At 71.7% G+C, this 57671-nt stretch carries 50 protein-coding genes and 2 pseudogenes (1 of these 52 running past the window's edge); 27 read left to right on the top strand and 25 right to left on the bottom strand.

The window, feature by feature from the left end:
• From IE278_RS34995 to hmgA, 3 genes and pseudogenes are all read right to left on the bottom strand, one after another.
• A protein-coding gene (locus tag IE278_RS34995) for a type ISP restriction/modification enzyme (protein ID WP_189778523.1) crosses the window boundary here: on the bottom strand, positions 1-615 show its 5' portion. Its footprint begins 600 nt before the window's first position; only the first 615 of its 1215 coding nucleotides appear in the window; its start codon is at positions 613-615; its stop codon lies off the left edge, out of view.
• 41 nt (positions 616-656) lie between these two features.
• A complete protein-coding gene (locus tag IE278_RS34990) occupies positions 657-1406 on the bottom strand; it encodes a GntR family transcriptional regulator (protein WP_189778521.1) in 750 nt (249 codons plus the stop codon).
• Between the two features lie 145 nt (positions 1407-1551).
• Positions 1552-2934 (bottom strand): annotated as a pseudogene (gene hmgA, locus IE278_RS34985) (homogentisate 1,2-dioxygenase); the annotation flags it as partial.
• Between the two features lie 212 nt (positions 2935-3146).
• On the opposite strand from hmgA, the gene IE278_RS34980 reads away from it, so the two are divergent.
• From IE278_RS34980 to IE278_RS34945, 8 genes are all read left to right on the top strand, one after another.
• Complete coding sequence (locus tag IE278_RS34980; RefSeq protein ID WP_308434958.1) at positions 3147-3947, top strand: nuclear transport factor 2 family protein; 801 nt, start codon at positions 3147-3149, stop codon at positions 3945-3947.
• A gap of 353 nt (positions 3948-4300) precedes the next feature.
• The gene (locus IE278_RS34975; RefSeq protein WP_189778518.1) at positions 4301-4921 is read left to right on the top strand and encodes a TetR/AcrR family transcriptional regulator; all 621 of its coding nucleotides are present in this window, start codon (positions 4301-4303) and stop codon (positions 4919-4921) included.
• A gap of 419 nt (positions 4922-5340) precedes the next feature.
• Positions 5341-7668, top strand: coding sequence for a molybdopterin oxidoreductase family protein (locus IE278_RS34970; protein ID WP_189778516.1), 2328 nt, complete (start codon positions 5341-5343; stop codon positions 7666-7668).
• A 140-nt stretch (positions 7669-7808) separates the two neighbouring features.
• Positions 7809-9335, top strand: coding sequence for a CitMHS family transporter (locus IE278_RS34965; protein ID WP_189778514.1), 1527 nt, complete (start codon positions 7809-7811; stop codon positions 9333-9335).
• Positions 9336-9375: 40 nt separating this feature from the next.
• Positions 9376-10740, top strand: a complete 1365-nt coding sequence (locus IE278_RS34960; RefSeq protein ID WP_189778512.1) for an MFS transporter — start codon at positions 9376-9378, stop codon at positions 10738-10740.
• 163 nt (positions 10741-10903) lie between these two features.
• Entirely contained in the window at positions 10904-12256 is a 1353-nt protein-coding gene (locus IE278_RS34955; protein WP_189778510.1) for an ABC transporter ATP-binding protein, read from the top strand.
• A gap of 655 nt (positions 12257-12911) precedes the next feature.
• Entirely contained in the window at positions 12912-14300 is a 1389-nt protein-coding gene (locus IE278_RS34950; RefSeq protein WP_189778507.1) for an aldehyde dehydrogenase family protein, read from the top strand.
• A gap of 90 nt (positions 14301-14390) precedes the next feature.
• The gene (locus tag IE278_RS34945; RefSeq protein WP_189778505.1) at positions 14391-15473 is read left to right on the top strand and encodes a Zn-dependent alcohol dehydrogenase; all 1083 of its coding nucleotides are present in this window, start codon (positions 14391-14393) and stop codon (positions 15471-15473) included.
• Positions 15474-15501: 28 nt separating this feature from the next.
• Here the strand turns inward: IE278_RS34945 and IE278_RS34940 are convergent, their stop codons facing one another.
• The 3 genes from IE278_RS34940 to IE278_RS34930 form a co-directional block, all read right to left on the bottom strand.
• On the bottom strand, positions 15502-16515 hold the full coding sequence (locus IE278_RS34940) for a DMT family transporter (RefSeq protein WP_189778558.1): 1014 nt from the start codon (positions 16513-16515) through the stop codon (positions 15502-15504).
• Between the two features lie 359 nt (positions 16516-16874).
• Positions 16875-17597 carry an ArsR/SmtB family transcription factor gene (locus IE278_RS34935; protein WP_189778503.1) on the bottom strand — a complete coding sequence of 241 codons (723 nt, stop codon included), beginning with the start codon at positions 17595-17597 and terminating at the stop codon, positions 16875-16877.
• Positions 17598-17769: 172 nt separating this feature from the next.
• Positions 17770-18405, bottom strand: a complete 636-nt coding sequence (locus tag IE278_RS34930; protein WP_189778501.1) for a TetR/AcrR family transcriptional regulator — start codon at positions 18403-18405, stop codon at positions 17770-17772.
• Between the two features lie 65 nt (positions 18406-18470).
• On the opposite strand from IE278_RS34930, the gene IE278_RS34925 reads away from it, so the two are divergent.
• From IE278_RS34925 to IE278_RS34915, 3 genes are all read left to right on the top strand, one after another.
• Positions 18471-19622 carry an acyl-CoA dehydrogenase family protein gene (locus IE278_RS34925; RefSeq protein ID WP_189778556.1) on the top strand — a complete coding sequence of 384 codons (1152 nt, stop codon included), beginning with the start codon at positions 18471-18473 and terminating at the stop codon, positions 19620-19622.
• A gap of 120 nt (positions 19623-19742) precedes the next feature.
• A complete protein-coding gene (locus IE278_RS34920; RefSeq protein WP_189778499.1) occupies positions 19743-20030 on the top strand; it encodes a YiaA/YiaB family inner membrane protein in 288 nt (95 codons plus the stop codon).
• Positions 20031-20119: 89 nt separating this feature from the next.
• The gene (locus tag IE278_RS34915) at positions 20120-20752 is read left to right on the top strand and encodes a TetR/AcrR family transcriptional regulator (RefSeq protein WP_189778496.1); all 633 of its coding nucleotides are present in this window, start codon (positions 20120-20122) and stop codon (positions 20750-20752) included.
• A 310-nt stretch (positions 20753-21062) separates the two neighbouring features.
• On the opposite strand, the gene IE278_RS34910 is transcribed toward IE278_RS34915, so the two are convergent.
• Positions 21063-21524, bottom strand: a complete 462-nt coding sequence (locus IE278_RS34910) for a MaoC family dehydratase (RefSeq protein ID WP_189778494.1) — start codon at positions 21522-21524, stop codon at positions 21063-21065.
• Positions 21525-21646: 122 nt separating this feature from the next.
• Here IE278_RS34910 and soxR point away from each other — a divergent pair, with 122 nt between their 5' ends.
• Positions 21647-22171, top strand: a complete 525-nt coding sequence (gene soxR / locus IE278_RS34905; RefSeq protein WP_189778492.1) for a redox-sensitive transcriptional activator SoxR — start codon at positions 21647-21649, stop codon at positions 22169-22171.
• 44 nt (positions 22172-22215) lie between these two features.
• On the opposite strand, the gene IE278_RS34900 is transcribed toward soxR, so the two are convergent.
• Together IE278_RS34900 and IE278_RS34895 are read right to left on the bottom strand one after the other, a co-directional pair.
• On the bottom strand, positions 22216-23283 hold the full coding sequence (locus tag IE278_RS34900) for an RNA ligase (ATP) (protein ID WP_189778490.1): 1068 nt from the start codon (positions 23281-23283) through the stop codon (positions 22216-22218).
• Between the two features lie 97 nt (positions 23284-23380).
• Positions 23381-24175 (bottom strand): 3-keto-5-aminohexanoate cleavage protein, encoded by a 795-nt coding sequence (locus tag IE278_RS34895; protein WP_189778489.1) that lies wholly within the window; start codon positions 24173-24175, stop codon positions 23381-23383.
• Between the two features lie 56 nt (positions 24176-24231).
• Between IE278_RS34895 and IE278_RS34890 the strand changes: the two genes are divergently transcribed.
• A complete protein-coding gene (locus IE278_RS34890) occupies positions 24232-24750 on the top strand; it encodes a hypothetical protein (RefSeq protein WP_189778476.1) in 519 nt (172 codons plus the stop codon).
• Positions 24751-24795: 45 nt separating this feature from the next.
• On the opposite strand, the gene IE278_RS34885 is transcribed toward IE278_RS34890, so the two are convergent.
• Entirely contained in the window at positions 24796-25404 is a 609-nt protein-coding gene (locus IE278_RS34885) for a hypothetical protein (protein ID WP_189778474.1), read from the bottom strand.
• 349 nt (positions 25405-25753) lie between these two features.
• Here IE278_RS34885 and IE278_RS34880 point away from each other — a divergent pair, with 349 nt between their 5' ends.
• Positions 25754-28543, top strand: a complete 2790-nt coding sequence (locus IE278_RS34880; RefSeq protein ID WP_189778472.1) for a penicillin acylase family protein — start codon at positions 25754-25756, stop codon at positions 28541-28543.
• A 40-nt stretch (positions 28544-28583) separates the two neighbouring features.
• Here the strand turns inward: IE278_RS34880 and IE278_RS34875 are convergent, their stop codons facing one another.
• A complete protein-coding gene (locus tag IE278_RS34875; RefSeq protein WP_189778470.1) occupies positions 28584-29954 on the bottom strand; it encodes a serine-threonine protein kinase in 1371 nt (456 codons plus the stop codon).
• A gap of 278 nt (positions 29955-30232) precedes the next feature.
• On the bottom strand, positions 30233-31498 hold the full coding sequence (locus IE278_RS34870; RefSeq protein ID WP_189778468.1) for an exo-beta-N-acetylmuramidase NamZ family protein: 1266 nt from the start codon (positions 31496-31498) through the stop codon (positions 30233-30235).
• Positions 31499-31755: 257 nt separating this feature from the next.
• Here IE278_RS34870 and IE278_RS34865 point away from each other — a divergent pair, with 257 nt between their 5' ends.
• The 3 genes from IE278_RS34865 (at position 31756) to IE278_RS34855 (ending at position 34916) form a co-directional block, all read left to right on the top strand.
• Positions 31756-32523 (top strand): SDR family NAD(P)-dependent oxidoreductase, encoded by a 768-nt coding sequence (locus tag IE278_RS34865; RefSeq protein ID WP_189778465.1) that lies wholly within the window; start codon positions 31756-31758, stop codon positions 32521-32523.
• Positions 32520-34190 carry a class I adenylate-forming enzyme family protein gene (locus tag IE278_RS34860; protein ID WP_189778463.1) on the top strand — a complete coding sequence of 557 codons (1671 nt, stop codon included), beginning with the start codon at positions 32520-32522 and terminating at the stop codon, positions 34188-34190. Before IE278_RS34865 ends, IE278_RS34860 begins: the two co-directional genes overlap by 4 nt.
• Positions 34191-34322: 132 nt before the next feature.
• A complete protein-coding gene (locus tag IE278_RS34855) occupies positions 34323-34916 on the top strand; it encodes a TetR/AcrR family transcriptional regulator (protein ID WP_189778461.1) in 594 nt (197 codons plus the stop codon).
• Here the strand turns inward: IE278_RS34855 and IE278_RS34850 are convergent.
• From IE278_RS34850 to IE278_RS34820, 7 genes are all read right to left on the bottom strand, one after another.
• Positions 34855-35628: a WD40 repeat domain-containing protein gene (locus tag IE278_RS34850; protein ID WP_213089762.1), complete on the bottom strand. Its 774-nt coding sequence runs from the start codon at positions 35626-35628 to the stop codon at positions 34855-34857. The genes IE278_RS34855 and IE278_RS34850 overlap by 62 nt on opposite strands.
• A gap of 39 nt (positions 35629-35667) precedes the next feature.
• The gene (locus IE278_RS34845; protein ID WP_189778457.1) at positions 35668-36900 is read right to left on the bottom strand and encodes an acyl-CoA dehydrogenase family protein; all 1233 of its coding nucleotides are present in this window, start codon (positions 36898-36900) and stop codon (positions 35668-35670) included.
• 7 nt (positions 36901-36907) lie between these two features.
• The gene (locus IE278_RS34840) at positions 36908-37930 is read right to left on the bottom strand and encodes a phosphotransferase family protein (RefSeq protein ID WP_189778455.1); all 1023 of its coding nucleotides are present in this window, start codon (positions 37928-37930) and stop codon (positions 36908-36910) included.
• A gap of 304 nt (positions 37931-38234) precedes the next feature.
• Entirely contained in the window at positions 38235-38543 is a 309-nt protein-coding gene (locus tag IE278_RS34835; RefSeq protein ID WP_246571146.1) for a DUF202 domain-containing protein, read from the bottom strand.
• Positions 38540-38932, bottom strand: a complete 393-nt coding sequence (locus IE278_RS34830; RefSeq protein ID WP_189778451.1) for a YidH family protein — start codon at positions 38930-38932, stop codon at positions 38540-38542. The genes IE278_RS34835 and IE278_RS34830 overlap by 4 nt, the downstream gene beginning before the upstream one ends.
• A gap of 171 nt (positions 38933-39103) precedes the next feature.
• Positions 39104-39619: an NUDIX domain-containing protein gene (locus tag IE278_RS34825; RefSeq protein ID WP_189778449.1), complete on the bottom strand. Its 516-nt coding sequence runs from the start codon at positions 39617-39619 to the stop codon at positions 39104-39106.
• Between the two features lie 86 nt (positions 39620-39705).
• The gene (locus IE278_RS34820) at positions 39706-40596 is read right to left on the bottom strand and encodes a DMT family transporter (RefSeq protein ID WP_189778446.1); all 891 of its coding nucleotides are present in this window, start codon (positions 40594-40596) and stop codon (positions 39706-39708) included.
• A 162-nt stretch (positions 40597-40758) separates the two neighbouring features.
• On the opposite strand from IE278_RS34820, the gene IE278_RS34815 reads away from it, so the two are divergent.
• The 5 genes from IE278_RS34815 (at position 40759) to IE278_RS34795 (ending at position 46799) form a co-directional block, all read left to right on the top strand.
• Positions 40759-42414, top strand: a complete 1656-nt coding sequence (locus IE278_RS34815) for an FAD-binding dehydrogenase (RefSeq protein ID WP_189778444.1) — start codon at positions 40759-40761, stop codon at positions 42412-42414.
• A 218-nt stretch (positions 42415-42632) separates the two neighbouring features.
• Positions 42633-43583 carry a hypothetical protein gene (locus tag IE278_RS34810; RefSeq protein ID WP_189778442.1) on the top strand — a complete coding sequence of 317 codons (951 nt, stop codon included), beginning with the start codon at positions 42633-42635 and terminating at the stop codon, positions 43581-43583.
• 71 nt (positions 43584-43654) lie between these two features.
• Positions 43655-45244, top strand: coding sequence for an APC family permease (locus IE278_RS34805; protein ID WP_189778440.1), 1590 nt, complete (start codon positions 43655-43657; stop codon positions 45242-45244).
• A gap of 231 nt (positions 45245-45475) precedes the next feature.
• A complete protein-coding gene (locus IE278_RS34800) occupies positions 45476-46147 on the top strand; it encodes a molybdopterin-dependent oxidoreductase (RefSeq protein ID WP_189778554.1) in 672 nt (223 codons plus the stop codon).
• Positions 46134-46799, top strand: a complete 666-nt coding sequence (locus tag IE278_RS34795) for a cytochrome b/b6 domain-containing protein (protein WP_189778438.1) — start codon at positions 46134-46136, stop codon at positions 46797-46799. Before IE278_RS34800 ends, IE278_RS34795 begins: the two co-directional genes overlap by 14 nt.
• Before the next feature lie 43 nt (positions 46800-46842).
• On the opposite strand, the gene bla is transcribed toward IE278_RS34795, so the two are convergent.
• From bla to IE278_RS34770, 5 genes and pseudogenes are all read right to left on the bottom strand, one after another.
• Positions 46843-47790: a class A beta-lactamase gene (gene bla / locus IE278_RS34790; RefSeq protein WP_189778436.1), complete on the bottom strand. Its 948-nt coding sequence runs from the start codon at positions 47788-47790 to the stop codon at positions 46843-46845.
• A gap of 302 nt (positions 47791-48092) precedes the next feature.
• Entirely contained in the window at positions 48093-49136 is a 1044-nt protein-coding gene (locus tag IE278_RS34785) for an L-idonate 5-dehydrogenase (protein ID WP_189778552.1), read from the bottom strand.
• 30 nt (positions 49137-49166) lie between these two features.
• Positions 49167-49926, bottom strand: a pseudogene (locus IE278_RS34780) (SDR family oxidoreductase).
• 56 nt (positions 49927-49982) lie between these two features.
• Complete coding sequence (locus IE278_RS34775) at positions 49983-51380, bottom strand: GntT/GntP/DsdX family permease (protein ID WP_189778433.1); 1398 nt, start codon at positions 51378-51380, stop codon at positions 49983-49985.
• Positions 51381-51447: 67 nt separating this feature from the next.
• Positions 51448-51957: a gluconokinase gene (locus IE278_RS34770; RefSeq protein ID WP_189778431.1), complete on the bottom strand. Its 510-nt coding sequence runs from the start codon at positions 51955-51957 to the stop codon at positions 51448-51450.
• A 155-nt stretch (positions 51958-52112) separates the two neighbouring features.
• Between IE278_RS34770 and IE278_RS34765 the strand changes: the two genes are divergently transcribed.
• Positions 52113-52820: a FadR/GntR family transcriptional regulator gene (locus IE278_RS34765; RefSeq protein WP_189778429.1), complete on the top strand. Its 708-nt coding sequence runs from the start codon at positions 52113-52115 to the stop codon at positions 52818-52820.
• Positions 52821-52984: 164 nt separating this feature from the next.
• On the opposite strand, the gene IE278_RS34760 is transcribed toward IE278_RS34765, so the two are convergent.
• Positions 52985-53407, bottom strand: coding sequence for a YchJ family protein (locus IE278_RS34760; protein ID WP_189778427.1), 423 nt, complete (start codon positions 53405-53407; stop codon positions 52985-52987).
• A gap of 370 nt (positions 53408-53777) precedes the next feature.
• Between IE278_RS34760 and IE278_RS34755 the strand changes: the two genes are divergently transcribed.
• The 4 genes from IE278_RS34755 to IE278_RS34740 all read left to right on the top strand — a co-directional run.
• Positions 53778-55643, top strand: coding sequence for a phage tail sheath family protein (locus tag IE278_RS34755; RefSeq protein WP_189778425.1), 1866 nt, complete (start codon positions 53778-53780; stop codon positions 55641-55643).
• 60 nt (positions 55644-55703) lie between these two features.
• Positions 55704-56228 (top strand): phage tail protein, encoded by a 525-nt coding sequence (locus tag IE278_RS34750; protein WP_055614510.1) that lies wholly within the window; start codon positions 55704-55706, stop codon positions 56226-56228.
• A gap of 112 nt (positions 56229-56340) precedes the next feature.
• Positions 56341-57069: a T4 family baseplate hub assembly chaperone gene (locus IE278_RS34745; protein WP_189778423.1), complete on the top strand. Its 729-nt coding sequence runs from the start codon at positions 56341-56343 to the stop codon at positions 57067-57069.
• The coding region (locus tag IE278_RS34740) for a hypothetical protein (RefSeq protein WP_189778421.1) at positions 57062-57671 on the top strand (610 nt) is incomplete at its 3' end. The genes IE278_RS34745 and IE278_RS34740, both read left to right, overlap by 8 nt.

Genomic DNA, 57671 nt, shown 5'->3' with positions numbered 1-57671 from the left:
GACGTCGAGCGGGGCGGGGGAGTGGCCGAGGCGCACGGCCAGGAGGTCCAGCAGGCCCGGCGTCAGGTTCGGTTCGAGGCCGCCGGGGCGCCGGTACAGGGGATGGACGCGGCCGGGGCGGGCGACGGGGGCCGCCTTCGTCCCGGGCGTCCTCGGCTGCGGCGGGACCATCGGCAGCACCGACGCGACGAGGAGCGCCGGTCCGTCGGGCGAGGGCTGCTCGACCGCGAACACCTGGTGCTCGTCGGCCACCCGCCACAGCTCAGGACGCGCCGCGTCGATCAGCCGGTGGTCGGGGATCAGCCACTGCTCGTCGAACGGGCCGGTCTGCACCCGGACCGGCTCCGCGCAGGGGCCCGAGGCGCGCGCCAGCCGGCCCGTACCGGAGGACTGGCCGGGCAGCTGCGCCACGGCCGAGTGCAGGGTCCGTGCGCGGGTGGCGCCGAACAACGCCTCCCGGTCGGGCCCCTCGGCCTTCACCAGGGCGTCCCACCGCGCTTTCAGGGATGCCGCGTCGGGCGCCGCCGGCCACGCCCGGCCCAGCCGGGGAGGTGCGACGGACCACGGCATGAGGTCCGCGAGCAGCGGAGCGTCGTCGGGCGTCACGCCCGGCATCGTACGACGTGGCCCTCGGCCGGCGTCCGGGTCCCGCACGGTCAGTGGGCGTCGAGGGTGACCGTGAACGAGAAACGGTCGCCCCGGTAGTGGATACGGACCACGTCGAGCGCCTGGCCGTCCGCGCCGTGCACGATGCCCGTGTAGTGCAGGATCGGGCTCAGCAGCGGCACCTGCAGCAGCCGGGCGGTCTCCGGGTCGGCGAGCCGCGCCTCGACGGTGTCGGTGATCTGGCCGATGCGCGCCCCCGCCACATCCCGCAGGACCTTGGTCATGGGCCAGCGGACCAGGTCCTCCGGAGCGAACAGGGCCGCCAGCTCCGGCCGCACGTAGTTGCGGGCGTGGTTGGTCGGTTCGCCGGTCTTCTCGTCGCTGCGCAGCCGGTGGTACGTCGCCACCTCCGTCAGATCCGGGAAGTACGCGGAGAGTTCGCCGGACACGGGCTCGCTGCCGTGGTCCAGCAGCTCCGTCGTCATGCCCGACTGCTGGGCCACGATGGCGTCCACCGAGCCGAGGAGGCGGACCGGCGCGCCCCGCAGGGCGCTCGGCTCGATGAACGTGCCGCGTCTGCGGTGCCGGGTGATGAGCCCCTCGTCCTCCAGCTCCTTGAGCGCCTGCCGCATGGTCAGCACGCTCACCCCGTAGTGCTCCGCCAGCCGTTCCTCGGTGGGCAGGCGCAGCGGGTCCTGCGCGGACCGCCCGAGTATCGAGGCGCGCAGGGACTGAGACACCTGATACCAGAGCGGCAGCTTGCGGTTCAGGACGATCGAGTCGGGCGCGAAGGAGGTCACGAGGGTATCCGTACCGGTCGCGGGCGTTCGGTGCAACGGGTGGTGGTGGAGGGCCCCGGGGACCTCGGGGCCCTCACGGTCGGTCGAGCGGTCCGCCGGGCGGGCCGTCGGGGTGCCGGTCGAGCCGCCCGTCGAGCCGCCCGTCGACGGGCCTGAAGTGCCGCTGGAGGCCTTGCCACACGTCGTCGTACGCCGTCTGCAGATGCTCCGCGCGGGCGGCCTGCGCGGTGGCGGTGACCGGCCAGCGCGTCTCGAACATGAAGGCCAGACCGTCGTCGACCTTCTGCGGTCGCAGCTCGGCGGCGCTGGCCCGCTCGAAGGTCTCCCGGTCGGGGCCGTGCGCGGACATCATGTTGTGCAGCGAGCCACCGCCCGGCACGAACCCCTCCGCCTTCGCGTCGTACGCGCCTTCGATGAGCCCCATGTACTCGCTCATCACGTTCCGGTGGAAGTAGGGCGGCCGGAAGGTGTCCTCGCCCACCAGCCAGCGCGGCGCGAAGACCACGAAGTCGACCCCGGCGAGACCCGGGGTGTCGGACGGCGACGTCAGCACGGTGAAGATCGACGGGTCGGGATGGTCGTAGCTGATGGTGCCGATCACATTGAAGAGGCGCAGATCGTAGGTGTACGGCACATGGTTGCCGTGCCAGGCCACTACATCCAGCGGCGAGTGGTCGTACATCGCGGTCCACAGGTTGCCGCAGAACTTGTTGACCACCTCCACGGGCGCCGCCGTGCTCCCGTCGCCCTCGTCGTCCTCGTACGCGGCGACCGGGGCCCGGAAGTCCCGGGGGTTGGCGAGACCGTTGGCGCCGATCGGGCCGAGGTCGGGGAGCTGGAAGGGCGCGCCGTAGTTCTCGCACACGTACCCGCGGGCGGTCGGGCCGGCCGGGTCCGCCGCGTCGTCGGAGGCGCTGCCCAGCAACTCCACACGGAAGCGCACCCCACGGGGGATCAGCGCCACATGTCCCGGCTCCACATGCAGCAGCCCGAACTCGGTGCGCAGCAGCAGCCCCCCGTGTTCGGGCACGATCAGCAGCTCGCCGTCGGCGTCGCTGAACACGCGCCGCATCGAGGAGTTGGCGTGATAGAGGTGCACGGCCATGCCGGTGCGCTGAGCGACGTCGCCGTTGCCGCCGAGGGTCCACAGGCCCGCCAGGAAGTCCGTGCCCGGCGCCGGCTCCGGCAGCGGGTTCCAGCGCAGCCGGTTCGGGTCGGGCACCGACTCCGTGAAGGGGGCCGAGCGCAGGGTGCCGTTGTCCGTGCGGGTGAAGGCGGGGTGCGCGGCCGACGGGCGGATGCGGTACAGCCACGAGCGGCGGTTGTGCGCCCGCGGCTCGGTGAACGCCGATCCGCTCAGCTGTTCCGCGTACAGCCCGAGCGGGACCCGCTGCGGTGAGTTGCGGCCGTGCGGGAGTGCGCCCGGGACCGCCTCCGAACTGTGTTCGTTGCCGAACCCCGAGAGATACGTCAGCGCCTCGGCGGTCTTCCGCAGTGCCGTGGCGCCGTTGCGCGCGTCCCCGCTCATGACTGATCGCTCCCTCGTTCTGATTCCTATGCATCACCGTAGGATTCGGTGAATCGGTGCGCAAGGGGGAGGGGGTCGGGCCCTGGCGGGAGAGGGCTGAATCGCGCCAGATCCGCCGGGGTGGCCGGGAGTGGTGCCCGGGAGCCCGACTCGGCCCAAGAACCCGACTCCAGGGGGATCCGGCTGTCGGAGCGGTGTTCTAATCTCCCGGCATGTCGTGGACGCGCGTATTCCTCACCGCGCTCGCGGTCTGTGCCCTGTTCGGTGCTCTGCTCGTCGGAGCGACGGGCTGCGGGTCCGACGGCGCGCGCGAGGACGACAACGTCAGACCGTCACCGGTGGGCAAGGTGCTGAAGGACACGGACGAGGAGGGGCGGCACTACCGTGAGATCGACGAGAAGAGCGCACCCGAGGTCGAGATCGAGATACAGCCGGCCGTGGACGGGGACGCCGGTGATGGCGGCGAGGCCGGCGATGCCGACGACGGCTGGGACGTCCGGCTGACCGTCCGCGACTTCCGCTTCTCGCCGGCCGGCACGGCGAAGAAGGCCGAACCGGGTCGCGGTTACGCGCTGCTCCGGCTGGACGGCCGCCCCCTGTCCGTGCTCCGGGGCCCGGACCACCACCTCGCGGCCGACGTCGTCTCGCGCGGCACCCATCAGGTGACGGTGCGCCTGCACGCCGACGACGACACGGTCTGGGCCGTCGACGGAGAGCCGGTCGCCAGCACGGCGGACATCACGGTGTCGGACCCGGGTCCGACACCGACCGGCCCGCGGACGAGTGGGGCACCGCCCGCGTCCGAGCCTGCGACCGAGTCGGCGTCCGGGTCCGGGTCCGACGCCGGGTCCGATGCCGGGTCCGCGACCGACGGCTTGGCGCTTGCGGCGGCTCCGGTGGCCCCGGCGGCCCTGGCGGTCGGTTCGCGTGGCTCGGCGCCGATGGTTGGGGGCGGGGTGCCCATGGGGTTGCCGTTCGGCGAGGTGGCCTTGGGGGCAGCGCCCAGCGGGTGACTCGGGCCCCCGGCGTCCCGCCTCCCGCTCCCGCCTCCTGCGTCCGTGAGCGGCGGTGCGTGACCAACACTGCCTGCGGTGTGCGGCTTGCGGCTTTCGCGGGTGGTGGCGCGTCCCGGCGGTCTCAGGGAGTGGCGGGGGACGGCTTGATCCCTTCGCGGGCGGCGGCGCGGCCCGCGGCCTCTGCCGCCCGCTGGGCATCACACGACCGTGACCAGCGCCGTACGCGGCCCGGCCCGGCTCGGTCCCGGTGCCGCGTCCCGTGGCAAGTCGCACGCGGGGTTGGATGAGTGGTACGGGCACCGACTTCGTACCCAAGGGCAAGGTTCACCGGACCCAGGCGGAAAGGCATCATGAAGCCCGTGCCCCATGCGACCTCGCTGCGCCGCGCGCCCGTCCAGCGCCGTAGCGCCGAACGACTCACCCGTATCCTCGACGCCTGCGCCGACCTCCTGGACGAGGTCGGCTACGACGCCCTGAGCACCCGCGCGGTCGCCCTGCGCGCCGGAGTGCCCATCGGGTCCGTCTACCGGTTCTTCGGCAACAAGCGGGCCATGGTCGACGCGCTCGCCCAGCGCAACCTGGACATCTACACCGAGCGTGTCACCCGCCGCCTCCAGGAGACCGGCAGCGGAGCGGGCTGGCGGGTGGCCATGGACGCGGTCCTCGACGAGTACCTCGGCATGAAGCGCACCGCGCCCGGCTTCTCCCTCGTCGACTTCGGCAACCAGATACCCGTCGGCACGCGTGACGCCGAGCCCAACACCCGCGTCGCCGACCGGCTGACCGACATGCTCTCGGCCTATCTCGACCGCGCCCCCGACGACGACCTCCGGCGCATCTTCCTCATCGCCGTCGAGGCCGCCGACACCCTCGTCCAACTCGCCTTCCGCCTTGACCCGGCGGGCGACGAACGGGTCATCGAGGAGACACGAGAGCTGCTGCGGGCGTACCTCTCACGCTCACTCGACTGATCGACGCGCGCCGGCCGTGCGCGTGTACGGCCGATCGCGAACCCGCTCGGCCGCGCATCCGCCGCACGGCGCGAGCGCGTTCAGCCCGCCAACCCCGGGCTACGCGAACATCCGCAGCCCGCAGCCCGGGTCCGCAGCCCGGGTCCGCAGCCCGGGTCCGCAGCCCGGGTCCGTATCCGGAGCTAGGAGCCCCGCTGCAGTCACCGGCCCCCGGAAACGGGCCCCCGCCCGAAGCCCGGTCCCGAGCCCGGAGCCTCGCTGCCCTCATCCGTCCCGCGCGGCCGGGTCCCGCACCCGGAGCCGGGAGCGCCGCGCCCCGCTTCCGCCCCCAGCCCAGAACCCTGCCACCCCGCGCCCCCGGTGTCGCGAATTTGCGACCCGACCCCCGTACCCCCTCCCCACCGTCCATACCGGTCGGTATGCTCGGCCCGGTCAGAGCGCCACCGTTGTCGCCATCCCCTCCGGGAGGACCCGTGTCCACCACCGCCGACTCCCGCTCCCACTCCAGCTCACGCACAGCCCTGCGTATCTGCCCGCTCTGCGAGGCCACCTGCGGGCTGACGCTCACCATCGAGGGGACCCGGGTGACGAGCGCGCGCGGGGACCGTGACGATGTGTTCAGCCAGGGGTTCATCTGCCCGAAGGGCGCGTCGTTCGGGGCCGCCGACGGTGATCCGGACCGCCTGCGCACCCCCCTCGTCCGCAAGGACGGCGAGTTGCGCGAGGCCACCTGGGAGGAGGCATTCGACGCCGTCGCCGCCGGACTGCGCCCGGTCGTCGAGCGGCACGGCCCGCACTCCGTCGGAGCCGTCCTCGGCAACCCGAACGTGCACACCATGGCCGGCGCCCTCTACCCGGCCGTCCTGCTCTCCGGCCTCGGTACGCACAGCGTCTTCACCGCGTCCACGCTCGACCAGATGCCCAAGCACGTCTCCAGCGGTCTCCTCTACGGCGACGCGAACGCGATCCCCGTACCCGATCTGGACCACACCGACCACCTGCTGCTGATCGGCGCCAACCCCCTGGAGTCCAACGGGAGCCTGTGCACCGCACCCGACTTCCCCGGCAAGCTCAAGGCCCTCAAAGCGCGCGGCGGCACCCTCACCGTCATCGACCCGCGCCGCACCCGCACCGCCAAGCTCGCCGACCGGCACGTCGCCGTCCGCCCCGGGACCGACGCCCTCCTCCTCGCCGCCATGGCGTACGTCCTTTTCGAGGAAGGGCTCACCGACCTCGGGCATCTGGACGGACTGGTCCAGGGCCTCGGTGAACTGCGGCACGCCGTACGGGACTTCACCCCCGAGGCCGCCGCCGAAGCGTGTGACGTGGACGCCGACACCATCCGCGCGCTCGCCCGTGAGCTGGCCGCCGCGCCCACCGCCGCCGTATACGGCCGCATCGGCAGCTGCACCGTCCCGCACGGCACCCTCGCCAGCTGGCTGGTCGACGTCCTCAACATCCTCACCGGCAACCTCGACCGGCCCGGCGGCGCCCTCTTCCCGCAGGCCGCCACCGACCGCACGCCCCGCCCCGCGGGACCCGGCCGCGGCTTCGCACTCGGCCGCTGGCACAGCCGCGTGAGCAGTCACCCGGAGGCCAAGGGCGAGCTGCCCCTCGCCGCGCTCGCCGAGGAGATCGACACCGCCACCCAGGAGGGCGAGCCGATCCGCGCCCTCGTCGTCATCGCCGCCAACCCCGTCCTGTCCGCCCCCGACGGCGACCGCCTCGACAAGGCCCTCGACTCGCTCGACTTCATGGTCAGCGTCGACCCGTACCTCAACGAGACCTCCCGCCACGCCCACGTCGTGCTGCCGCCGCCCCCGCCCTCGCAGAGCCCGCACCACGACTTCGCCTTCAACACCCTCGCCGTACGCAACCAGGTCCGCTACACCCGCGCCGCCGTCCCTCTGGAACCCGGCAGGATGGCCGAGACGGAGATCCTCGCCCGGCTCGTCCTCGCCGCGACCGGTATGCACGGCGCCGACCCCTCCGCCGTCGACACCCTGGTCATCGACCAGACCCTCGGCAAGGCCGTCAGGGAACCGCACTCCCCGGCGCACGGCCGCGACCCCCGCGAACTCGCCGCCGCCCTCACCGGCGACACCGGCCCCGAGCGCCGCCTCGACATGATGCTGCGCCTCGGCCCGTACGGCGACGGATTCGGCGCCCGCCCCGACGGCCTGAACCTGCAGAGACTGCTGGCCGCGCCCCACGGCATCGACCTCGGGCCGCTCCAGTCGCGCCTGCCGGGCCCCCTCAAGACCCGCAGCGGTCTCGTCGAACTGCTCCCGCACCCCCTCGCCGACGACCTCCCGCGCCTGCGCGACGCCCTCCGGGAGCGTCCCGACGGCCTCGTCCTGGTCGGCCGCCGTCACCTGCGCTCCAACAACAGCTGGATGCACAACATCCCCGCCCTCACCGGCGGCACCAACCGCTGCACCCTGCACATCCACCCCGACGACGCCGAACGCCTCGGCGCCGTCGACGGGGCACCCGTACGCGTGAAGGGCGCCGGGGGAGAGGTCGTCGCCCCCGCCGAGATCACCGACTCCGTACGGCGCGGGGTGGTGAGCCTGCCGCACGGCTGGGGACACGACCGGCCCGGCACCCGGCTGCGCCACGCCACCGCGGACCCCGGCGTCAACGTCAACCAGCTCCTGGACGGCAGCCTGCTCGACCCGCTGTCCGGCACGGCCGTCCTCAACGGCGTACCCGTCGAGATCACCCCGGCAGGCAGCAGGCCATGACTGACACGAACCCTGTGACCAGGAGTTTTGCGCTTATTGCTCTCGTGTCAACATCTTGTTAAGACTTGTCGAGCCGACCTAACGTCACTCGAACCGCCGTCCCTGGTGGGAGTTCAAGGGCGAACGTTAGGTATCCACTCATGCTGACCATCCTCGGCTTCACCATGATCGCGACCTTCCTGGTCCTGATCATGATGAAGAAGATGTCGCCGATCGCGGCGCTGGTGCTGATCCCGGCACTCTTCTGTGTGTTCGTCGGAAAAGGCGCCCACCTCGGCGACTACGTCATCGAAGGGGTGGGCACCCTCGCGCCCACCGCCGCGATGCTGATGTTCGCCATCGTGTACTTCGGCGTCATGATCGACGTCGGCCTCTTCGATCCGGTCGTCCGGGGCATCCTCAAGTTCTGCAAGGCCGACCCGATGCGCATCGTCGTCGGTACGGCCCTGCTCGCCGCGATCGTCTCCCTGGACGGCGACGGCTCGACCACCTTCATGATCACGGTCTCGGCGATGTACCCCTTGTACAAGCGCCTCAAGATGAGCCTCGTGGTGATGACCGGTGTCGCCGCCACCGCCAACGGCGTGATGAACACCCTGCCCTGGGGCGGTCCGACGGCCCGCGCCGCCACCGCGCTCAAGCTCGACGCCGGCGACATCTTCGTCCCGATGATCCCGGCGCTCGCCGTCGGCCTGGTCGCCGTCATCGCCCTCTCGTACGTTCTCGGCCTGCGCGAGCGCAAGCGCCTCGGCGTGCTGAGCCTGGCCGACGTCCTGGAGACGGAGAAGGAGAGGGAGAGGGAGAAGGGGACGGCTGACGGGACCGAGACCGAGATCGCGACCGAGACCGAGACGGTGCTGGTCGGTGCGGGTGCGGGTGCGGGTGCCGGTGCCTCCGGCGGCTCGGGTGGTGTCGGTGGCGGCAAGGTGCGGTTCGCCAAGAGCACGGGCGCGCCCGGCTCAGGCACCGACGCCCCGTCCGAGGACGAGTCCGAGGGTGAGGCCGAAGAGGACGACGACGTACGCCTCCAGGGCCTCGACCCCAACCGCGCGACCCTGCGTCCCAAGCTGTACTGGTTCAACGCGCTGCTCACGGCGGTCCTGCTCACCGCCATGATCATGGAACTGCTGCCGATCCCGGTCCTGTTCCTGCTCGCCGCCGCGCTCGCCCTGACGGTCAACTTCCCGAACATCCCGGACCAGCGCGAGCGGCTCGCCGCGCACGCCGACAACGTCCTCAACGTCTCCGGCATGGTCTTCGCCGCCGCCGTCTTCACCGGCGTCCTCCAGGGCACCGGCATGGTCGACTCCATGGCCAAGTGGCTCGTCGACGGCATCCCCGACGGCATGGGCCCGCACATGGCCGTCGTCACCGGAGCCCTGAGCCTGCCGCTCACCTACTTCATGTCGAACGACGGCTTCTACTTCGGTGTCCTGCCGGTCCTCGCCGAGGCCGGTGCCGCGCACGGTGTCTCACCGCTGGAGATCGCCCGCGCCTCCCTCGTCGGCCAGCCGCTGCACATGTCGAGCCCGCTGGTCCCGGCCGTGTACGTGCTGGTCGGCATGGCCAAGGTCGACTTCGGCGACCACACCAAGTTCGTGGTCAAGTGGGCCGCCCTCACCTCACTCGTGGTGCTCGGATCCGGAATCCTGTTCGGCATCATCTGACCCGCCCCCAGGCCGATCGCAACCGATGGAGAACGACACCATGAGGCCCGGCAGGAACCGCGGCTGGCTGCTCCGCCTGGTCATCGCCTTCAGCTTCGCGCAGGGGGCGGTGTCCATGGCACGGCCCGCCGTCTCCTACCGGGCCCTCGCGCTGGGCGCCGACGAGCGGGCCATCGGCGTGATCGCCGGGGTGTACGCCCTGCTGCCGCTGTTCGCCGCCGTACCCCTCGGACGCCGCACCGACCACGGCCGGTGCGCCCCGCTGCTCCCGGTCGGCGTCGTCCTGATAGCCGGGGGTTGCGCCCTCAGTGGTACGGCGGACTCCCTCACCGCGATGGCGGCCTGGAGCGGGGTGATGGGCCTCGGGCACCTGTCCTTCGTGATCGGCGCCCAGTCGCTCGTGGCCCGTCAGTCCGCGCCGCACGAACAGGACCGCAACTTCGGCCACTTCACCATCGGCGCCTCGCTCGGCCAGTTCGTCGGACCGATCGCCGCGGGCGTCCTGATCGGCGGCCCCGACATGGCGGGCACCAGCGCCCTCGCCCTGCTGGTCGCGGGCGGCGTCGCGGCGTTCTCGTTCGTCTCCCTGTGGCGCATCGAGCACCGTACGCCGTCCATGTCCCGCGGTGGACAGGGCCCGCGCGTGCCCGTGCACCGCATCCTGCGCACCCGGGGCGTGCCCGCGGGCATCTTCATCAGCCTCGCCGTGCTGTCCGCGACGGACATCCTCACCGCGTACCTGCCGGTGGTCGGCGAACACCGGGGCATCGCGCCCTCCGTCATCGGCCTGCTGCTCAGCCTGCGCGCGGCGGCCACCATCGCCTGCCGGCTGGTGATGACGCCGATGCTGCGGCTGCTGGGCCGGGCCGCGCTGCTCACCACGACCTGTCTGCTGGCGGCCCTGCTGTGCGCCGGGATCGCGTTGCCCGTGCCGGTCTGGGCGCTCGCCGTGATCCTCGCCGCGCTCGGCTTCTGCCTGGGCGTCGGCCAGCCCCTGTCCATGACGACGGTCGTCCAGGCCGCCCCGGACGGCGCCCGCTCCACCGCCCTCGCCCTGCGGCTGACGGGCAACCGGCTCGGCCAGGTCGCGGCGCCCGCCACCGCGGGCCTGATCGCCGGAGTCGCGGGCGTGGCCGCGCCGTTCGTGATGCTCGGGGCGCTGCTGCTGATCGCCTCGGGGCTGGGCCTGCGGCAGGGCCGCCCGGCCGCGGGATCCGTGGAACCGAACGGACCCGCCGGACCCGTAGGCCCCGCCGGACCGGCCGGACTCACGGGGCCCGCCGGATCGGCCGGACCGGCAGGACTCGCCGGATCCGAAACGGTCGCGGGCCGGGACGCGCCCCCGCCGCCGCCCTCGCCCTCGCCTGAACTGGAGAAACGCCGAACGGGCCGCGGTGGCGCCTGAGTTGCGGCGATTCGAGGTGTTCAAGGGGTTCCCCGGGGCCTGCGCGGTCCGTTAGCTTCCGTGACTCATGGGTCTCGTACGTATCCGGCGTATCCGCCGTATCCGAACGAGCCGTCCGACCGCGGAGCACCAGCGCCCCGTGAGCCCCCGGGGGTCACGTCTCATGCCACGTGCCGTCTCTCTCGACCAGGTGAGCAAGTCCTACACGCAAGGCGTCCGTGTGGTGCAGCGGCTGTCGCTCGACATCGAGCCCGGCGAGTTCCTGGTGCTGCTCGGCCCCTCCGGCTGCGGCAAGTCGACCGTGCTGAGGATGATCGCCGGACTTGAGGAGCCCACCGAGGGAGAGGTGCGGCTCGACGGGGAGTACGCCAACCATCTCGCGCCCGCCGAGCGGGACATGGCGATGGTCTTCCAGAACTACGCGCTCTACCCGACCATGAACAGCCGCGCGAACATCGGCTTCCCCCTGCGGATCGAGGATCCCGGCCGGGATCCGGGGCCGCGGGTGCAGGCCACGGCACGGATGCTCGGCATCGAGGACCTGCTGGACCGGTTCCCCCACCAGCTCTCCGGCGGGGAACGCCAGCGCGTGGCCATGGGCCGGGCCATCGCCCGGCACCCGTCCGCCTTCCTGATGGACGAGCCGCTGGCCAACCTGGACGCCAAGCTGCGCAGCCATCTGCGGGCCGAGATAGCCCGGCTCACCCGGGATCTGGACGTCACGACGCTGTACGTCACCCACGACCAGGCGGAGGCGATGTCGCTCGGCGACCGGGTGGCCGTCCTGCGCGGTGGCGTGCTCCAGCAGGTCGACACCCCGCGGACGGTGTACGCGCTGCCGGAGAACGTCTTCGTAGCCGCGTTCATCGGCACTCCCCGGATCAACCTGCTCCGCGGTGTCGTCCTCGCCCCGCTCGACGGGGCCATGTCGATCGGTCTGGGCCGCCAGGCACTGGTCCTCCCCGAACCCCTCTCCCCGGACCACCGGCTGCTCCGGGTGCAGCAGGGGCGTGAGGTCATCGTCGGGCTGCGCTCGGAGGCCGTACGCCTCGCCCGGCCCACGCGGGCCCGGCCCGGGGAGGTGGCGATGAGCGGGCTCGTCGAGCATGTGGAGTTCCAGGGGCACGAGGTGCTGGTCCATCTCGACACCGGTTCGCAGCCGGCGCTCGTACCGGATCTGGAGGCGCCACGTCCGGTGTCCCGGCCGGGTGGGCGGCGCCGGCGGGAGGGCGGGGTTCTCGACCGGTTGCGGGGGCGGGCGGCGGGGGCGCTGCGGGCGGGGCCCGTCGTGGTGCTGGAGCATCCCGGGGACGCGGGGCCTGCGCGGCCGGCGGAGCCGTTGTCGGGGGAGGCGCGGTTGCCGGGGGACCTCATCGTGCGTACGACGCCGGATCACGCGCTTCGGCCGGGCATGCAGGTGCCGCTCCTGGTGGACCTCGCCCACCTGTTCGTCTTCGACCACGACGGCATACGCATCTCCCCCACCCCGACCCACCTCCCGGACTTACAGTCCTGACCCCTCGTGAACGGCTGCCCCCTCCCGCGAGCCACCACCTGCGCAGTTCCCCGCGCCCCTGGGGGTGAGTGGGGCTGGGCGTGCGCTACCGGGCGCGGGCGCGCTGCGGCTGGCTGCGCAGTTCCCCGCGCCCCTGAGGTGGGTGGGGCTTGGCGCATGTCGGCAGGTGCGGGTGGGCTGTGGCTGGCTGCGCAGTTCCCCGCGCCCCTAAAAGATGAACCCGCGCTCCCAGAGAGACGAGCAATCCCGACGCACCCCCACCCCCTAAGGGGCGCGGGGAACGGCGCGGGCAACGACGATGGACCCGCACCCATCGTTTCGGGTCAGCCTCCACTCACCCGGGGCGCGGGGAACGGCGCGGGTGACCGCGAGGTACCCGCACCCGTCGTTTCGGGTCAGCCTCCACTCACCCGGGGCGCGGGGAACGGCGCGGGTGACCGCGAGGTACCCGCACCCGTCATTTGGGGCCAGCCCCCACCCACCCAGGGGCGCGGGGAACGGCGCGGGTAAGCACGATGGACCCGCACCCCCCGAGGGCCAACAACCCCGCCGCAGCCCCACCCCTGGTGGGTGAAAACTAACAGCGCTAGTTTGTAGCGCGGGCGACAGTTAGGTTGGGGGCAAGGACGATGACGCCCCACCCCGGGAGGACTCCATGAAGGCACACGACGGCATGTACATCGACGGCGCCTGGCGCCCCGCAGCCGGGACGGACACGATCGCCGTCGTGAACCCGGCCGACGAACAGGTCATCGCCCACGTCCCGGCCGGCACGATCGAGGACGTGGACGCGGCCGTACGCGCCGCCCGCACCGCCTTCCCGGCCTGGGCCACCACCCCGCCCGAAGAACGCGCCGCCCGCATCGGCGCCCTCCGCGACGTCCTCGTCGCCCGCAAGGACGAGATCGCCGAGACGGTCACCGCCGAACTCGGCTCACCGCTGAAGTTCTCCCAGGCCGTACACGTCGGCGCCCCCATCGCGGTCGCCGGCTCGTACGCCGACCTCGCCGCCTCGTACGCCTTCGAGGAGAAGGTCGGCAACTCGACCGTCTACCTCGAACCCGTCGGCGTCGTCGGCGCCATCACCCCCTGGAACTACCCCCTGCACCAGATCGTCGCCAAGGTCGCCCCCGCCCTCGCGGCCGGCTGCACGGTCGTGCTCAAGCCCGCCGAGGACACCCCGCTGACCGCGCAGCTCTTCGCGGAGGCGGTCCACGAAGCGGGCGTACCGGCCGGTGTCTTCAACCTCGTCACCGGCCTGGGCCCGGTCGCCGGCCAGGCACTCGCCGAGCACGAGGGTGTGGACCTGGTCTCCTTCACGGGCTCCACCGCCGTCGGCCGGCAGATCGGCGCGACGGCGGGCGCGGCCGTCAAGCGCGTCGCCCTCGAACTGGGCGGCAAGTCCGCCAACGTCATCCTGCCGAGCGCGGACCTCGCCAAGGCCGTGAACGTCGGCGTCGCCAACGTGATGTCCAACTCCGGCCAGACATGCAGCGCCTGGACCCGCATGCTGGTGCACGACTCGCAGTACGAAGAGGCCGTGACCCTGGCCGCCGACGCCGCCGCGAAGTACGGCGAGCGCATCGGCCCGGTCGTCAACGCCAAGCAGCAGGAACGCGTGCGCGGCTACATCGAGAAGGGCGTCAGCGACGGCGCGCGGCTCGTCGCCGGCGGCCCCGAATCCCCGCAGCCGCAGGGCTACTTCGTCAGCCCCACCGTCTTCGCGGACGTCACCCCCGAGATGGCGATCGCCCAGGAGGAGATCTTCGGCCCGGTCCTGTCGATCATTCGGTACGAGGACGAGGCGGACGCGCTCCGCATCGCCAACGGCACGGTGTACGGGCTCGCGGGAGCCGTCTGGGCCGGAGAGGAGTCGGAGGCGGTGGCCTTCGCGCGCCGCCTCGACACCGGACAGGTGGACATCAACGGCGGACGCTTCAACCCCCGGGCCCCCTTCGGCGGTTACAAGCAGTCGGGCGTCGGCCGCGAACTCGGCTCGCACGGCCTGTCCGAGTACCTCCAGACCAAGTCCCTCCAGTTCTGACCGAGTCCATCCTGTTCTGACCGATCCCCGTCAGTTCTGACCGAGTCCCTCCAGTTCTGCAGTTCCAGAGTCCTAGGAGCGTTGTACGTCATGACCCGCGCCGCTGTGCTGCCCGCCGTCGGGGCTCCCCTGGAGATCACCGAGATCGACCTGCCGGAACCCGGCCCCGGACAGGTGAGGATCCGCCTCGCCGCCGCCGGGGTCTGTCACTCCGACCTCTCACTGACCAACGGCACCATGCGGCTGCCGGTGCCCGCCGTCCTCGGCCACGAGGGAGCGGGGACGGTCGTCTCCGTCGGCCCCGGGGTCGGGCATGTCGCACCCGGCGACGAGGTGGTCCTCAACTGGGCGCCCTCCTGCGGGAGTTGCCACGCCTGCTCGCTCGGCGAGGTGTGGCTCTGCGCCAACGCGCTGGCCGGGGCCGCGAACGTCTACGCACACCGTTCCTCCGACGGAACGGACCTCCACCCCGGCCTGAACGTCGCCGCGTTCGCCGAGGAGACCGTGGTGGCCGCCGACTGCGTACTGCCCGCGCCGGCCGGTATCCCGCTCGCGGACGCCGCCCTGCTCGGCTGCGCCGTCCTCACCGGCTACGGGGCCGTGCACTACTCGGCCCAGGTCCGGCCCGGCGAGACCGTGGCCGTCTTCGGGGTCGGCGGGGTGGGACTCGCGGCGCTCCAGGCCGCCCGGATCGCCGGCGCCTCCACCGTCGTGGCGGTCGACGTGTCACCGGAGAAGGAGGCCCTGGCCCGCGCCGCCGGAGCCACCGAGTACGTGATCGCCTCGGACAACACGGCCCGCGAGATCCGGGGACTCACCGGCAAGCAGGGCGTGGACGTGGCCGTGGAGTGCGCGGGCCGCGCCGTCACGATCCGTACCGCGTGGGAGTCCACCCGCAGGGGCGGCCGTACGACGGTCGTCGGCATCGGCGGCAAGGACCAGCAGGTCACCTTCAACGCCCTGGAGATCTTCCACTGGGGCCGCACCCTCGCCGGCTGCGTGTACGGCAACTCCGACCCCGCCCGCGATCTGCCGATCCTCGCCGAACACGTCCGGGCCGGACGGCTGGACCTGAGCGCCCTCGTCACGGAACGGATCGCCCTGGACGGCATCCCGGCGGCGTTCGACAACATGCTGGCGGGCAAGGGCGGTCGCGCGCTGGTGATGTTCTAGGGGGGCCGGAGGATCGGCCCCGCCTCGGCTAAGCCTTGTCCGACCGGGGCTCGGGCGCGGCGGCGACGGCTGTGGCGGAAGCTTCCGTGACCGGGGCTTCCGTTACTGGAGCCTCCGTCACGGGAGCTTCCGTTGAGGACGCGGCTGTCGTCCCGGCCCGGGGCCCGGACCGCGACACCGCCACGCCCGCGAGACACACGAGGCCCCCGACGAGCGTGATCCAGCCCGGCACCTCGTCGAGCGCCACCCACGACATCAGCACCACCAACGCGGGCACCGCGTACGTCGTGGCTCCCATCCGCCCGGCCGTCGTACGCGCCAGTGCGAACGCCCAGGTGGTGAAGGCGAGCGCGGTCGGGAAGACGCCCAGGTACACCATGTTGAGGGTCGCCGACAGCGGGGCGTCCCGGGCGTCGGAGACCAGCTGCCCGGCGAACGGCAGACAGGCCACCGCGCCGATCACACACCCGTACGTCGTCACCTGGAGCGCGGAACCGTGCCGCAGGGCCGGCTTCTGGGCGACCACACCGCCCGCGTACGCGACCGCGGCGAGCAGGCAGAGCAGTACGCCGAGCACGGAGGCGCTGCCCTCGCCCGACATCGACAGGCCGACGACCGCCGCGCCGACGAAGGAGACGGCCATTCCGGCGAGCAGGCGCGACGGCAGGCCCTCCTTGAGCAGCCAGCCGGCGAGCAGGGCCATGATCAGCGGCCCGATGTTCACCACGAGGGCGGCGGTGCCCGCGTCGACCTTCTGCTCGCCCCAGTTGAGGACCACCATGTACAGGCCGAACCAGAGCAGCCCGGACACGACGATCCCCGGCCAGGCCCCTCGCGCGGGGAGCCCTTCCCGGCGTACCAGGCAGATCGCTCCCAGGACCAGCGCTCCGGCGAGCAGCCGGCCGAGCGCCAGCGCGCCGGGGGAGTAGGCCTCGCCGGCGCTGCGGATGGAGACGAAGGCGGAGGCCCACAGCAACACGGTGACGCCGGCCGCTGTGGCTGCGAGTAGGTCGGTCCTGCGGCCGGCGGGGAGGGAAGTCATCACGTTCCAGAGGTTAGGCGGGGTGGGGTGAAAGGGCTCGCGGATTTCGGACCGGACGCCCCTGTCTCCGGGGGCCGGTGTGGTGCCTGCGGGCCGGTGGAGGCTGGGCGCGCAGTTCCCCGCGCCCCTGAAGAACGGGGCTGCGCCCCGGTCCTTCATCGTCGCGCGGGCGAGGGACGATGAAGGACGAGGGCGCGCTCCGGTCCTTCGCCCTCGCGCGCGTGAAGGCCGGGGTGTGCCGCGGGCCGTCGTCCTCGCGCCCCTGAAGCGGAGTGCGCCTCGGGCCCTCGTCCTTGCGCGCGTGAAGGACGAGGGTGTGCCCCGGGCCGTCGCCCCCGCGTCCCTGGAAGCCTGCGGGCTCATCGCAGCGTGTCTGCCTGGATTCCCAGGAGTTGGGAGAGCGCTTGCTCTCCCTTTTCCGTTACCTTGACGGCTCGTTCCGAGCCGATTCGGGTGCACCAGTTGGCGTTCAGGGCGTGTTGGCACAGGGCGGCGCCTGCGATGCCGGCGAGGTGGGGGCGGCGTTCCGTCCAGTCCAGGCAGGCGCGGGCGAGCGGGCGCTGGCCGGTGCGTACGAGGGGAATGCCGACACCCTCGAACCAGTTCACGCCCTCGTCCGTGAGCGCGAAACCGGTGTCCTGGCGGAGCAGCCCGAGGCCGGTGAGCGCGTCGGTGACCGCGATGCCGAGGCGGCCGGCCAGATGGTCGTAGCAGGTGCGGCCCCGGGCCATCGCGCTGCCGGCACCGGCCTCGCGCAGCGTGCGCGGCCGTGCGGCCGCCGTGGGGGAGACCTGGGCGGCGAGGTCCTCGACGAGCTGGGCGACCCGGGCGTCGGCCAGCCGTACGTACCGGTGCCGCCCCTGCCGCTCCTCCGCGAGGAGCCCGCCCGCGACCAGCTTGCCCAGGTGCTCGCTGGCCGTCGAGGCGGCGACCCCGGCGTGCCGGGCCAGTTCCCCGGCGGTCCAGGCCCGCCCGTCGAGCAATGCCAGCAGAAACCCGGCCCGGGTCTCGTCGGCGGCCAGAGAGGCGAGGGCGGCGAGCCGGGCGGCCCCGGTACGCGCCCCGCTGAGTGAGGTGGTCATGCACCCAGCATGAGCGACCCACACTTCGGCCACCGCCGAACGATGGGCGCCCCTGCAAGGGGCGCGGGGAACGGCGCAGTCTTCTGCTTTCCAGGGGCGCAGGGGTGCAGGGGCGCGGGGAACTGCGCGACCAGCCCCACCCGCCCCCCGAACCAACCCGCCCGCGAAGCGACTACCCCCGCAGCGCCCCGTACTGCAACGCCAATCCGTCCAGCAACGCGGTGAGCCCCGTCTCGAACGCCCGCTCGTCGATCTTCTCCTGCTGCTCGGCCAGCAGATGCGCCTGCCCGAGATGCGGATAGTCCGCGGGATCGTACGCCGTCTCGTCGTCCACGAACCCCCCGGCGAACGACGACAACGCGGACCCCATCACGAAGTACCGCATCAGCGCCCCGATGGACGTCGCCTGCGCCGCGGGCCACCCCGCCGCGACCATCCCCCCGAAGACCGCGTCGGCGAGCCGGAGCCCGGCCGGCCGCCGTCCGGGGCCGCGGGCGAGGACCGGGACGATGTTCGGGTGGTCGCGCAGGGCCGCCCGGTAGGACACGGCCCAGTCGTGCAGCGCGGTCCGCCAGTCCCGCCCGTCCTCGAACATCGACAGGTCGACCTGCGCGCTCACGGAGTCCGCGACCGCCTCCAGGATCTGGTCCTTCGTACGGAAGTGGTTGTAGAGGGACGGCCCGCTCACCCCCAGCTCCGCCGCCAGCCGCCGCGTGGAGACCGCGGCGAGCCCCTCCGCGTCCACCAGGGTCCGGGCCGCCGCGACGATGCGGTCGGTGCTGAGGAGGGGCTTGCGCGGTCGGGCCATGGCCCACATAGTAGGGCTGCGGACCAGAAACTAGCAGTGCTAATTAAAAGCAGGGGTTGATCACAGTGAACCTGGAACTCAGCGAGGAGCAGACCGCCGTCCGACGGCTGGCCAGGGACTTCGTCGCGCGCGAGATCACCCCGAACGTGATCGCCTGGGACCGCGCGGAGGACGTCGACCGATCCATCGTCAAGAAGCTCGGCGAGGTCGGTTTCCTCGGCCTGACCGTCGACGAGGAGTACGGCGGCTCCGGCGGCGACCACCTCGCGTACTGCCTGGTGACGGAGGAACTGGGCCGGGGTGACTCCTCGGTCCGCGGCATCGTCTCCGTCTCGCTCGGACTCGTCGCCAAGACCATCGCGTCCTGGGGGACCGAGGAGCAGAAGCGCCGGTGGCTGCCGGGGCTCACCTCCGGCGATTACGTGGGCTGCTTCGGCCTCACGGAACCGGGCACCGGCTCCGACGCGGGCAACCTGTCCACGAAGGCGGTCCGCGACGGCGGCGACTACGTCATCAACGGCAGCAAGATGTTCATCACCAACGGCACCTGGGCGGACGTGGTCCTGCTCTTCGCCCGCTCGACCGACGCCCCCGGTCACAAGGGCGTCTCCGCCTTCCTCATGCCCACCGACAGCCCCGGGCTGACCCGCCGCACCGTCCACGGCAAGCTCGGACTGCGCGGCCAGGCCACCGCCGAACTGACCCTTGAGGACGTCCGCGTACCCGCCTCGGCGATGCTCGGCCCCGAGGGCAAGGGCTTCGCCGTCGCCATGTCCGCGCTGGCCAAGGGCCGGATGTCGGTGGCGGCGGGCTGCGTGGGCATCGCCCAGGCCGCGCTGGACGCCGCCGTGGCGTACGCGACCGAGCGCGAGCAGTTCGGCAAGGTCATCGCCCGCCACCAGCTCGTCCAGGAACTGCTCAGCGACATCGCCGTGGACGTGGACGCGGCCCGGCTGCTCACCTGGCGCGTCGCGGACCTCGTCGACCGCGGGGAGCCGTTCGCCACCGAGTCCTCGAAGGCCAAGCTCTTCGCCTCGGAGGCCGCGGTGCGCGCCGCGAACAACGCGCTCCAGGTCTTCGGCGGCTACGGCTACATCGACGAGTACCCCGTCGGGAAGCTGCTGCGTGACGCCCGGGTCATGACGCTCTACGAGGGCACCAGCCAGATACAGAAGCTGGTCATCGGCCGCGCGCTGACCGGGGTCTCGGCTTTCTGACTTCCGTCCGGCTTCCGACTTCCGACTTCCGGCTTCTGGCTTCCGGCTTCCGGCTTCTGAGTACGTGACGTGAGTAGGTGAGCGGATGTGGTTCCGGCCGCCTCCGCCGACGCTGGTCGCATGAGTGAGACACAGGTCAAGCAGCAGTCCACCGCGGCCTTCTACGGGCAGGCTGTCCTTTCCTTCGCGGTCGCCATCGTCGCCACCGCCATCGGCATCTTCCGGCTGGAGGCGGACGCCTGGGTACGGGCCTTCCTGGGGATCGCCGTGCTGTACCTCGTGACCTCGGCGTTCACCCTCGCCAAGGTGATCCGGGACCGGCAGGAGGCCGGGCAGATCGTCAGCCGGGTCGACCAGGCCCGCCTGGAGAAGCTCCTCGCCGAGCACGACCCCTTCGACAAGATGTGAGTGCGGGCTGCCCCGAACGGGCGCGCTAAGCGCTCGCTCAGTTTCGGAGGTATGGTGTTCGTTCTGTCACTGGAAGGGGCGAACGAGCGATGAGTACGGCGGAGGAGACGGCCGGCGGCGAACTGCAGCCGTGGGCCGAGGTCACCCCTGACGCGGCCAGGCGGCTGCTCGTCGCCGCGGTGGAGGCCTTCGCCGAGCGCGGGTACCACGCGACGACCACCCGTGACATCGCGGGGCGGGCGGGGATGAGTCCGGCCGCGCTCTACATCCACTACAAGACGAAGGAAGAGCTGCTCCACCGGATCAGCAGGATCGGGCATGAGAAGGCGCTCGACATCCTGCGGACAGCGGGCGCCCGCGAGGGGAGCCCGACCGAGCGGCTCGCCGACGCGGTCAGCTCTTTCGTGCGGTGGCACGCCGGGGGGCGTACGACCGCGCGGGTCGTGCAGTACGAGCTGGACTCGCTCGGGGCCGATGCCCGTGCGGAGATCATCGGTCTGCGTCGGCAGGTCGATGCGGAGGTGCGGGCGATCATCGAGGACGGGGTTGCCTCGGGGGACTTCGACGTCCCGGACGTGCCTGGTACCACGCTCGCGGTGCTGTCCTTGTGCATCGATGTGGCCCGGTGGTTCAACGTGGACGGTCCCCGTACGCCGGAAATGGTCGGCGCCCTGTACGCGGACCTGGTCCTGAGAATGGTCGGCTCCCACCCCCACGCGTAGGACGACGCCCTCCACGCCCCGTTATGCCTGACCGCGCAGTTCCCCGCGCCTCTTGGAGGCGGTTGCCGCTGGCCGGGTGTGGTCTGCGGGTCCGTCGTGGCTGGGCTGCGCAGTTCCCCGCGCCCCTTGGAGGCGGCTGCCGCTGGCCGAGTGTCGTCTGCGGGCCGGTCGTGGCTGGGTGCGCAGTTCCCCGCGCCCCTTGAATGCGGGGGCCGCTGCGGTGCCATTGTGGCTGGGCGGTCCCGCAGTCCCCTAGGGGCGCGGGGAACTGCGCGATTGGCCCCCACCTGGCGGCAGGGGAGCCGTCCCGTCAGAAGTAGTAGCGAGACACCGACTCCGCCACACAGACCGGCTTCTCTCCGCCCTCGCGTTCCACCGTGAAGGCGACAGCCACCTGCAGCCCACCCGTCACCTCGTCGACCGCCGTGATCTTCGCCGTGGCGCGCAGCCGCGAACCCACCGGCACCGGAGCCGGGAAACGGACCTTGTTCGTCCCGTAGTTGACGCCCATCTTCACGCCCTCGACCGCGATCAGCTGAGGTCCGAACAGCGGCAGCAGCGACAACGTCAGATACCCGTGCGCGATGGTCGTCCTGAAGGGACCGCTCGCCGCCTTCTCCGGGTCCACATGGATCCACTGGTGGTCACCCGTGGCCTCGGCGAACAGATCGATCCGCTTCTGGTCGACCTCCACCCAGTCGCTGTACCCCAACTGCTCACCCACCGCCGCCTTCAGTTCGTCGGCGGACGTGAAGATCCTCGGCTCTGCCATGTCCCTGGCCTTTCGCGTCGCTGCGTTTCCGGGCACTACCCCTAAGCAACTGCTTAGCATGGTCGCAGCGAGGTTCCCTGTCAACGGACCGGAGGGGTGACGGGCTGGGTAGGGTTCGAGGGGTGCCCCAGATTCCCGAGAAGATCCATGAACTCACGGTCGGCCAGCTGTCGGCCCGCAGTGGAGCCGCCGTCTCGGCCCTGCACTTCTACGAGTCCAAGGGCCTGATCAGCAGCCGTCGCACCGCGGGCAACCAGCGCCGCTACCACCGTGACGCCCTGCGCCGGGTCGCCTTCGTACGGGCCGCGCAGCGCGTCGGTATCCCGCTGGCCACGATCCGCGACGCTCTCGCCGAACTCCCCGAGGAGCGCACCCCCACCAGGGAGGACTGGGCCCGGCTCTCGGAGGCCTGGCGTTCCGAACTCGACGAGCGCATCAAACAGCTGGGCCGCCTGCGGGACCACCTCACGGACTGCATCGGCTGCGGCTGCCTCTCCCTGGAGAACTGCGTCCTGTCCAACCCCGACGACGTCTTCGGCGAACGGCAGAGCGGTTCCCGCCTCATGGTGGAGCGCGGCGGACAGCGCGGACGCCGGGCCGCGGAGCAGCAGCCCGACGAGCGGCCGGAGGCCGGGAACTGCCGCTGAGGCAATCCCCGGGCCCTCGGGCGGCCGGCGCCCCGGGCGCCCCGTCACTCGTACTCCGTGCCGCCCTTGCGCGTCAGATACGCCGGGCTGACCGCCTTCGCCACGGCCCGGCCGCCGGTCACCGGGCTGTACCGCTCGGTGGCGGGCCGGATGACGACGCCCTCGCGCAGATGGATCCCCTGCCCCGAGACGGTCTCGCGGCCGGAGGCGAGTTCCAGTACCCGCCGGATGTCGTACGGGCCCGTGTACAGCCGTGGCACGAGCGGCAGTTCGCCGGTGAGCAGGTCCGCCGCGTCCAGCCAGCGGACCTCACCGTCGATCTCCGCGGACACGTCGAACACCGCGTAACCGATCGTCTCGCGGCGGCCGTCGGCGCCGTACGTCAGGTCCTGTACGCCCGCCCCGTACACCTCGCCGAAGACGCCGACGCGGCGGGCCCCGAGCCGCTCGGCCAGCCGGGCGGCGACCGCCGCGACCCCGTGGCCGTGGACCGCGCGCCAGTACAGGTTGCGCGGGTCCTCCTTCAGGGCCAGGCGTTTGGCGCCGAAGCCCTTCGAGGAGACCTGGACGCGGCCGTCCCCGGCGAAGTACGTGAGCAGGCAGGCCGTGCCGTGCAGCTTCTCGGTCAGGACCACTTCCTCGCCGGGGGCGAAGATGCCGGGATACCGCTGGACGTTCTCGATGTCGACCCAGGGCAGCAGGTCGGGGGCCGACTCGATCTCGCCGTCCATGGTGGGGGGTATCGGAGGCACCCACTTGGTGACGCCCAGCAGCTCAGCGAAGTCCGTGCCCTCCGCCGCGGCCCGCGTCAGGTCCATGTCGGCCAGTGCGCGGGGCCGGCAGACGATCCCCTGTGACAGCTCGCCGCGCAGCCGGACCGCCTTCACCCGGTCCGAGCCGCTGCCCGCGAGCCGCCCGGTCAGTCCCAGCTCCTCGATCAGTTCCCGCGGCAGCACGGACTGCTCCGGGATGTAGACGGCGCTCTCGCCGGTGCGGTACGCGCCCTTGGCGACCACCGCCCGGTACAGGCCGACCTGGGCCAGTTCGAGCGCGTCGGCGTTCGGGTGCTCGTGGACGGTCAGCACTTCGGCGGTGACGCGCAGCGTCGACATGGTGGGGCTCCTCGGGGTCTCACACGGTGCTCAGCCTGGTCTCATCGCCTCCAACTGTCCGTACGGGAAAGGGGTGGAGCGACGGGTTTTGGGGCTGCTATGGCCGTCGGCTGGACGGTCCTGCCCCGGACCCGGACCCGAATCTGTATGCGGACCCGGACCCGGACCCGGACCTGTACCCGGACCCGTACCGGGCCAGCGCCTCCGTCACCAACTGCGCGTTGGACGTGGCCCGTCGGCCGTCCGGCAGGGTCAGCGTGTCCTCCAGGCCGATCCGGGTCGCAAGCCCGAGGCGCGCGGCGAGGTCCAGTACGGGCCAGGTGCCGCCCTCCTCGCCGTGCAGCAGGGCGGGGCGGCCGTGCGTGGTGCCGAGAGCGGCCAGGAGTTCGCGGGCCGTGTCTTCGGCCGTCTCCGGATCCGGGTCCGTCACCTCCGCCAGGACGCGCAGTACCCGCGGCCCCAGCGGTGACGCCGCGAACCGCGCCGCCCCGTCCGTGCCGGACCAGATGCCCGCCTCGACGCCCATGCCCCGCTCCAGGAGCGCCGCGGCCACTTCCTCGGCGCCCGGCTCGTGCCAGTTGACCGACGCGTGGTCGGGCAGGACGCTCCACTCACGGACGCGTGCGACGCGGGCCGCGGGGTCGGGCTCGGCCCAGGCGCCGGTGGTCACTCCGACGGGAACGTCCACCTGTGAACGGATTTCGTCCAGGGTGGCCGCAACCGCCTTCGCCGACAGCGTGTCTTCTCCACAAGGGGACTTGGGATGCACATGGATGTCCGACGCCCCGGCCGCGACGGCTTCCGCCGCGGAGCCGGCCATCGCTTTCGGCGACAACGGCACGAGTGCCCCGTCGCCGGACCCGCGCCCCCCGTTCACACAGACCTGGACCATGCCCCCGATGGTGCCAGGCGGCACCGACAATCCGGAGATCGAAAGGGGAACAGGCGATGAGCCTGGCCATTTGCTCGCTCAAGTGGGAAGCCGCGCGCACGGGGGCCCAGCGGATCACGTACGACAGTGACGGGTACCACCTCGTGCGCTTCCCGTACGTCACGGGCGAGGAGCAGTACGACCGCTGGAACATGCACGACCCGGAGAAGGACGGCGTCACCTCGGCGTTCCCCGACGTCCGCTCGGGGCTGATCTGGCCGAGTCACGACGGCTGGGGCGTCCTGTCGGCGCTCGTGTTCTGGGAGCCGGACGCCGCGGGTCTCGAATACCGGGCGCGCTTCGTGCGCGACCCGCTGAACCTCACGGCGGCACGCTACGACTCGACCGCCACCACCGACTACGCGCCCACCCGGGGCGGTCAGTACCGGACCTACATGTGGCAGATGTTCGTCCACCCGGGCACACCGGTCGGCCTGAAGGTGTCCGTGCGCGGCGCGGGGGACGCGAAGATCTCCACGCCGCTGATGTGCGTCGAGTTCAAGCTGGCCATCCACACCGACGTCAAGGTTCCGTAAGCGTGTACCCGGGGGTGCGGCTCCTCCGGCGCACCCCCGGTGCCGCTACCCCGCGACCGCCATGAGGAGGCGTCCCCGGCGGCATTCCGCCAGCGCCTCGGCGGTGAGGACCGGTCGGGGGACCACGATTCCGCAGGCCGTGCAGACCGGGCCGGAGGACGGTTCGTGGGCCAGGTCGTACTTCCAGACGAGGCGCTCGCCCGAGCAGACGGGGCAGACGGCGCCTGGTTCCCGCTCCAGGGCGGCGATCAGCCGGCGCAGCACCTCGGCCAGCGGCTCATGGGGATGGACCGTGGGGTCGTCGCACCAGGCGACCCCGAAGCCGCCCCAGGTGAGCCGGTGCCAGTCGTCCACGCTGCCGGGGGAGCGCAGACCGTCGTGCTTCTCCTTCTTGCGGCGCTGGGCGAACCCGGCCTCGTAGGTGAGCCAGACGGAGCGGGCCGCCTCCAGTTCGTCCAGTGCGGCCACGAGCCGCACCGGATCGGGGGACCGGTCCTCGGGGTCGAACCCGGCCCGGGAGCACAGATGGTCCCAGGTCGCCCGGTGACCGTAAGGAGCGAACCTCTCAAGGCACTTGCGCAGTGAATAGCGCCGCAGTGCCAGATCGCTCCTCGGGTCGCGCACCTGTCTCGCCAGACTGCGGAATCCCGCCATCGCCCTGCACCTCCGTCACACCTGCACCTGTACTTCGGTCACTTCGGCGTCGTCGTAAGGACGTCGCCGAATAGACGTATCGACACGCGATTCGGCTCCATCTGTTTTTCGGCGACCGCCATAAAACCGCCAATCAGCCGGTAATCGGCCATCCGCAAGACGGTTGTCGGCCGTCTGTCGGCTCATTCCCGGCCGTCGTCCGGTGACGGACGGCGGCCCCGGCGGGGCTCCCAGGGTCTGTCGTCACATTCCCTGGGCCCCTCCGGCGCCAAAAGTGACGCATGTTCATCTTCAAACACGGGGATACCGGCGGTAACGTCCGGCCCACCCCCGTCGTGAGGAGTCAGCCATGCCTCGGCGTATCCCACGCACCATCCTCGACAGACTGAGAACTCCCCGTAGATTCCCCAAGTTCCTCATGGGCGCCTCGGTATGCGTTCTCATTGCCGGTCTTTTGTCACCGCTTTCCCAGGCGGTCGCCGCCGACACCCCCGCCGCAGCGCCGAACGACTACTGCGGCAGCCAGTGCTCGGACATTCTTCCGGCAGGTCAGAACGGCAACGCGACCCTCGCCGAGATCCTTCTCAACCAGGCCTTCGGCACGCAGCCCGCCCACGCGGACGACCAGTTGGCGCCCTACGCGAATCTGGCGTCCGGTTACCCCGCGCTCACCGACGCCAAAATTAATGATTTCTTCAGGGACGCCTCGTTCGGGGTGGCGGCGGACCAGGTCGAGTCCACGCTCAAGCCCGCCGGACGTACCGACGTGACGATCGTCCGCGACAAGAAGACCGGTGTGCCGCACATCACAGGCACCACCCGGTACGGAACCGAGTTCGGCGCCGGTTACGCCGCCGCCCAGGACCGGCTCTGGCTGATGGACGTCTTCCGGCACGTCGGGCGCGGCAAACTGACCCCCTTCGCGGGCGGCGCCCCCTCCAACCAGGGCCTGGAACAGGAGTTCTGGCGCCACGCCCCGTACACCGAGGCGGATCTGCAGGCCCAGATCGACAGTGCCGTCGCCACCAACGGCGCCCGCGGCCAGCAGGCCCTCGCCGACGTCAGGGCCTACCTCGCCGGCATCAACGCCTACATAGACGCCTCCGACAGCGGCCGCTACTTCCCCGGCGAGTACGTCCTGACCGGCCACAAGGACTCCATCACCAACGCCGGGACCATCGAGCACTTCAAGGAGACCGACCTGGTCGCGCTGGCCTCCGTCATCGGCGCGCTCTTCGGCTCCGGGGGCGGCGGCGAGGTCAACAACGCCATCTCCCTGCTCGCCGCCCAGTCCAAGTACGGCGTGGAGGAGGGCACCAAGGTCTGGGAGTCCTTCCGCGAGCGCAACGACCCCGAGGCCGTGCTCACCGTCCACAACGGCGAGAGCTTCCCGTACGCCACCAAGCCGGCCACCCCGCAGGGCGCCGCACTGCCCACCGCGGGCACGGTGACCGAGGAACCCTTGGTCTACGACCGCACCGGCAGCGCGGCCACCTCCACCGCCACCGGAACGACCGCCTCGGCGACGGCGAGCGCCCTCAGCTCCGCGAAGCGCGGGATGTCCAACGCCCTCGTGGTGAGCGGCAGGTCCACCGCGAGCGGCCACCCCATCGCCGTCTTCGGACCGCAGACCGGCTATTTCGCGCCACAGCTGCTCATGCTCCAGGAGATCCAGGGTCCGGGACTCAGCGCCCGCGGCGCCTCCTTCGCGGGCCTGAGCATGTACGTCGAACTCGGCCGCGGCCAGGACTACGCGTGGAGCGCCACCACCTCCGGCCAGGACATCATCGACACCTACGCGGTCGAGCTGTGCCAGGACGACACCCACTACCTGTACCGCGGCACCTGCACGGCCATGGAGAAGATCGAGCAGACCAACGCCTGGAAGCCCACCACCGCCGACAGCACCCCCGCGGGCTCCTACCGGATGCAGGTCTGGCGCACCAAGTACGGGCCCGTCACCCACCGGGCCACGGTCGACGGCAAGAAGGTCGCGTACACCACGCTGCGCTCCTCCTTCATGCACGAGGCCGACTCGATCATCGGCTTCCAGATGCTCAACGACCCCGACCACGTGAAGAGTCCGCAGACCTTCCAGACGGCGGTGCAGCACATCAACTTCACCTTCAACTGGTTCTACGCCGACGCGCAGCACACCGCCTACTACAACAGCGGCGACAATCCCGTACGCGCGGGCGGCGTCGACGCCGAGTTCCCCGTCTGGGCGCAGCCGGCGTACGAGTGGCGGAACTGGACGCCGACGACGAACACCGCCGACTACACCCCGCCGTCCGCGCACCCGAACTCGATCGACCAGGACTACTACATCTCCTGGAACAACAAGCAGGCCAAGGACTACACCACGGCCTCCTGGGGCAACGGCTCCGTCCACCGCGGCAACCTCCTGGAGGACCGGGTGAAGAGGCTGGTGACCGCGGGCGGGGTGACCAGGGCGTCCCTCACCAGGGCGATGGCCGACGCGGCGCTGGCCGACCTGCGCGCCGAGGACGTACTGCCGAAGCTGCTCCAGGTCGTCAAGAGCTCGCCGGTCACCGACACGACGGCCGCGGCGGCGGTGACGAAGCTGTCCGACTGGGTCACGGCGGGCGCCAAACGCAAGGAGACCTCGGCCGGTTCGAAGGCGTACGCCAACGCCGACGCGATCCGCCTCCTCGACGCCTGGTGGCCGCTGCTGGTGAAGGCCGAGTTCGAACCCGGTCTCGGCAGCGACCTCTACACCGCCATGACCGCCAACCTCCCCGTGGACGAGGCCCCTTCGGCGGGACACGGGCCCACCGGATCGCATGCCGGCAGCTCCTTCCAGTACGGCTGGTGGAGCTATGTCCACAAGGACATCCGGGCGGTGCTCGGTGAACCGGTGCAGGGCCCTCTCGCCAAGCCGTACTGCGGCGGCGGCAGCCTCGGCGCCTGCCGGGACATCCTGATCAGCACGCTCAAGACCGCGGCAGGCCGGACCGCCGCCCAGGTCTACCCGGGCGACGACCTCTGCTCGGCGGGCGACCAGTGGTGCGCCGACTCGATCAACCAGCGGACGCTGGGCGGTATCAAGCACGGCAGGATCAGCTGGCAGAACCGGCCGACCTACCAGCAGGTCGTGGAGTTCACCTCACATCGGTGAGTCCGCGCCGGTGACACCTTGAGGTGCGTACGGCGGCGGGTCAGCGGATGCGGCCCGCCGCCAGTACCACCTGGGCCAGTTCCCGGTGGCAGATGTCGCTGTGGGCGCCCGCCGGGGCGCCGCCCCGCCGCACCACCGCGGACGCGTCGATGTTCACGCACCCCGAGGCGGGCAGTCTCGTCCGCAGCGCTTCGGCGAGCGTGAACGTCTTCGTGCCGGACACCGCCCGCACCCCGCCGTGCCCCAACGCGCCCCACCTGGGCCCGAGAAGACGGGGAAGGGCGATTTCGGCGGCGGTGCGGTCGTCGCCCGCCGTCCGGGAGGCCAGCGGGTAGATCGTGCCGAGCGCCGAGTCGAAACGGGAGAAGCAGCAGACCAACGGCCCGTCGATACGGTCCTGTTGCCCGTGCAGCACCCCGTTGTCCCGTACGTCGTGCGGGAGCCGCGCCGCGAACGCGTAGTGCGAGAAGGCCGCCTGGAGGAGCGTCACGGACTTCACGGTCCGCACTCCCTTGGGCAGCCCGCGCAGCGCGAACGACACCAGACGCCCGCCGAAGCTGTGCCCCACGAGATGCACCCGCACCCCGGGCGCCGCCTGGGCGAGCCGCCCGATCATCCGCCCGAGGCCGCGCTCGCCGACCGCGCCCGCGCGTCGCTTCATCGCGAAGTACGTCGCCTGGCGCAGCAGTTCGTGTGCCCCGCCCCAGACACGCGCGAGACGGGGCGCGGCCTGCGCCCTGTCCGCCGTGAGTTCGGCGTCGGCGTCCTCCGCCAGGGCCCGCGCGAACTCCCGGCAGGTCCGCGCGGTGTCCCCGAGGAACATCCGCGGCTCGCTCGGAGCGCCGGGCGGGGACGCGGAATCCGTGAGGGTGTTCGCGGCGAGCGGGGCATCCGGCAGGGTGTCCGCGGTGAACGCGGCGCCCGGCGCCTCGGGCCGCAACTCGACGAGCAGCCGCACCAGTCGCCCGTACTCCTCCAACGCGGCGTCGCCCTCGGGCTGTTGGTCGAGCATCCGGGCGATCTGGTCGATCAGGGTGGCCCGGCCGGGAAAGGCCGTCAGCAGGGCGGCACGTGTGTCCTTGTCCAGCGCCGGGCCCACGGACACCGCGGTGACACTCCGCCCGAGGTCGGGGATCGGCTCGTCGGCGAAGCGCATCGACGGCCACACCACGCCCACGTACCCGAGCCGGGCGTTCGGCGCGAGGGCGGGCAGGGGATCGAAGAAGCGGCTGTAGAGCCGGGTCGCCGTGGGGCGGTCGTTGTTCCAGCCGTGCGCGAACACGATCAGGTCCTTGACGCCCCGGTCCACCACCTCTCGCAGCAGCCGGTCGCGCTGCCGTGCGTCCACATCGCCGTCCGCGTCGAACGTCAGCTCCCAGTAGGGAGTCACGCCCACTTCAGGATCCGCCATGACAAGCCCCCTTAGGCCTCCGCAACCCGTGCGATGTGCACGTAATCGTCCCGCCGACCGGGGGAGTTGGCCAGGGGCCACGTCCAGTCTGACCAGCCCGAACTCATGTCTCAGCAGTTGATCCAGAACGGGTGGTCCAGGATAGGGGATCCGATGCGGGTGGGATGCCGCGGACGGCCGGGGGCGGCCGGGGGCGGCCGGGGTGCGGGCTTTCGGCCGATACCCCGGAGGCGTTCCGGAGGTGTCCCGGGGCACGTCTCAGCGGTGCCCGGGGTGTCTCAGCGGTACAGGAGGTACTCCTTGCGTACGCGCCGGAACGCGGCCAGTTCGTCCTGCCAGCCCGCCACGACCTCGTCGGCCGTCGCGCCCGCGTCGATCATCGTGCGCACCAGCGTGGAGCCCGTCAGCTTGTCGATCCAGTTGTCCGGCCGCCAGGCGAACCCGCTCCAGACCTGCTTGGCGGTCACCAGCAGCGCGATCCCGGTCCGTACGGGGTCGTACGCGACGCGGTCGTGGACGTGGAGCTGCACCCCGCCGACCGTCCTGCCCTGGAACTTGGAGAAGGTGGGGGCGAAGTACGCCTCCCTGAAGTGCACTCCGGGCAGGCCGAGCTGTCCGGCCTCGGCGGCCCACCGCCGGTCGATGCCCTCCGCGCCGAGCAGCTCGAACGGGCGGGTCGTGCCGCGCCCCTCCGACAGGTTCGTCCCCTCGAAGAGGCAGGTGCCCGAGTAGACGAGAGCGGTGTCGGGCGTCGGCATGTTCGGGCTCGGGGGCACCCACGGCAGCCCCGAGGCGTCGTAGAAGTCCGACCGCCGCCAGCCCGACATCAGCACGGTGTCCAAGGGCACCGGCTCCGCGAGGAACTCCCCGTTGAACAGCCGCGCCAGCTCCGCGACGGTCATCCCGTGCGCCTGCGAGATCGGCTCCCGCCCGACGAACGTCGCGAACTCCTTGTGCAGCACGGGCCCGTACGCACCGCGGCCCGTCACCGGGTTCGGCCGGTCGAGCACCACGAACCGCTTGCCCGCGATCCTGGCCGCGTCCATGCAGTCGTACAGCGTCCAGATGTACGTGTAGAAGCGGGCGCCCGCGTCCTGGATGTCGAAGACGACCGTGTCCACGCCGGAGGCCGTGAAGATGTCGGCCAGGGGCTGCCCGCTCTTGAGATAGGTGTCGTAGACGGGGAGGCCGGTCGCCGGGTCGTCGTAGCGGCCCTCGGAGCCGCCGGCCTGGGCGGTGCCGCGGAAGCCGTGCTCCGGGCCGAAGACGGCCACCAGGTTCACGCGGTCGTCGGCGTGCGTCACGTCCACGATGTGGCGGGCGTCCCTGGTGACGCCCGTCGGGTTGGTGACAATGCCGACGCGCTCACCTTCCAGGAGGGAGTAGCCGTTCGCGGCGAGGCGTTCGAAGCCGGTGCGGAGGCGGCGGGTCCCCTCCGGGGCGGGGGTGGCCGCGGCGGCCGTGGCGGTGGCGGGCGGGGTCGCCGAGACCGCGGCTGCCGTCGTGGTGGCGGCGAGGAGACTTCGTCTGGACAGGCGGCGCATGTGACCTCCGTGAACTCGGAAGGCTGGGACTGGCACGGTATGGCTTCCGCCGGTTGTTCGTAAGCCGCGGCGCCGCTGTGGCTGGTCGCGCCGTTCCCCGCGCCCCTGAAAGCGAAAAGACTGCGCCGTTCCCCGCGCCCCTGACGGGCGAGGGCTGCGCCGTTCCCCGCGCCTCTTGCGGGGCTCTTTCGGGGGGCATACCGACCGGTTAGTCTGATGGGAGCTGTGCAGAGATGTCGTCGTGTCGAAGGAGACCGATGGTGGAAGCCATGCAGGATGCCGGAGTCGTCGTCACCGGGGCGGGCGGGGGGATCGGGGCCGCGCTGGCCCGGCGGTTCGCCGCCGCGGGGGCCCGGGTCGTGGTCAACGACCTGGACGCGGTGAAGGCCGCGGCCGTCGCCGAGGAGATCGGCGGGATCGCGGTGCCCGGCGACGCCTCCGCGATCGTGGCCGACGCCCGGGACGCCCTCGGCGGCACCGTCGACGTCTACTGCGCCAACGCGGGGCTGCCCTCCGGTGGCTCCGAGGCGGCCCCCGCGCGGGTCTGGGAGCTCGCCTGGGACGTGAACGTGATGGCGCACGTCCGGGCGGCCGACGAGCTGCTCCCCGCCTGGCTGGAGCGCGGCAGCGGCCGTTTCGTGTCCACCGTCTCGGCGGCCGGACTGCTCACCATGATCGGCGCGGCCCCGTACAGCGTCAGCAAGCACGGCGCGTACGCCTTCGCCGAGTGGCTCTCCCTCACGTACCGCCACCGCGGTCTGAAGGTGCACGCGATCTGTCCGCAGGGAGTGCGCACCGACATGCTCGCCGGCACCGGCAGCGCCGGGGACCTCGTCCTCAAGCCCACGGCCATCGAGCCCGAGGACGTCGCGGACGCACTCTTCGCGGGGATCGAGGAGGACCGCTTCCTGATCCTTCCGCACCCCGAGGTCGCCGAGTACTACCGGGCGCGCGCCGCCGATCCCGAGCGCTGGCTGACGAACATGAACCACATCCAGCAGAAGTGGGAGGCGGACGGGCGATGACCAGCACCTCCGTGTACGCGGCCCGGCCCTGGGTCGCTCTGCTGAACGAGGCCCAGCGCGGCCCCGTCAGCCCCGACGACTCGCCCGTGCACGCCCTGCGCCGGGCCGTCGCCGAGACCCCCGACCGCGCCTTCCTCGCCTACTTCGACGGGCGGCTCAGCTACCGAGAGGTGGACGAGCTGAGCGACTCCGTCGCCGGGCACCTCGCCGAACGCGGTCTGGAGCGCGGTGACCGCGTCGCCGTCCTGCTGCAGAACAGCCCGCTCTTCGTGCTCGCCGTCCTCGGCGCCTGGAAGGCCGGCGCGACCGTCCTGCCCGTCAACCCCATGTACAAGTCCGGCGAGGTGACCCACGTCCTGCGCGACGGCGAGGTCGCGGCGCTGATCTGCGCCGACCGCGCCTGGGAGTCGTATCTGCGCGACACGGCCGCCGACTCGCCCGTACGCATCGTGCTCACCGGCTGCGAACTGGACTTCCAGACGCGGGACGACGCACGCGTGCTGACCTTCGAGCGGCTGCCGCAGGCACCGGACGCGGACGACCTGACGACCGTCGCGAAGGCCGGCCACAAGGCCCCCGCCGACCGCGACCCCGGCCCGTCGGACATCGCGCTGATCAGCTACACCTCGGGGACGAGCGGCGCTCCCAAGGGGGCCACCAACACGCACGGCAACGTCATGTACAACGCCGAGCGCCAGCGCACGGGCCTGGCGCTGCCCGAGGCGCCCGTGTACTTCGCGATGGCCCCGCTGTTCCACATCACCGGGATGGTCTGCCAGTTCCTCGCCTGCCTCAACAGCGGGGGCACGCTCGTCCTCGCGTACCGCTTCGAGTCGGGGGTCGTGCTCGACGCGTTCGCCGAGCACCGGCCGCACTACACCGTCGGCCCGTCCACCGCCTTCATGGCGCTGGCCGCGCACCCGGCCGTGACGCCCGACCACTTCTCCTCCTTCGTGAACATCTCGTCCGGCGGCGCGCCGCTGCCGCCCGCGCTCGTCGAGAAGTTCCGCGCGGGCTTCGGTCCGTACATCCGCAACGGCTACGGACTCACCGAGTGCTCCGCGCCCTGCGCCTCGGTGCCGCCCCACCTGGAAGCGCCGGTCGACCCGGTCTCCGGGACGCTCGCCGTCGGCCTGCCCGGACCCGACGGCGTCGTACGCATCGTCGACGACCACGGCCAGGAGGTGCCGCTCGGGGAACAGGGCGAGATCCTCGTACGCGGCCCGCAGGTCGTGCCCGGCTACTGGCGGCGCCCCGAGGCCACCGCGGAGACCTTCCCGGACGGGGAACTGCGCACCGGGGACATCGGATTCATGGACACGGACGGCTGGCTCTATGTCGTCGACCGCAAGAAGGACATGATCAACGCGTCCGGGTTCAAGGTGTGGCCGCGCGAGGTCGAGGACGTGCTCTACACCCACCCGGCCGTGCGGGAGGCGGCCGTCGTCGGGGTGCCCGACGGGTATCGCGGCGAGACCGTCAAGGCGTACATCAGCCTGCGGCCCGGCGCGGCGGAGGACCCGGCCGCACTCGCCGCGTACTGCAAGGAGAGACTGGCCGCCTACAAGTACCCGCGCCAGGTGGAGATCCTGCCCGACCTGCCGAAGACGGCCAGTGGCAAGATCCTCCGGAGGGAACTGCGTTCCCGTCCGCACGACGCCCCCTAGCCGACGACGGCCCCTGACCGGCCACGGCCCGGGGGAGCAACGCGGACGAACAGGGCGGCGCGCAACCGGAACGCCCTGAACGGCCTCTACAACGTGAACAACACGAAGAACACTGGAAGGCAGGTGGCGGCAGTGCCCAGGACGACGGACGGGGACGGCACGCCCGTTCCGAGGCGGCTGCTGGCCGCCGCCACCCGGCTCTTCGCCGAGCGCGGCTACGACCGCACCTCGGTCCAGGAGATCGTCGAGGCGGCCGGTGTCACCAAGGGTGCGCTGTACCACTACTTCGGCTCGAAGGACGATCTGCTCCACGAGGTGTACGCGCGGGTGCTGCGGGTCCAGCAGGAGCGGCTCGACTCCTTCGCGGACGCCGACGCGCCGGTGGAGGAGCGGCTGCGGGGGGCCGCCGCCGACGTCGTCGTCACGACGATCGACAACCTCGACGACGCGTCGATCTTCTTCCGCTCGATGCACCACCTGAGTCCGGAGAAGAACAAGCAGGTGCGGGCCGAGCGGCGGCGGTACCACGAGCGGTTCCGCGCGCTGATCGAGGAGGGCCAGGAGGCGGGGGTCTTCTCGAAGAAGACCCCCGCGGACCTCGTCGTCGACTACCACTTCGGGTCCGTGCACCACCTGTCCACGTGGTACCGGCCCGACGGCCCGCTCAGCCAGCAGGAGGTCGCCGACCACCTCGCCGACCTCCTGCTGCGGGCGCTGCGGCCGTAGGCCGCGCCGTCACCGGCACGGGGGCCGGTAGGCCAGGTCGCCGAAGTACTCGGCCCACTGGGCGGAGGTGATCGTGGGACGGTCGGTCCGGCACACGCGGTCCGCGACGCGTTCCGGGGCCGTCCGGCCACAGCCGGGCGGTGCGGGCCGCGCTCCCGCTGGCCGGCGTCCGGCCGCCCGGACCGAACGTCACCGTGTTCACATGGTCCCCGTGTCCGCTGACGGTGCCCAGTTCGCGGGTCCTGCGCGGGTCGGCGATGTCCCATGGACGGGCGGTGCGGTCCCAGCTGCCGGTGGCCAGTGTCCGCCCGTCCGGGCTCGGCGCCGGCCCGCACACGGCGTCCCTGTGCCCGCCGAGGGTGGCCAGTTCGCGGGGCCTGCGCGGGTCGGTGACGTTCCACAGCCGGGCGGGGCGGTCGTCGCCCGCCGTGGCCAGGAGACGTCCGCCGGGACCGAAGGCCACGAGGCCGTGACGCCCGCGAGCCCGCCCAGCCGCACCGAACACTCCCTCCAGCGGCCGCGGACCCGGCGTGCACACCACCACCGTCGCGCCGTCCCGCAGCCGGGGCACGACCTGTCGCAGGCGCACGGTCGCCCAGCGTTTTTCACGGGTTGTTTGCACGACACCAGTACCGCGAAGCCGAACAACGAGCCGCCCGCCCCCGATCGGGGGCCGATGCCGAAAATTGCGCGGTTCCCCGCGCCCCCACATGGGGGCGCGGGGAACCGCGCAATCAGGAGTTCGGCGGGATCAGACGTACTTCTTCAGCTCGTGCCGCGCCAGCGACCGCTGATGCACCTCGTCCGGCCCGTCGGCCAGCTTCAGCGTGCGCGCACCCGCCCACAGCTCGGCCAGCGGGAAGTCCTGACTCACACCCCCCGCACCGTGCAGCTGGATCGCCTTGTCGATGATGTCGACGACCGTACGAGGCGTGGCGATCTTGATCGCCTGGATCTCCGTGTGCGCCCCCTTGTTGCCCACCGTGTCCATCATCCAGGCGGTCTTCAGCACCAGCAGCCGAAGCTGCTCGACGGCGACCCGCGCGTCCGCGATCCAGTTGTGGACGACCCCCTGCTGGGCCAGCGACTTGCCGAACGCCTCACGCGAGACCGCCCGCCGGCACATCAGCTCGATCGCCCGCTCGGCCATGCCGATCAGCCGCATGCAGTGGTGGATGCGGCCGGGGCCGAGCCGCGCCTGCGCGATGGCGAAGCCGCCGCCCTCCTCGCCGATGAGGTTGGCGACCGGCACCCGCGCCCCGTGGAAGACGACCTCCGCGTGGCCGCCGTGGGAGTGGTCCTCGTAGCCGTACACCTGCATCGCGCGCTTGACCTCGACGCCCGGGGTGTCGCGCGGCACCAGGATCATCGACTGCTGACGGCGGATGTCGGAGCCGCCGGGGTCCGTCTTGCCCATCACGATGAAGATCTTGCAGTCGGGGTTCATCGCCCCGGAGATGTACCACTTGCGGCCGGTGACGACGTACTCGTCGGTGCCGTCCGCCCCGCCGGAGGTCCGCTCGATCAGCGTGGTGATGTTCGTGGCGTCGGAGGAGGCCACCTCCGGCTCGGTCATCGCGAACGCCGACCGGATCTCACCGGCGAGCAGCGGCTCCAGCCACTGCTTGCGCTGCTGCTCGTCGCCGAACTGGCTGAGCACCTCCATGTTGCCGGTGTCGGGCGCCGCGCAGTTCAGCGCGGTGGGCGCCAACTGCGGGGACCGGCCGGTGATCTCGGCGAGCGGCGCGTACTGCAGGTTCGTCAGCCCGGCCCCGTACTCGGAGTCCGGCAGGAAGAGGTTCCACAGCCCCTGGCGGCGGGCCTCGGCCTTCAACTCCTCGACCACGGCCGGGGTGTCCCACGGCGAGTCCAGCCGCTGCCGCTGCTCGTGCGCGACGGCCTCGGCCGGATAGACGTACTCGTCCATGAAGGCGAGCAGCTTGGCGCGCAGTTCCTCGGTGCGTGCGTCGAACGCGAAGTCCATGATGCGGTCAGCCTTCCTGAAGGGTGGTCAGGCCGTGCTCGATGAACACGGGCACCAGGTCGCCGATACGGTCGAAGCCCGCGCCGACGGTCTGGCCGAGCGTGTAGCGGTAGTGGATGCCCTCCAGGATCACGGCGAGCTTGAACCACGCGAACGCCGTGTACCAGGCGACGGCGGACACGTCACGCCCCGACCGCGCGGCGTACCGCTCGATCAGCTCGGCCGGTGACGGGTGTCCGGCGGCCGTCGCGGTCGTGGAGACGGGGGAGTCGGGCAGCCCCAGCGGCATGCTGTACATGACCAGCAGGCCCAGGTCGGTGAGCGGGTCGCCCAGCGTGGACATCTCCCAGTCGAGGATCGCCCTGATCCGGTCGTCCTCGCCGATCAGCACGTTGTCGAGGCGGTAGTCGCCGTGCACGACCGTGGCGGTGGGGGAGTGCGGCAGCTCGCGCCCGAGCGCGGCGTGCAACTCGTCGATGCCGGCCAGCTCGCGGTTGCGGGAGGCGTCCAACTGTTTGCCCCAGCGCCGCAGTTGACGGTCGAGGAAGCCCTCGGGCCGGCCGAAGTCGGCGAGGCCCACCTCGGCGGGGTCCACGGCGTGCAGTTCGACCAGGGTGTCGACGAGACCGAGCACCGCGCCACGGGTGCGCTCCGGGCCGAGCGGAGCGAGTTGCTCGGCGGTCCGGTAGGGCGTGCCCTCGACGAAGTCCATGACGTAGAAGGGCGCGCCCAGCACGTCCACGTCCTCGCACAGCAGCAGCGTCCGCGGCACGGGTACGGCGGTCGGGTGCAGCGCGCTGATCACCCGGTGCTCGCGCTTCATGTCGTGCGCGGTGGCCAGGACGTGCCCGAGCGGCGGCCTGCGGACGACCCACTTCGAGGTGCCGTCCGTCACCGCGTACGTGAGGTTCGACCGTCCGCCCTCGATCAGCCGGCCGGTCAGCGGGCCGTCGACCAGCCCGGGCCGCTCGCTGTCGAGCAGGCCGCGCAGCCGGTCGAGATCGAGACCTGGCGGGTGGTCTGGACTCATCGTGTTTCCTCCGTAGGCGGGGATCAGGGCTCCCCCACATGATGCCGACCGGTCGGTATGCCGTCCAGTGGGCAAACGAAACGTGACCGGCGTCTCGGCCACGCAGGACCACGGAAAACCCCCGGGCCGTCACCTGCGGCTCGGGGGCTCCGGAACCTCGGTGGGGCCTGTCGTGCCGGGCCCCGTGCTGCCTGATGCTTCGCCCCGGCGCCCTTCGTGGCGGGCGTGGTGGTGACCGGCATGAACGTAGTCGACGTGGTCGCCGTGCGGCACCTCGGCGAGTCCGCCGGCCGACTCCGCATGCTCAGAAGACCAGCGCCGCCGCGCAGACGGCCAACGCGATCGTGCACAGGGCGGCGGTGCTCGCGTGCCTCGGCGTGAACGCCTGCGGGGGCACGCTCCCGGACAGGGCGCGGATCCGCCGGTGTGCCACGGCGAGGAACCCCAGCCACAGCCCGCAGCACAGCGCGCACACCACCAGCGCGGTCACGCCGGGTCCCTCGCGCAGCGCCGACTTCCCCGCGAGTACGGCGGCCACGGTCGCCGCCAGGGTCGTACGCCGCCAGGCGAGCCGGGTGCGCTCCGGCTGCAGTCCCGGGTCGCGTACCGTCACGACTCCCACCCGGCCAGCACGACCACCACCATGGCGAGGGCGACCAGGGCCACACCGATGCTCAGCAGCGCCGGGAAACGGGACACCGGCAGGTCCTCGCCCCTGCGCATCGCGCGCTCGCAGCGGACCCAGTGGTTCACCGACCGCAGCGCGCACAGCACTCCCGCGGCCAGCAGCCCGAGCGCCAGCCCGGCCCGCCACTCCCACCGCAGGTCCGGCAGGAACTGGTCCACGGCGAAACCGCCGCCGATCAGGGCGAGGGAGGTCCGCAGCCACGCCAGAAACGTCCGCTCGTTCGCCAACGAGAACCGGTAGTCGGGGGTGACCCCTTCTTCCTCGATCCGCGCAGGCGCGAACCACAACCGGACGTTCCGCACAAACTCGATCACCCCACCGACACTACCGGCCCCCCTCACTCCCCAGCCGCACACCTACAGGTGCGTACCTGTAGGGGCGCGGGGAACGGCGCAGGCTTGTCGCTTTTCAGGGGCGCGGGGAACGGCGCAGTCCTTGGTCTGTCAGGGGCGCGGGGAACGGCGCAATCTTCGTTTCGGGGGGCCTCACCCCGCCCCCCGAAACGCCCGCAGCCGCGAATACGCCGCCACCCCGTCCGGCACCCACTCCCACTCGTCCAACCGCTCCACCACCTCCGCCTCCGGCAGGAACGCGTACCAGTCGACCTCCTCCACCTGCGGAGAAACCGCCACCTCGCACCGCACCTCGTACACCGCCGACCACCAGCTCAGCCCGGCCCCGTCCTCGTACAGGAACTTGAACAGGAAGGACGGCCGGGCCAGCCCGGACACCCCCAGTTCCTCCTCGGCCTCCCGCAACGCCGCCTCGTCGTAGCTCTCGCCCGCGCCCACGACCCCGCCGACGAACATGTCGTACAGCGACGGGAACACGAGCTTGGTGGACGTGCGCCGGTGCACGAACAGGCGCCCCTCCGCGTCTCTGACCTGGATGAACGCGCATCGGTGCCGCAGCCCGCGCGCGTACACGTCCCCGCGCCTGGCCTGGCCGATCACCTCGTCGTGCTCGTCGACGACGTCGAGAATCTCGTCAGCGGAACTCATCCGCCCATCAAAGCAGCCCGCCGGCAGCCCACCCCAGCCGAACGGCAGCCCGCCACCAGCCCGTCCGGCCCCGCGGGAGGCCGAGGTCAACGCGGTTGCAGGTCCCGCAGCCGTTCCTTGAGCGCCACCCCGTTCGGCATCGCGGGATGCAGCCCCAGCAGGACGACGCCCACCACGATCCCGGCGAGTCCGGCGGCCTCCCAGGCCATCGCCCCGGTGTCGGCCCGCAACCGGTCCCCGAGGAAACCCACCCCGCACACGATCCCGGCGAGCGGCTGCGCGGCGGTGAGCGCGGGCAGCGACATCCGCAGGGGCGCCGTCTCGAAGGCGCTCTGGACGAGCACGAGCCCGGTGATCCCGAGGGCGACGACGGCGTACAGCTGCCAGCCGGTGACCAGCGCCATCCAGCCGCCGTCGGAGAAGCGCTGTCCGCTCACCCGCGTGAGCGCGTCCTGCACCCCGTACAGCAGACCGGCCGCCACCCCGAGCGCCGGCCCCGAACTCAGCCGGGACCGCTTGGCGTACCCGGTGAGCAGCAGCGCGAGGCCCACCATCGCCCCGATGATCAGCCAGTGCCGTACCGGATCGGAGATCGCGTCGCCGCCCTCCGGCTGCCCGGCCACGATGAAGGCCGTCACCCCGCCCGCGAGGAGCAGCAGCCCGCCCCAGCCCTGCCGGCCGAGCGGCTGGCGGGTCTGGCGCCGGGAGAGTACGAGGGCGAAGAGCAGATTGGTCGCGAGGAGCGGTTCGACGAGGGACAGCTCGCCGTGCGCCAGCGCGATCGCGCCGAGCACCATGCCCACGACCATGAACCCGATGCCGCCCAGCCAGCGCGGCACCTTCACGAGGTCGAGGAGCAGTCGGGGGGAGAGGAAGTCACCCAGCGGGGCATGGGCCGCCGCGTTCTGCTGGAGGACGAAACCGACGCCCAGACAACAGGCCGCGCCGACGGCGAGGAGGAGAACCAGAACCGACACGCTGCGTACCTCAAGACTTCGGACGGTGACGGGGCGAGGTGTGGTTGCGATCGACTGTAGCCCGAGTGCCCATGACCCGGCAGTTGACTGGGTCACTCCGTTGCCCAAGGATCTGACCGACGGTAACGACCGGTCGGTAACAAGGCCCAGGAGGACCTGCTCATGGCGTACGACGCAGATGTGATCGTGATCGGAGCGGGGCTCGCCGGGCTCGCGGCGACCGCGGAACTCGTCGACGCGGGGCGCAAGGTGATCCTTCTCGACCAGGAGCCGGAGCAATCGATCGGCGGCCAGGCGCACTGGTCGTTCGGCGGCCTCTTCTTCGTGGACTCGCCCGAACAGCGCCGGATGCGTATCAAGGACGGCCGCGCGCTGGCCCTCCAGGACTGGCTGGGCACCGCGGCCTTCGACCGCCCGGAGGACCACTGGCCCCGCAAGTGGGCCGAGGCGTACGTCGACTTCGCGGCCGGTGAGAAGCGCAGCTGGCTGCACAAGCAGGGCATGCGCTGGTTCCCGGTGGTCAGCTGGGCCGAGCGCGGCGGCTACGACGCGAACGGCCACGGCAACTCCGTGCCGCGTTTCCACATCACCTGGGGTACGGGCCCCGGTGTCGTCGCCCCCTTCGAGCGGCGGGTCCGCGAGGGCGTGGCGCGAGGCCTCGTACAGCTGAAGTTCCGCCACCGCGTGACGGGTCTGTCGCGCAGCGCGGGCGCGGTCGACACGGTGAGCGGCGAGGTCCTGGAGCCGTCGGGCGTCGAGCGCGGCCGGGCCAGCGGCCGTACGGTCACCGGCGCCTTCGAGCTGCGCGCCCAGGCGGTGATCGTCACTTCGGGCGGCATCGGCGGCAACCACGAACTCGTCCGCGCCAACTGGCCCGCGCGCCTCGGCGCCCCGCCCGAGCGGATGATCTCCGGTGTGCCCGCGCACGTGGACGGCCGGATGCTCGGTGTCGCGGAGGCCGCGGGCGCGCACTTCATCAACCGCGACCGCATGTGGCACTACACCGAGGGCATCCAGAACTGGAACCCCGTCTGGGACAAGCACGGCATCCGTATCCTCCCCGGCCCGTCCTCGCTCTGGCTGGACGCCCGCGGCAACCGGCTGCCCGTCCCGCTGTTCCCGGGCTTCGACACGCTCGGCACGCTGGAGCACATCATGGGCACGGGGTACGACTACACGTGGTTCGTGCTCGACCAGAAGATCATCGGCAAGGAGTTCGCGCTCTCCGGCTCCGAGCAGAACCCCGACTTCACCGGCAAGTCCGTCAAGGGCGTCTTCCAGCGGGCCCGGGCCGAAGTGCCGGGTCCCGTACAGGCGTTCATGGACAAGGGCGCCGACTTCGTCGTCGAGAAGGACCTCGGCGCGCTCGTCCGCGGGATGAACGCGCTCACCAAGGAGCCGCTCATCGACGAGGCGGAACTGCGCCGCGTGATCACCGCGCGCGACCGCGAGATCGCCAACCCCTTCACCAAGGACCTCCAGGTGATGGCCGTGCGTGGCTCCCGCGCCTACCTCGGCGACCGGCTGACCCGTACGGCGACCCCGCACCGCATCCTCGACCCCAAGGCCGGCCCGCTCGTCGCCGTCCGCCTCAACATCCTCACTCGCAAGACCCTCGGCGGCCTGGAGACCGACCTCTCGTCGCAGGTGCTGACCGAGGGCGGCGACCCGCTGTCCGGGGTGTACGCGGCGGGGGAGGCGGCCGGATTCGGGGGCGGCGGAGTGCATGGATACCGGGCCCTCGAAGGGACGTTCCTGGGCGGCTGCCTGTTCTCCGGCCGCACGGCCGGGCGGGCCGCGGCGAAGGCCGTGGACTGAGGGTGAGGTCCAGTCGATGAGGCTCAACTCACGCTGTGGGGAGCTGTGTTGACGCGTGTCAGTCGTCAGTGGGCCTTGACGTGAACCCGTAACGAAGGGTTGTCTGTGCGTGACCGGCCGCTGACGGAACCAGTCGACGGTGAATGTCAACCGGTCACACAAAACCGACACTGAACATCCGTCATATCCGCGTCCGCGTCATGCGAGGGAGTTCCGCGGTGTCCCCACCTCCGCCGCCCCTCGGCCGCGCCCGCAAGCGCGCGGTCCAGCCCTTCGACGCCGCACTCGACGACACCGAACTCGTCGCCGCCCGGGCCGCGTTGGCCCAGGGGCGGTGGACCGCCGTACGCGCCCTGCTGGCCGCGACCGGTGACGACTGGGACCGCCGGGGCCACCGCGTCACGACCCTCGCCCAGGAGAGCGGCACGCTCGCCTGGGCCCGCGACTGGCAGCTCGCCGAACCGGAGTCGGCGGACGCCGCCGTGCTGCTCGCCGTCGCCACCGTCCAACGCGCCCTGCACGGCAAGGAGAAGCCGACCAGGGCGCGGGAGGCGTGCCGTACCGCGGCCGAGGCGCTGCCCGCCGACCCCACGCCCTGGCTCGGACTGCTGATGCTGGAGCGCGTCCTCGGCGCCGACCAGGACGTGGTGCAGCTCTTCGACGAGGTCCGCCACCGCTACCCCGACCACCACCACGCCCACCATCTGATGGTGGCCCGGCTCGCCGAGCGGCGACCCGAGTCCGGGCAGGACCCGCTGCACGAGGTCTACGACTTCGCGACCTGGTCGGCGGAACAGGCACCCGCCGACTCGCCGCTCGCGATCCTGCCCGTCGTCGCGCACGCCGAGCGCTATCGCGTCCTGGCCACGGCCGGCGGTGAACCGCCCGACCCGGTGGCCTCCGGGCACTGGGTGGGACGCCGGGCCCGCCAGGTGATGAAGTCGGCCTTCGACTGGTGGCTGGAATGGGAGCGCGACGACCATCCGCGCAGCCGCCTCGACCTCAACTTCCTCGTCCACGCCAAGTACTGCGAGGGCCGGGGCGCCGAGGCCGCCGCCCTGTTCCACCGCATCGGACCGCACGCGACCGCGGTGCCCTGGTCGTACCCCGACCGGGACCCGCACCAGGCCTTCCGTGCCGCACGCGACAGCGTGCTCGGCACGGTCTGAACGACACCCCCGCCCGCCACAGCCCGCCGGCCGAACGCCGGCGACCTGCCAGCAGAGAGGACGACCCCGCCATGACGACGGGCAGTTCACACACCACGAGTGCGTCGAGCGCGAGCGCGGGCCCGAGTACGGGCGCGGGCGGACCGGCCGCCGCCGGCAGTGGCATCAGCACCTTCAAGGGCCAGGACCGGGCCCTGCGGTCCGATCGGCTCGGTACGGGGGGCCTGCTGCTCTCCGTCCTCGCGGCGACCGCCCCTCTCATGGTGGTCGCGGGTGTCATGCCCACGACATTCGCGGTGATGGGCATCGTCGGACAGCCGCTGCTCTTCGTCCTGCTCGGCGTCGTGCTCGTCCTCTTCAGCGTCGGCTACGCCGAGATGAGCCGCCACGTCCACAACGCGGGCGCCTTCTACGCGTACATCTCCCGAGGGCTCGGCGGCCTGGCCGGCTCGGGCGCCGCGGCGGTCGCGCTCGTCGCCTACAACGCGCTCCAGGTCGGCATCTACGGCATCTTCGGCTTCGAGGTGTCCGGCCTCTTCGCCACCTACCTCGACATCGAACTCGCTTGGTGGATACCGGCGTTGGTGGCCGCCCTCCTCGTCGGCGCCCTCGGCTGGCTGAAGATCGACGTCAACGCGCGTGTGCTCGGGGTGCTGCTGCTCATCGAGGTCGCCCTCGTCGTGATCTTCGACATCGCGGCCGTCGCCGACCCCGCCAGGGAAGGCCTCTCCCTGCACGCCTTCAACCCGGACACCCTCACCGGAGTGGGCCTCGGCACCGCCCTGTGCTTCTGCATCGCCGCGTTCCTCGGCTTCGAACAGGCCCCCGTGTACGCGGAGGAGACCAGCCGCCCGCACATCCTGGTCCCGCGCGTGATGTTCCTCGCCATCGGCTTCGTCGCCGTGTTCTTCGCGCTCAGCTCCTGGGCGCTGACCGTCGCCGCGGGCCCCTCCGGGATCGTGGGCGCCTCCCAGAAGCAGAGCGCGGGCCTGCTGTTCTTCCTCACCGAGTCACGGCTCGGCGGCACGTTCACCGATGTACTCCATGTGCTGTTCGTGACCGGCATGTTCGCCGCGATGCTCAGCTTCCACAACGTCGTCGCCCGGTACGCCTTCGCCATGGGCCGCGAAGGACTGCTGCCCGCCGCCTTCGGCCGGACCACGGGCACGAGCGGCGCCCCCGGCACGGGCTCACTGCTCCAGTCGGCCGTCGCCGTGGTCGTCGTCGTGGCGTTCGCCGTCGCCGACGACAAGCCGGTCGGCGACCCGACCGCGCCCGTACTGCATCTCTTCACCTGGATGGGCAACGTCGGCGCGCTCGGCGTCATCGTGCTGATGGCCGCGGCCTCGCTGTCCGTGGTGGTGTTCTTCGTCCGCCGGGGTGCCGCGAGCGCCCAGGCCCGGCGGCTGGCCTGCTCGGTGATCGCGGGGCTCGCGCTCCTCGTCATCGCCGTCTACACGATCAAGGACTTCGACGTCCTGGTGGGCGCGGGACCCGGCTCCTCGCTGAGCTGGCTGCTGCCCGGCATCATCGTGCTGGCCGCCGCCGCGGGCGTCGCTCAGGGCCTGTTCCTGCGCGCCCGCAAGCCCGCTGCCTACGCCGGCATCGGGCTCGGCAACGAGGCGTTCCAGCTGGACAAGGCGGCGGGGTCCGACTCCTGACCCCCCGGGCTCCCGGGCTGACCTCCCGCTCCTGACTCGCGGCTTGACTCCCGGCTCCTGACCTCGGCTCCTGAGAAACGCGTAAGAAGTCATTACGGAACGCTGACGAGCACCCTTGGACCCTGGCTTCGGAGGGCCCGGGGGTGCTCGAATCAGTGTGTGAACCCAGAACCTTCGCCAGCGGCCGCGGGCGACCCCGAAGCGGGCGGCGCCCCGGTCGGGCGACGGCTCATGCTCGGGATGCTCGGACTCGGCGCCCTCGGCGTGGCTACCGCGCCCACCCTCCAGCGCGGCCTCGAATCCTTCCTCGGCAGTGCCGCCGACAAGGACCCCACCGGTCTGACCGGCCTGCTCCCCAACGGCGGCGGCTTCCGCTACTACTCGGTCACCTCCTCCGTCCCGCACAAGGACGAGGACTCCTACCGTCTGAAGATCGACGGCCTGGTCGACCACCCCGGCACGTACACCCTGGCCGACCTGCGCGCCCTGCCGCAGACGCGGATGGTCCGGGACGTCCAGTGCGTCACCGGCTGGCGGGTGCCCGACACCCCCTTCGAAGGGGTACGCCTGTCCCGGCTGCTGGACGCCGCGGGGGTGCGCCCTTCGGCCGGGGCGGTCCGCTTCACCTGCTTCGACGGGGCGTACTCGGAGAGCCTGACCCTGGACCAGGCCCGCCGCGCCGACGTCCTGGTCGCGCTGCGTATGCAGGACAAGGACATCAACCACGCCCACGGCGGCCCCGTCCGCCTCTACGTGGCCCCCATGTACTTCTACAAGTCGGCGAAGTGGCTCTCCGGCATCACCGTCACCTCGGACGTCCGCCCCGGCTACTGGGAAGAGCGGGGCTACGACGTGGACGCCTGGGTCGGCCGGTCGAACGGACGTGACGATGAGACCACCTGAGACCGACGCCTCGAAGACACCGGACGCCGCACCGGAAGCCGGGGAGCGCCTCGCGGGTGCGCTGCGGGTCCGCCGCTTCACGCCCGCCGAACGCTGGGTCCACCGGACCACGGCGATCCTGATGGGTGTGTGCGTACTGACCGCGGGCTGCCTCTACCTGCCGCAGCTCGCCGAACTCGTCGGCCGCCGCGAGCTGGTCGTGCGGGTGCACGAGTGGTCCGGGCTGCTGCTTCCCGTGCCCGTCCTCGCCGGGCTCGCCTCACGCGCCTTCCGCGCGGACCTGCGGCTCCTCAACCGCTTCGGGCCGCACGACCGGGTCTGGCTGCGGTCCGCGCTGCGCCGGGACGCCCGGCCCGAGTCCCGGCCGGCCGGGAAGTTCAACGCCGGACAGAAGACGTACGCGGCGTGGATCGCCGGAGCCGTCCTGGTCATGGTCGCCACGGGGCTGCTGATGTGGTTCACGCACCTCGCCCCGCTGGTCTGGCGCACGAGTGCGACCTTCGTCCACGACTGGCTCGCGCTGACCATCGGACTCGTCCTCGCGGGACACATCGGGATGGCCCTCGCCCGCCCGGAGTCCCGGCGAGGACTGCGGACGGGCTCGGTCAGCCGGGAGTGGGCCGAGCGGGAACATCCGCTCTGGCGGCCGTAGAGACCGTAGTGAGGCCGTAGCGAGGGGGCCCCGGCCCCGGCTTCTAGACCAGGGCCGCCGCGAGGAGTTCGGCGGCGTCGGCGACGAGTTCGTCGTCCTTGGGGGCGTCGGGGTCGGGCTTGGTGGACAGCACGGCCAGTACGACGGGTGTGCCGTCCGGCGTCCACGCGATGCCCACGTCGTTGCTGGTGCCGTACTTGCCCGTGCCCGTCTTGTCGCCGAGCGCCCAGTCGGTGGGCAGGCCCGCGCGGAAACGGTTCGTGCTGGTGGTGTTGGCCAGCAGCCACTCGGTCAGCTGCCGCCTGTCCCGGGGCACGAGGGCGTCACCGAGGGCGAGCCTCGCGTACGTCCGTCCGACGGCGGCCGGGCTGGTGAGGTCCGTCGTACGCCACGGCTCGGCACTGTTCAGCTCGGGCTCCCACCGGTCGAGGCGGGTCGTGGGGTCCCCGATCGAGCGGCAGAAGCGGGTGATGGTGGTCGGGCCGCCCAGTTCGCGCAGGAGCAGGTTCGCCGCTGCGTTGTCGCTGTGGGCGATGGCCGCGTGGCACAGGGCGGCGACGGTCATGCCGTTGGCGAGGTTCTCCGGGCGGCCCGTGACGGGAGAGCCGTCGGCCCTTTCGAGGTCCTGCTCGGTGTACCGGATCAGCAGGCCCAGGTACTCGCCGTGCCGGTCGAGGTCGCGCAGGACGGCCGCGGCCGCGAGGGTCTTGAAGACCGAGCACATCGGGAAGGTCTCGTCCGCGCGGTACCGCACGGTGGTGCCGGTGGCGGTGTTGCGGGCATAGACGCCGAGGCGGGCGTGGTGGGCGTGCTCCAGCTCGGCGAGCGCCTTGACGATGTCGTGGTCCGCCGTGTTCGCCGGGTCCGACGGGTTCGCCTTCGGCTTCGCCGCCGCGTGGGCCGACGGGGCCGCGCCGGTGATCAGCGCGGCGCCTGCGCCCAGGGTCAGTGCGGTGGCTGTTCGGCGGGTGGGGTGGGGTGAGCTGTCCACGGTGGCTCTCTCTTCCGCTGAGGGCGGTGATCACTTGCGTGGGAGGAGACTTCTGTGGGGCGCGTGTGGTTCCTGGTGCGGGGGGATGTGGCTGGTTGTGGGGGGTGGCCGCGCGGCTCCCGGCGCCTTTGGAGACACAGGCCTGCGCCGTTCCCCGCGCCCCTGAAAGCGACAAGACTGCGCCGTTCCCCGCGCCCCCAAGAGCAAAGGACTGCGCCGTTCCCCGCGCCCCCAAGAGCAAAAGATTGCGCCGTTCCCCGCGCCCCCAGAAGTCGGTCCCCGCGCTCCTGGAGGGGGCGGCCCTAGTGGGGGGTGAAGTCCAGGAGTATTTTGCAGGACTTTGTTCTGTCTGCGGCCAGGGTGAAGGCGGATTCGGCTTCTGCGAGGGGGATCGTCGCGCTGATCAGTTGGTCGAAGTGGGGCGCGGTGGCCAGGAGTTGGAGTGCGTCGTCGAACTCCTCGTCGAAGCGGAAGGCTCCCCGGAGGTCGATCTCCCGGCTGACCACCAGGTTGCCGGGGAAGGCGCTCTGCCCGGGAGGCAGCATGCCGAGCTGGACCACGACCCCGCCGCGCCGCACGAGACGCAGGCAGGTGTCCAGGCCGGCCGCGACCCCGGACGCCTCGACCGCCGCGTCCACCTCGGACGGCCGGCCGGAGGAGGACGGCTCGTCCGCGCGTACGGTCGAGTCGGCGCCCGCGGCCACCGCGTACTCCAGTGCCCGCGGCAGCAGGTCCGTCGCCGTCACGTGCGCGGCCCCCGCCGCCTTCGCCGCCGCGACGACCAGACAGCCGATGGGGCCGGCACCGGTCACCAGGACGTGCTTCCCGCGTACGTCGCCGGCCCGGCGCACCGCGTGCAGGGCGACGGACAGCGGTTCGGCCAGCGCGGCCCGTCGCAGGGGGAGGTTCGGCGGCAGTGGTCTCAACTGGGCTGCGGGCACGACGACTTGGGTCGCGAAGCCGCCCTGTACGTGTGGGGTGCGGGCCGCGCTGCCGAGGTAGCGGGTGTCCCGGCACACGTTCCGGCGGCCGGCCGTGCACTCCGGGCACGCCCCGCACGGGGTGGCTGGGTGCACCGCGACTTCCGTACCCGGGGCGGGAGTTCCGTCGGCATCGGCATCGGCGCCGGCTCCGTACGCCAGGACCGTGCCCACGATCTCGTGGCCGAGGATCATCGGCTCGCGGAGCGTGAAGTCACCCACTCCGCCGTGGCGCCAGTAGTGGAGATCGGAACCGCACACCCCGCCGTAGCGCACGGCGACGAGTGCCTCGCCGGGGCCGGGGGAGGGGGTGGGGAGTTCGTCCACCCGGAGGTCGCCCCGGCCGTGGATCACGCAACCGAGCATGGACATGGGGACGGTCCCTTCTCGCGGCACTCAGAGGACGCTGGTCATGCCGCCGTCGACGTACAGCACCTGGCCGCTGACGAAGTCCGCCGCCGGAGAGGCGAGGAACAGCACACCGCCGACCAGGTCCTCCGTACGCCCCCAGCGGCCCGCCGGGGTCCGGCGGCGGACCCACGCGCTGAACTCCGGGTCGTCGACGAGGGGTTGGGTCAGTTCGGTCTCGATGTAGCCGGGGCCGAGCCCGTTCACCTGCACCCCGCGCGGGCCCCAGTCGGCGCAACATGCCCTTGGTGAGCATCTTCAGCGCGCCCTTGGTGGCCGCGTACGGGGCGATGCCGGGCCGTGCCACCTCGCTCTGCAGGGAGCAGATGTTGACGATCTTGCCGTGGCCGCGCGCGGTCATCCCCCGGGCGGCCTCGCGGCCCACCAGGAACGCGCTGGTCAGGTTGGTGTCGAGGATGCGGTGCCAGTCGGTGTCGGCGAACTCCAGGAGCGGGGCCCGCAGTTGCATTCCGGCGTTGTTGACGAGGATGTCCAGCGGGCCCACCCGCTCCTCGACGTCCGCGATCCCGGCGGCCACCGAGGGGCCGTCGGTCACGTCGAAGGCGACCGTGTGGATCTCGCCGGGCAGCCGCGCCGCGGCCTCGGCGAGCCGGTCCGGATCGCGGCCGTTCAGCACGACCGTGCAGCCGGCCTCCGCCAGGCCCCGGGCCAGCGCGAGGCCGATGCCCCGGCTGGACCCGGTGACCAGCGCCGTACGGCCGCCGATGTCGAAGAGGGGGTGGGCCATCGCCGTACCTTCCCGGCCTTTCTGACCTGGATCCGGAGTGGGAGCTGGATCCGGAGCTAGATCACAAGTGACAGCAGCAGCACCAGGCCTCCGGCGACCACCGAGATGATGGTCTCCATGACCGACCAGGTCTTGATGGTCTGGCCGACGCTCAGTCCGAAGTACTCCTTGACCAGCCAGAACCCGGCGTCGTTCACATGGCTGAAGAACAGCGAGCCGGCGCCGATCGCGAGGACCAGCAGCGCGGTGTGCGTGGTCGACATGTCGGCCGCGAGCGGGGCCACCAGACCGGCCGCCGAGATGGTGGCGACGGTCGCGGAACCGGTCGCGAGCCGGATCGCCACCGCGATCAGCCAGGCCAGCAGCAGCGCGGGGATCGACCAGTCCTTGGAGATGTCCAGGATCATCTGGCCCACCCCGCAGTCGATCAGCGTCTGCTTGAAGCCGCCGCCCGCGCCGACGATCAGCAGGATGCCCGCGATGGGGGCGAGCGACTTCTCGACGGTCGAGGACATCCGGCCCTTGGTGAACCCGGCCGCCCGGCCGAGCGTGAACATGGCGACGAGCACGGCCGCGAGCAGCGCGATCAGCGGTGAGCCGATCACGTCGAAGACACGCTGGACCATGTGCGTCGGGTCGTCGACGACGATGTCCACCAGCGCCTTGGCCAGCATCAGCACCACCGGCAGCATCACGGTGGCGATGGTGACGCCGAACCCGGGGCGCTTCTCCAGGTCCTCGGAGGCGCGCTGGGGGATCATCTTCTCCGGCGCCGGGACGTCCACCCAGCGGGCCGCGTACTTCGAGAAGAGCGGCCCCGCGATGATCACGGTCGGGATGGCGACGAGGATGCCGAGGGCGAGGGTGACACCGAGGTTCGCCTTGACCGCGTCGATCGCGACCAGCGGGCCGGGGTGCGGCGGGATCAGCCCGTGCATCACGGACAGGCCCGCGAGCGCCGGGATGCCGATGCGCATCAGCGAGTAGTTGCCGCGCTTGGCCACCATCAGGACGACCGGGATGAGCAGCACGATGCCGACCTCGAAGAAGAGCGGCAGCCCGATCACCGAGGCGATCAGCACCATCGCCCAGGGCATCGAGCGGCCACCCGCCTTGGCGAGGATCGTGTCGACGATCTGGTCGGCGCCGCCGGAGTCCGCGAGCAGCTTGCCGAGGATCGCGCCGAGCGCGATCAGCACACCCACGCCGGCGACGGTCGAGCCGAGACCGGCCGAGAAGCTGGTGATCGCCTTGTCGAGCGGCGCCCCGGCGAACGCGCCGAGCGCCAGCGACCCGATGGTCAGCGCGAGAAAGGCGTGGAGCTTGAACTTGGTGATGAGCAGGACGATGACGGCGATGCCCGCCAGTACGGCTATGCCCAGCTGAGCGTGGCCCGCCGAGGTGATCGGCTCGACGGGATCCGCTGCCAGCATCTCGACGCTGAGTCTGGTCACGGTGCTTTTCCTTGCATGGGGAGGGGGAGAGGGGAGGGCCCTGCGGGGGCGGGGCGAGGCGAGGGCTCTAGCGGGCGAGGCCGTCCAGCGCGGTCACGGCCCGCTCGGTGATCTCTTCGGGGGTGCCGACGACGTCCACGGCGACACCCGTCTCGTCCGCCTGGAGCGGCTGGAGGGTGGCGAACTGGGAGTCGAGGAGCGCCGTGGGCATGAAGTGGCCCTGGCGGTGCGCCATCCGGTCCTCGATGAGCTTGCGGTCACCGGTGAGGTGGACGAAGACGACGTCGGGAGCGGCTGCCCTGAGCCGGTCCCGGTAGGCCCGCTTCAGCGCGGAGCAGCTGACCACGCCGCCGAGTCCGGCCCGCCCGTGGGCCCAGGCGCCGATGGCGTCCAGCCAGGGGCGGCGGTCCTCGTCGGTGAGCGGAGTGCCGGCCGACATCTTGGCGATGTTGGCCTCGGGGTGGAAGTCGTCGGCCTCGGCGTAGGGAACGCCGAGCCGGTCCGCAAGCAGGGGCCCGATGGTGGTCTTGCCCGTGCCTGCCACGCCCATCACCACGACGACGTGGGGGGTAGTCATAGCTGCCTCGCTGTCTTCTTCGACATCGGATGTCGGATGAATGTCGGGTGCCGCATCCGTCACGACACTGAAACCCATAGGTCAGATGAATTCAAGAGTCTGTGACGTATAAGTCTGACTTTTTGTTCGCGCTCTCTTCCTCGTACCCTGAACTCATGAGCACATCGGGCCGGGGGCTGCACGGCCATGTACTGGAACGCCTCGGTCCGTCGATCACCGCGGGCGAGTACCCCCCGGGCAGTGTTCTGCGCACGGACGAGCTGGCGCAGCGTTTCGAGGTGTCACGCTCGGTGATGCGCGAGGCGGTTCGCGTCCTGGAATCGATGCACCTGGTGGAGTCCCGGCGCCGGGTCGGCGTGACCGTCCGTCCCACGAACGAGTGGAACGTCTACGACCCGCAGGTCATCCGGTGGCGACTGGCGGGCGCCGACCGGCCGCGCCAGCTGCGCTCGCTGACCGTGCTGCGGTGTGCCGTGGAACCCGTCGCGGCGGGGCTGGCCGCGAAGCACGCCACGGCCGAGCAGTGCGCCGAGCTGACCGAGTGCGCGCTCGGCATGGTGGCGCACTCACGCGGCCACAAGCTGGAGGGGTACCTCGTCCACGACATCGCGTTCCACCGGATCGTGCTGAACGCCTCCGGCAACGAGATGTTCGCGCGGCTCGGGGATGTGGTCGCCGAGGTGCTGGCCGGGCGTACGCACCATCAGGTGATGTTCGAGGATCCAGATCCCGCGGCGGTCACCCTGCATGTGCAGGTCGCTGAGGCGGTTCGGGCGGGAGACGCGGGGCTTGCCGAGTCTTTGACTCGGGAGGTTGTGCTGGGAGCGCTGCAGGAGTTGGACATTCTCAGCCCGGAGGGCTGACATGTCCCGACTTGCCGTCGGGTGCGGGTACGCCGTGCCCGGGTTGCGCAGTGCCCCGCGCCCCTGAAAGGCGAAAGACAAAAGACTGCGCCGTTCCCCGCGCCCCTTGGGGGCTGCGCCCCCTCAGGGCGGAAGGCTGGGCCGTTCGCCGCGCCCCTTGGGGGTTAAGCAGTGACGTCGCCGTCCGTGTACGTCCACGCGCCGGCCGATCGTTCGAAGTGGCTGTGTTCTTGGAGGAAGCCGCCCTCGTAGGACGCTCGGAATGTCACCGTGCCCGTTGTGTGGAACGGCGTGCCCTCCGTCGTGGCGAGGATCTCCAGGCCCGTCCAGCGCATCGCCGGGTCGAGGTCCAGGCGGGGCGGGCGGGTGCGCGGGTGCCAGGTCCGCAGCAGGTACGCCTCGTCGCCCTTGACGAACGCGCAGTAGCGCGAGCGCATCAGTGCCTCGGCGGTCGGCGCCGAAGCCTCACCCCGATGGAATCGGCCACAGCACGCCTCGTACGTCTCCGCAAGACCGCAAGGGCATGAGGGGTTGCGTGCCGGAGCGGAACGGCGCTGGTTGCGAGACTGCGGGGTGCGTCGGGACATGCGCTCCATTCTGCTGCAACACGGCCTGTGGCGGATCCGTGAAGCAGGCGCCCCGACACGAGTACATCGTGTGCGAGCTGTGCGCAGTGCCCTCCATCGAATCTCCTTCAGGGGTGGCGTGAACACGCCTTGCATACGCAACTACCCACCCACCACGGTGGATTGAGCACTTGAGCATCAGGAGTCACAAGCGTGCTGCTTGACCCCGGACGGCCGTCCGGCCGGGGCACTGACGGGGGACTGATGCGGTGTCGTGGACCGGCGTGCTTTCCGCGCGTCCGGAGACCTCCGCGTGCGCCGGACGCGACCGCCCCCTCTGCCGCCTCTTGGTGCATGTCATCCGGTGCCCGAGATCGGATTAGGAGGGGGAATGCCGATGAACGCGGTGAACACTGCCAGGCCGACGTATCCCGGCGTCTACGTCGAAGAACTTCCCAGCAGCGCACGGACCGTCTCGACCGTCACCACCTCGGTGACCGCCTTCGTGGGGCACACCCGGCGCGGCCCGCTGAACGAGCCGGTGCGCGTCACGAGCTTCACCGAGTTCGAGCGCCGCTTCGGGGGCCTGAGCTCGCGCGGCGCCGTCGGCTACGCGGTGCACCAGTTCTTCGGCAACGGCGGCACGGTCGCCGTGATCGTCCGCGTCGCCAAAGCGAACAGCGGGAAGGCCGCCCGCGTCACCCTGGAGTCCACCGAGGGCCACAGCGAGAGCGCCGTCCTCGACGTACACGCCAAGGAATCCGGTGGATGGGGCAACGGCCTGCGCCTCGCCGTCGACCACGACACGCCCCGCCCCGACGAGACCTTCAACCTGCGGGTGTACGACGCCAGGGGCCGGGCCCGGGAGAGCTTCACCGGGCTGTCGATGGACACCTCGCACGGCCGGTACGCGCCGACCGTGATCAACGGCGGCTCGCGGCTCGTCCGCGTCGAGGCCGTGGGCGAGGGCCGGCCCGACCCGTCCGGCACCGTCTCCAAGCCGTTCGGGCACGAACTGCCCGACCTCGCCGTCGATCTGACCGTGAAGATCGGTGACGTCGAACGCGAGTTCACGCTGTACGACCCCGACTGCGACGGCGAATCCCCTTCCGGGGTGGCCGAGTTGGCGCTGCTGCTCGAACGCAAGCTGCGGGCGCTGCCCGACGCGCCGGGACGGCACGCCTTCGCGGGCGCCGAGGTCACCGCCTTCGGCAGGCGCCTCCAGGTCGTCGCGGGCTCCACCGACCCCGACGACATCGTCCGGTTCGTCGGCGAGTGCGCCAACGACCTGGGTCTCGAGGCCTCCGTCAACCCGCCCGTCTTCCCGCTGGACGGCGGCGAGGACGGCGAGGCCCCCGGCCCGAGCGACCTCATCGGCAGCGAGGCCGGCAAGACCGGTATCCAGGCGCTGCGCGGGGTCGCGGACGTCAACCTGCTCGTCCTGCCGGAACTCGCGGCGTACGAGTCGACCGCCGACGCGGTCACGGTCGTCTCCGCGGCCCAGCGGCTCTGCGAGGAGCGGCGGATCTTCCTGCTCGTCGACGCGCCCGGCACCTGGGGCAGCGTGGACACCGCCCGCGCCGGACTCGCCGCCTTCGACGCCGTCCGCGGCAACCACGCCGGCCTGTACTTCCCGCACCTGCAGCTCACCGACCCGCTCACCGGACGGCTGCGTGCCTTCCCGCCGTCGGGCGCGGTCGCGGGGGTGTACGCCCGCACGGACGCCGAACGCGGTGTGTGGAAGGCGCCGGCCGGCACCGAGGCACGGCTCGCGGGGGTCCACTCGCTCACCGTCGACCTCACCGACCGCGAGAGCGGACTGCTCAACCCGCTCGGCGTCAACTGCCTGCGCACCCTGCCGATGGTGGGCCCGCTCGTGTGGGGGGCGCGCACCCTGGAGGGCTCCGACGCGCTCGACAGCGAGTGGAAGTACGTGCCCGTGCGGCGGCTCGCCCTGCATGTCGAGGAGAGCCTCCAACGCGGCCTGCAGTGGGTCGTGTTCGAGCCCAACGACGAGAACCTGTGGCAGCAGATCCGCCTCGCCGCCTCCTCGTATCTGCACACGCTCTTCCGGCAGGGCGCCTTCAAGGGCGGCACGCCGCGCGAGGCGTACTTCGTCAAGTGCGACCGCGACACCACGACGGACGAGGACGTCGCGAACGGCGTCGTCAACGTCCTGGTCGGTATCGCACCGGTCAGGCCGGCCGAGTTCGTCGTCGTCAGGATCCAGCAGACGTCCGGGCAGTTCGAGCTCTAGGCCGGCAGGGCCCAGACCCTTCGGGCTCCAGGCCCGACGAGGAGAACGTGAAGGAAACCGATGGCTGAGTTCACTGTCAACGCCCAGCGTTTCGACCCCTACAAGAACTTCAAGTTCCTCGTGCTGTGGGACGGTCGGACGGTCGCGGGCATCAGCAAGATCAGTCCACTGAAGCGGACCACCGAGGTCGTCAAGCACCGGCACGGCGGCGACCCCAGCTCGCCGCGCAAGTCGCCCGGCCGCTCCGAGTTCGAGGGCATCACGCTGGAGCGCGGGGTCACCCACGACCCCGAGTTCGACCGCTGGGCCAACAAGGTCTGGCAGGTCGGCGCGGGCCTCGGCTCCGAGGTGTCCCTCGCCGACTTCCGCAAGGACATCGTGATCCAGGTCCTCAACGAGGCCGGGCAGGTGGCCGTCTCGCACAAGCTCTACCGGACCTGGCCCAGCGAGTACCAGGTCCTCGGCGAGCTGGACGCCAACGCCAACGCGGTGGCCATCCAGTCGCTGAAGCTCGAATGCGAGGGCTGGGAGCGGGACTACGAGGTGCCCGAGCCGGAGGAGCCCTCGTTCCTGAACCCCGCCTGACCGGAGCGGGGTTGCACGACGGCCACGACGGCTGGGACAGCAAGGCTGCGGGGGCAGCAGGGGCAGCAAGGGCGGCAGGGGTCAGTACGGCCAGTAAGGAACGGGGGCGGGCATGACGATCACTCGGGCGGCAGAACTCCTCACCACCTGGGAGACCGGGCTGGCCCAGGCCCCGTCCGGCCGCGCCCTCCTGCTGCACCGCGCGGCCCGCCCGGACACCGGGGGCGAGGCCCTGGCCGCGCTGCCGGTGGGCGAGCGGGAGGCGGACCTGTTCGCGCTGCGCCGGACCCTGTTCGGCGAACGGATGCAGGTCCGCCTCGGCTGCTCCGCCTGCGGCGAGGACATGGAATTCGACCTCGACGCCGGGCAGTTGGCCCGGTCGACGGGTACTCCCGCCGCGTCCTCGGTGCGGGTCGCCGAGGACGGCTGGGAGATCGAACTCCGGGTGCCGAGTGCCGCCGACCTGACGGCGGCGGCCCGGCACCCGGAACCCCGCCTGGCCCTGCTGGAACGGTGCGTCGTCTCGGCCGTGCACCACGGAGCGGACGTCCCCGCCGACGCGCTGCCCGAGGCGGTGCGGCGCCGGCTCGCCGAGGCGGCCCAGGAGGCCGACCCGGGCGCGGACCTCACCCTCAACGTCAACTGCCCCGAGTGCGGCGCGGCCACCCGCGCCGGACTCGACATCGCCTCCTACCTGTGGACCGAACTGGACGCCTGGGCGCGCGAGGTGCTCCTCGACGTCCATCTCCTCGCCACCGCCTACGGCTGGAGCGAGCCGGAGATCCTGGCGCTGAGCCCGCTGCGGCGCCGCTACTACCTGGAGCTGTGTGCCGATGTCTGACCCTCTGGGAGGACGCCCCGAGCAGGAGCGGACGCCACGGGCGCCCGACTTCTTCGACCGGCTGCTCGCCCGGCACACCCCGGCCGCCGAGTCGCCCACGGACGTGGTGCGGCTGCGCCCGCGACTGGCCGGCCCCTTCGAACGGGCCGAAGCGGTACGGGCCACCGCGCCCGAGCCGGACACGGCGGGGCCACTGTGGCCGACCGCACCCCAACAGAGTTCGCGGGACACGGACTTGACGGGCGCGACCGTGCGCGAGGTCCAGCTCCGTACGGAGCGCGAGCGGACCGTCGTACGGGCCGGACGGCCGGTGTCCGAAGAGCCGACGCCCCGGCCCGTACCGAGAGACCTGCCCGAGGCGCCGTTGCTGCGGCCCGCCGCCGAGGCGCTCCCGGCACTGCGGCCGGCTCCCGACTCCGTGCGGCGTCCCGCCGGACGCGGTGAGCCGGAGCGGGCCACTTCCCCGAGCGCGGTGTCCGTGCCTCTCCCCTCGGGCACGGCCGCCGCTTCCCCCGCCGCCGGGTCCGCCGCGCCGCGACCCAGCGCCGCGGACACGGCGGCGGCCCGCGACGCCGTACGGCAGACCGTGGGCCGCCGGTCCG

Source organism: Streptomyces tauricus, from assembly GCF_014650955.1.
In the GTDB taxonomy this organism is placed as follows: Bacteria; Actinomycetota; Actinomycetes; order Streptomycetales; family Streptomycetaceae; genus Streptomyces; species Streptomyces tauricus.
Note: the sequence above shows the minus strand (reverse complement) of the source record. Positions and strands in the feature narration are given on the sequence as shown.

Bases quoted from the DNA above. Each gene is read 5' to 3' on its own strand.
- IE278_RS34915 (WP_189778496.1), top strand. From the start codon at position 20,120: ATGAGTACGGCGGAGGAGACGGCCGGCGGCGAACTGCAGCCGTGGGCC.
- IE278_RS34920 (WP_189778499.1), top strand. From the start codon at position 19,743: ATGAGTGAGACACAGGTCAAGCAGCAGTCCACCGCGGCCTTCTACGGG.
- IE278_RS34900 (WP_189778490.1), bottom strand. From the start codon at position 23,283: ATGTCGACGCTGCGCGTCACCGCCGAAGTGCTGACCGTCCACGAGCAC.
- IE278_RS34850 (WP_213089762.1), bottom strand. From the start codon at position 35,628: ATGTGGGGGCGCGGGGAACCGCGCAATTTTCGGCATCGGCCCCCGATC.
- IE278_RS34935 (WP_189778503.1), bottom strand. From the start codon at position 17,597: ATGACCACCTCACTCAGCGGGGCGCGTACCGGGGCCGCCCGGCTCGCC.
- IE278_RS34875 (WP_189778470.1), bottom strand. From the start codon at position 29,954: ATGGCGGATCCTGAAGTGGGCGTGACTCCCTACTGGGAGCTGACGTTC.
- IE278_RS34910 (WP_189778494.1), bottom strand. From the start codon at position 21,524: ATGGCAGAGCCGAGGATCTTCACGTCCGCCGACGAACTGAAGGCGGCG.
- IE278_RS34955 (WP_189778510.1), top strand. From the start codon at position 10,904: ATGCCACGTGCCGTCTCTCTCGACCAGGTGAGCAAGTCCTACACGCAA.
- IE278_RS34795 (WP_189778438.1), top strand. From the start codon at position 46,134: ATGAGACCACCTGAGACCGACGCCTCGAAGACACCGGACGCCGCACCG.
- IE278_RS34975 (WP_189778518.1), top strand. From the start codon at position 4,301: ATGAAGCCCGTGCCCCATGCGACCTCGCTGCGCCGCGCGCCCGTCCAG.
- IE278_RS34940 (WP_189778558.1), bottom strand. From the start codon at position 16,515: ATGACTTCCCTCCCCGCCGGCCGCAGGACCGACCTACTCGCAGCCACA.
- IE278_RS34895 (WP_189778489.1), bottom strand. From the start codon at position 24,175: ATGGTCCAGGTCTGTGTGAACGGGGGGCGCGGGTCCGGCGACGGGGCA.
- IE278_RS34980 (WP_308434958.1), top strand. From the start codon at position 3,147: ATGTCGTGGACGCGCGTATTCCTCACCGCGCTCGCGGTCTGTGCCCTG.
- IE278_RS34965 (WP_189778514.1), top strand. From the start codon at position 7,809: ATGCTGACCATCCTCGGCTTCACCATGATCGCGACCTTCCTGGTCCTG.
- IE278_RS34930 (WP_189778501.1), bottom strand. From the start codon at position 18,405: ATGGCCCGACCGCGCAAGCCCCTCCTCAGCACCGACCGCATCGTCGCG.
- IE278_RS34885 (WP_189778474.1), bottom strand. From the start codon at position 25,404: ATGGCGGGATTCCGCAGTCTGGCGAGACAGGTGCGCGACCCGAGGAGC.
- IE278_RS34890 (WP_189778476.1), top strand. From the start codon at position 24,232: ATGAGCCTGGCCATTTGCTCGCTCAAGTGGGAAGCCGCGCGCACGGGG.
- IE278_RS34865 (WP_189778465.1), top strand. From the start codon at position 31,756: ATGGTGGAAGCCATGCAGGATGCCGGAGTCGTCGTCACCGGGGCGGGC.
- IE278_RS34945 (WP_189778505.1), top strand. From the start codon at position 14,391: ATGACCCGCGCCGCTGTGCTGCCCGCCGTCGGGGCTCCCCTGGAGATC.
- IE278_RS34845 (WP_189778457.1), bottom strand. From the start codon at position 36,900: ATGGACTTCGCGTTCGACGCACGCACCGAGGAACTGCGCGCCAAGCTG.
- IE278_RS34750 (WP_055614510.1), top strand. From the start codon at position 55,704: ATGGCTGAGTTCACTGTCAACGCCCAGCGTTTCGACCCCTACAAGAAC.
- IE278_RS34765 (WP_189778429.1), top strand. From the start codon at position 52,113: ATGAGCACATCGGGCCGGGGGCTGCACGGCCATGTACTGGAACGCCTC.
- IE278_RS34785 (WP_189778552.1), bottom strand. From the start codon at position 49,136: ATGCTCGGTTGCGTGATCCACGGCCGGGGCGACCTCCGGGTGGACGAA.
- IE278_RS34825 (WP_189778449.1), bottom strand. From the start codon at position 39,619: ATGAGTTCCGCTGACGAGATTCTCGACGTCGTCGACGAGCACGACGAG.
- IE278_RS34815 (WP_189778444.1), top strand. From the start codon at position 40,759: ATGGCGTACGACGCAGATGTGATCGTGATCGGAGCGGGGCTCGCCGGG.
- IE278_RS34770 (WP_189778431.1), bottom strand. From the start codon at position 51,957: ATGACTACCCCCCACGTCGTCGTGGTGATGGGCGTGGCAGGCACGGGC.
- IE278_RS34970 (WP_189778516.1), top strand. From the start codon at position 5,341: ATGCTCGGCCCGGTCAGAGCGCCACCGTTGTCGCCATCCCCTCCGGGA.
- IE278_RS34860 (WP_189778463.1), top strand. From the start codon at position 32,520: ATGACCAGCACCTCCGTGTACGCGGCCCGGCCCTGGGTCGCTCTGCTG.
- IE278_RS34755 (WP_189778425.1), top strand. From the start codon at position 53,778: ATGCCGATGAACGCGGTGAACACTGCCAGGCCGACGTATCCCGGCGTC.
- IE278_RS34880 (WP_189778472.1), top strand. From the start codon at position 25,754: ATGCCTCGGCGTATCCCACGCACCATCCTCGACAGACTGAGAACTCCC.
- IE278_RS34870 (WP_189778468.1), bottom strand. From the start codon at position 31,498: ATGCGCCGCCTGTCCAGACGAAGTCTCCTCGCCGCCACCACGACGGCA.
- IE278_RS34800 (WP_189778554.1), top strand. From the start codon at position 45,476: ATGCTCGGGATGCTCGGACTCGGCGCCCTCGGCGTGGCTACCGCGCCC.
- IE278_RS34760 (WP_189778427.1), bottom strand. From the start codon at position 53,407: ATGTCCCGACGCACCCCGCAGTCTCGCAACCAGCGCCGTTCCGCTCCG.
- IE278_RS34805 (WP_189778440.1), top strand. From the start codon at position 43,655: ATGACGACGGGCAGTTCACACACCACGAGTGCGTCGAGCGCGAGCGCG.
- IE278_RS34950 (WP_189778507.1), top strand. From the start codon at position 12,912: ATGAAGGCACACGACGGCATGTACATCGACGGCGCCTGGCGCCCCGCA.
- IE278_RS34840 (WP_189778455.1), bottom strand. From the start codon at position 37,930: ATGAGTCCAGACCACCCGCCAGGTCTCGATCTCGACCGGCTGCGCGGC.
- IE278_RS34960 (WP_189778512.1), top strand. From the start codon at position 9,376: ATGAGGCCCGGCAGGAACCGCGGCTGGCTGCTCCGCCTGGTCATCGCC.
- IE278_RS34745 (WP_189778423.1), top strand. From the start codon at position 56,341: ATGACGATCACTCGGGCGGCAGAACTCCTCACCACCTGGGAGACCGGG.